General features: G+C 46.0%; 45 protein-coding genes, 5 tRNA genes and 3 pseudogenes. 47 read left to right on the plus strand and 6 right to left on the minus strand.

Annotation, left to right across the window (positions count from 1 at the left end):
- Positions 1 to 261: 261 nt before the first annotated feature.
- The 38 genes and pseudogenes from BLR65_RS15150 to BLR65_RS15325 form a co-directional block, all read left to right on the plus strand.
- Positions 262 to 898, plus strand: a pseudogene (locus tag BLR65_RS15150) (ABC transporter substrate-binding protein); the annotation flags it as partial.
- 354 nt (positions 899 to 1,252) lie between these two features.
- Positions 1,253 to 2,431 carry an ABC transporter substrate-binding protein gene (locus BLR65_RS15155; RefSeq protein ID WP_093795032.1) on the plus strand — a complete coding sequence of 393 codons (1,179 nt, stop codon included), beginning with the start codon at positions 1,253 to 1,255 and terminating at the stop codon, positions 2,429 to 2,431.
- 111 nt (positions 2,432 to 2,542) lie between these two features.
- Positions 2,543 to 3,439, plus strand: a complete 897-nt coding sequence (locus BLR65_RS15160) for a branched-chain amino acid ABC transporter permease (protein ID WP_093795033.1) — start codon at positions 2,543 to 2,545, stop codon at positions 3,437 to 3,439.
- A gap of 43 nt (positions 3,440 to 3,482) precedes the next feature.
- Complete coding sequence (locus BLR65_RS15165) at positions 3,483 to 4,418, plus strand: branched-chain amino acid ABC transporter permease (RefSeq protein ID WP_373657782.1); 936 nt, start codon at positions 3,483 to 3,485, stop codon at positions 4,416 to 4,418.
- Positions 4,396 to 5,160, plus strand: coding sequence for an ABC transporter ATP-binding protein (locus BLR65_RS15170; protein ID WP_093795034.1), 765 nt, complete (start codon positions 4,396 to 4,398; stop codon positions 5,158 to 5,160). The genes BLR65_RS15165 and BLR65_RS15170 overlap by 23 nt, the downstream gene beginning before the upstream one ends.
- A 9-nt stretch (positions 5,161 to 5,169) precedes the next feature.
- A complete protein-coding gene (locus tag BLR65_RS15175; protein ID WP_093795078.1) occupies positions 5,170 to 5,874 on the plus strand; it encodes an ABC transporter ATP-binding protein in 705 nt (234 codons plus the stop codon).
- Positions 5,875 to 5,927: 53 nt separating this feature from the next.
- Entirely contained in the window at positions 5,928 to 6,575 is a 648-nt protein-coding gene (locus BLR65_RS15180; protein WP_093795035.1) for a CBS and ACT domain-containing protein, read from the plus strand.
- A gap of 201 nt (positions 6,576 to 6,776) precedes the next feature.
- On the plus strand, positions 6,777 to 7,703 hold the full coding sequence (locus tag BLR65_RS15185; RefSeq protein ID WP_093795036.1) for a cation diffusion facilitator family transporter: 927 nt from the start codon (positions 6,777 to 6,779) through the stop codon (positions 7,701 to 7,703).
- A gap of 127 nt (positions 7,704 to 7,830) precedes the next feature.
- Positions 7,831 to 8,862 (plus strand): selenide, water dikinase SelD, encoded by a 1,032-nt coding sequence (gene selD, locus BLR65_RS15190; protein ID WP_093795037.1) that lies wholly within the window; start codon positions 7,831 to 7,833, stop codon positions 8,860 to 8,862.
- Positions 8,852 to 9,457, plus strand: a complete 606-nt coding sequence (gene yedF, locus BLR65_RS15195) for a sulfurtransferase-like selenium metabolism protein YedF (RefSeq protein WP_093795038.1) — start codon at positions 8,852 to 8,854, stop codon at positions 9,455 to 9,457. The genes selD and yedF overlap by 11 nt, the downstream gene beginning before the upstream one ends.
- A 36-nt stretch (positions 9,458 to 9,493) precedes the next feature.
- A complete protein-coding gene (locus BLR65_RS15200) occupies positions 9,494 to 9,775 on the plus strand; it encodes a putative Se/S carrier protein (protein ID WP_169716762.1) in 282 nt (93 codons plus the stop codon).
- Positions 9,753 to 10,592 (plus strand): mechanosensitive ion channel family protein, encoded by an 840-nt coding sequence (locus BLR65_RS15205; RefSeq protein ID WP_245692814.1) that lies wholly within the window; start codon positions 9,753 to 9,755, stop codon positions 10,590 to 10,592. The genes BLR65_RS15200 and BLR65_RS15205 overlap by 23 nt, the downstream gene beginning before the upstream one ends.
- Positions 10,593 to 10,605: 13 nt before the next feature.
- Positions 10,606 to 10,809, plus strand: a complete 204-nt coding sequence (locus tag BLR65_RS15210) for a DUF951 domain-containing protein (RefSeq protein ID WP_093795041.1) — start codon at positions 10,606 to 10,608, stop codon at positions 10,807 to 10,809.
- Positions 10,810 to 10,905: 96 nt separating this feature from the next.
- The gene (gene ychF, locus BLR65_RS15215; RefSeq protein WP_093795042.1) at positions 10,906 to 12,012 is read left to right on the plus strand and encodes a redox-regulated ATPase YchF; all 1,107 of its coding nucleotides are present in this window, start codon (positions 10,906 to 10,908) and stop codon (positions 12,010 to 12,012) included.
- A gap of 222 nt (positions 12,013 to 12,234) precedes the next feature.
- A complete protein-coding gene (gene rpsF / locus BLR65_RS15220; protein WP_093795043.1) occupies positions 12,235 to 12,519 on the plus strand; it encodes a 30S ribosomal protein S6 in 285 nt (94 codons plus the stop codon).
- 27 nt (positions 12,520 to 12,546) lie between these two features.
- Positions 12,547 to 12,945 (plus strand): single-stranded DNA-binding protein, encoded by a 399-nt coding sequence (locus tag BLR65_RS15225; protein ID WP_093795044.1) that lies wholly within the window; start codon positions 12,547 to 12,549, stop codon positions 12,943 to 12,945.
- Positions 12,946 to 12,960: 15 nt separating this feature from the next.
- Positions 12,961 to 13,197, plus strand: a complete 237-nt coding sequence (gene rpsR / locus BLR65_RS15230; RefSeq protein WP_093795045.1) for a 30S ribosomal protein S18 — start codon at positions 12,961 to 12,963, stop codon at positions 13,195 to 13,197.
- Positions 13,198 to 13,329: 132 nt separating this feature from the next.
- Positions 13,330 to 13,638, plus strand: coding sequence for a MazG-like family protein (locus BLR65_RS15235; RefSeq protein WP_093795046.1), 309 nt, complete (start codon positions 13,330 to 13,332; stop codon positions 13,636 to 13,638).
- Between the two features lie 3 nt (positions 13,639 to 13,641).
- Positions 13,642 to 14,601, plus strand: a complete 960-nt coding sequence (locus tag BLR65_RS15240) for a YybS family protein (protein WP_093795047.1) — start codon at positions 13,642 to 13,644, stop codon at positions 14,599 to 14,601.
- Between the two features lie 15 nt (positions 14,602 to 14,616).
- The gene (locus tag BLR65_RS15245; RefSeq protein ID WP_093795048.1) at positions 14,617 to 16,626 is read left to right on the plus strand and encodes a DHH family phosphoesterase; all 2,010 of its coding nucleotides are present in this window, start codon (positions 14,617 to 14,619) and stop codon (positions 16,624 to 16,626) included.
- Positions 16,586 to 17,032, plus strand: coding sequence for a 50S ribosomal protein L9 (gene rplI / locus BLR65_RS15250; RefSeq protein WP_093795049.1), 447 nt, complete (start codon positions 16,586 to 16,588; stop codon positions 17,030 to 17,032). Before BLR65_RS15245 ends, rplI begins: the two co-directional genes overlap by 41 nt.
- 54 nt (positions 17,033 to 17,086) lie before the next feature.
- On the plus strand, positions 17,087 to 19,030 hold the full coding sequence (gene lonC, locus BLR65_RS15255; protein WP_093795050.1) for a Lon family ATP-dependent protease: 1,944 nt from the start codon (positions 17,087 to 17,089) through the stop codon (positions 19,028 to 19,030).
- A gap of 94 nt (positions 19,031 to 19,124) precedes the next feature.
- On the plus strand, positions 19,125 to 20,459 hold the full coding sequence (gene dnaB, locus BLR65_RS15260) for a replicative DNA helicase (RefSeq protein WP_093795051.1): 1,335 nt from the start codon (positions 19,125 to 19,127) through the stop codon (positions 20,457 to 20,459).
- Positions 20,460 to 20,801: 342 nt separating this feature from the next.
- Positions 20,802 to 21,461: a sigma-70 family RNA polymerase sigma factor gene (locus BLR65_RS15265; RefSeq protein WP_093795052.1), complete on the plus strand. Its 660-nt coding sequence runs from the start codon at positions 20,802 to 20,804 to the stop codon at positions 21,459 to 21,461.
- A 168-nt stretch (positions 21,462 to 21,629) separates the two neighbouring features.
- Complete coding sequence (locus tag BLR65_RS15270; RefSeq protein WP_093795053.1) at positions 21,630 to 23,708, plus strand: sigma 54-interacting transcriptional regulator; 2,079 nt, start codon at positions 21,630 to 21,632, stop codon at positions 23,706 to 23,708.
- A 212-nt stretch (positions 23,709 to 23,920) separates the two neighbouring features.
- Complete coding sequence (gene dhaK, locus BLR65_RS15275) at positions 23,921 to 24,919, plus strand: dihydroxyacetone kinase subunit DhaK (protein ID WP_093795054.1); 999 nt, start codon at positions 23,921 to 23,923, stop codon at positions 24,917 to 24,919.
- A gap of 18 nt (positions 24,920 to 24,937) precedes the next feature.
- Positions 24,938 to 25,573, plus strand: coding sequence for a dihydroxyacetone kinase subunit DhaL (gene dhaL / locus BLR65_RS15280; protein WP_093795055.1), 636 nt, complete (start codon positions 24,938 to 24,940; stop codon positions 25,571 to 25,573).
- Between the two features lies 1 nt (position 25,574).
- A complete protein-coding gene (gene dhaM, locus BLR65_RS15285; RefSeq protein WP_093795056.1) occupies positions 25,575 to 25,967 on the plus strand; it encodes a dihydroxyacetone kinase phosphoryl donor subunit DhaM in 393 nt (130 codons plus the stop codon).
- A 37-nt stretch (positions 25,968 to 26,004) separates the two neighbouring features.
- Positions 26,005 to 26,271 carry an HPr family phosphocarrier protein gene (locus BLR65_RS15290; protein ID WP_093795057.1) on the plus strand — a complete coding sequence of 89 codons (267 nt, stop codon included), beginning with the start codon at positions 26,005 to 26,007 and terminating at the stop codon, positions 26,269 to 26,271.
- 63 nt (positions 26,272 to 26,334) lie between these two features.
- Positions 26,335 to 26,595 (plus strand): annotated as a pseudogene (locus tag BLR65_RS31615) (phosphoenolpyruvate-utilizing N-terminal domain-containing protein); the annotation flags it as partial.
- 76 nt (positions 26,596 to 26,671) lie between these two features.
- On the plus strand, positions 26,672 to 27,142 hold the full coding sequence (locus BLR65_RS31620; RefSeq protein WP_342741392.1) for a putative PEP-binding protein: 471 nt from the start codon (positions 26,672 to 26,674) through the stop codon (positions 27,140 to 27,142).
- Positions 27,093 to 27,524, plus strand: coding sequence for a putative PEP-binding protein (locus BLR65_RS31625; RefSeq protein ID WP_342741393.1), 432 nt, complete (start codon positions 27,093 to 27,095; stop codon positions 27,522 to 27,524). The genes BLR65_RS31620 and BLR65_RS31625 overlap by 50 nt, the downstream gene beginning before the upstream one ends.
- Positions 27,525 to 27,836: 312 nt before the next feature.
- Positions 27,837 to 29,120 carry an adenylosuccinate synthase gene (locus tag BLR65_RS15300; RefSeq protein WP_093795079.1) on the plus strand — a complete coding sequence of 428 codons (1,284 nt, stop codon included), beginning with the start codon at positions 27,837 to 27,839 and terminating at the stop codon, positions 29,118 to 29,120.
- Positions 29,121 to 29,257: 137 nt separating this feature from the next.
- A tRNA-Lys gene (locus tag BLR65_RS15305) sits at positions 29,258 to 29,333 on the plus strand.
- A 270-nt stretch (positions 29,334 to 29,603) separates the two neighbouring features.
- Positions 29,604 to 30,557: a formate/nitrite transporter family protein gene (locus BLR65_RS15310; RefSeq protein WP_093795058.1), complete on the plus strand. Its 954-nt coding sequence runs from the start codon at positions 29,604 to 29,606 to the stop codon at positions 30,555 to 30,557.
- Positions 30,558 to 30,736: 179 nt separating this feature from the next.
- Positions 30,737 to 31,075: a hypothetical protein gene (locus tag BLR65_RS15315; protein WP_143122589.1), complete on the plus strand. Its 339-nt coding sequence runs from the start codon at positions 30,737 to 30,739 to the stop codon at positions 31,073 to 31,075.
- Positions 31,076 to 31,282: 207 nt separating this feature from the next.
- Positions 31,283 to 31,357, plus strand: a tRNA-Glu gene (locus BLR65_RS15320).
- A 103-nt stretch (positions 31,358 to 31,460) separates the two neighbouring features.
- Positions 31,461 to 31,536 (plus strand) — tRNA-Val (locus BLR65_RS15325).
- Positions 31,537 to 31,554: 18 nt separating this feature from the next.
- Here BLR65_RS15325 and BLR65_RS15330 read toward each other — a convergent pair.
- The 3 genes from BLR65_RS15330 to BLR65_RS15340 are packed head-to-tail and all read right to left on the minus strand — an operon-like array spanning position 31,555 to position 34,696.
- Positions 31,555 to 32,247: a cache domain-containing protein gene (locus BLR65_RS15330; protein WP_093795060.1), complete on the minus strand. Its 693-nt coding sequence runs from the start codon at positions 32,245 to 32,247 to the stop codon at positions 31,555 to 31,557.
- 21 nt (positions 32,248 to 32,268) lie between these two features.
- The gene (locus BLR65_RS15335) at positions 32,269 to 33,000 is read right to left on the minus strand and encodes a LytR/AlgR family response regulator transcription factor (RefSeq protein ID WP_093795061.1); all 732 of its coding nucleotides are present in this window, start codon (positions 32,998 to 33,000) and stop codon (positions 32,269 to 32,271) included.
- Positions 32,975 to 34,696, minus strand: a complete 1,722-nt coding sequence (locus BLR65_RS15340) for a histidine kinase (RefSeq protein WP_169716763.1) — start codon at positions 34,694 to 34,696, stop codon at positions 32,975 to 32,977. Before BLR65_RS15340 ends, BLR65_RS15335 begins: the two co-directional genes overlap by 26 nt.
- A 172-nt stretch (positions 34,697 to 34,868) precedes the next feature.
- Between BLR65_RS15340 and BLR65_RS15345 the strand changes: the two genes are divergently transcribed.
- The 6 genes from BLR65_RS15345 to BLR65_RS15370 all read left to right on the plus strand — a co-directional run bounded on the left by BLR65_RS15345 (position 34,869) and on the right by BLR65_RS15370 (position 38,528).
- Positions 34,869 to 34,944 (plus strand) — tRNA-Asp (locus BLR65_RS15345).
- A gap of 73 nt (positions 34,945 to 35,017) precedes the next feature.
- Positions 35,018 to 35,093 (plus strand) — tRNA-Phe (locus BLR65_RS15350).
- A 137-nt stretch (positions 35,094 to 35,230) separates the two neighbouring features.
- Positions 35,231 to 35,881 carry a phosphoribosyltransferase gene (locus BLR65_RS15355; protein ID WP_093795063.1) on the plus strand — a complete coding sequence of 217 codons (651 nt, stop codon included), beginning with the start codon at positions 35,231 to 35,233 and terminating at the stop codon, positions 35,879 to 35,881.
- 190 nt (positions 35,882 to 36,071) lie between these two features.
- Positions 36,072 to 36,482: a FosX/FosE/FosI family fosfomycin resistance hydrolase gene (fosX, locus tag BLR65_RS15360; protein ID WP_093795064.1), complete on the plus strand. Its 411-nt coding sequence runs from the start codon at positions 36,072 to 36,074 to the stop codon at positions 36,480 to 36,482.
- 195 nt (positions 36,483 to 36,677) lie between these two features.
- Positions 36,678 to 37,628 (plus strand): AEC family transporter, encoded by a 951-nt coding sequence (locus BLR65_RS15365; RefSeq protein ID WP_093795065.1) that lies wholly within the window; start codon positions 36,678 to 36,680, stop codon positions 37,626 to 37,628.
- A 273-nt stretch (positions 37,629 to 37,901) separates the two neighbouring features.
- The gene (locus BLR65_RS15370; protein ID WP_093795066.1) at positions 37,902 to 38,528 is read left to right on the plus strand and encodes a carbonic anhydrase; all 627 of its coding nucleotides are present in this window, start codon (positions 37,902 to 37,904) and stop codon (positions 38,526 to 38,528) included.
- A gap of 418 nt (positions 38,529 to 38,946) precedes the next feature.
- On the opposite strand, the gene BLR65_RS15375 is transcribed toward BLR65_RS15370, so the two are convergent.
- The 3 genes from BLR65_RS15375 to BLR65_RS15385 all read right to left on the minus strand — a co-directional run bounded on the left by BLR65_RS15375 (position 38,947) and on the right by BLR65_RS15385 (position 41,207).
- Positions 38,947 to 39,936: a WYL domain-containing protein gene (locus BLR65_RS15375; RefSeq protein ID WP_093795067.1), complete on the minus strand. Its 990-nt coding sequence runs from the start codon at positions 39,934 to 39,936 to the stop codon at positions 38,947 to 38,949.
- Positions 39,937 to 39,957: 21 nt separating this feature from the next.
- Positions 39,958 to 40,545, minus strand: a complete 588-nt coding sequence (locus tag BLR65_RS15380) for a WYL domain-containing protein (RefSeq protein WP_176772752.1) — start codon at positions 40,543 to 40,545, stop codon at positions 39,958 to 39,960.
- A gap of 155 nt (positions 40,546 to 40,700) precedes the next feature.
- The gene (locus BLR65_RS15385; RefSeq protein WP_093795069.1) at positions 40,701 to 41,207 is read right to left on the minus strand and encodes a hypothetical protein; all 507 of its coding nucleotides are present in this window, start codon (positions 41,205 to 41,207) and stop codon (positions 40,701 to 40,703) included.
- Between the two features lie 291 nt (positions 41,208 to 41,498).
- Between BLR65_RS15385 and BLR65_RS15390 the strand changes: the two genes are divergently transcribed.
- The 3 genes and pseudogenes from BLR65_RS15390 to BLR65_RS15400 all read left to right on the plus strand — a co-directional run.
- Complete coding sequence (locus BLR65_RS15390; protein WP_093795070.1) at positions 41,499 to 42,602, plus strand: slipin family protein; 1,104 nt, start codon at positions 41,499 to 41,501, stop codon at positions 42,600 to 42,602.
- Positions 42,603 to 42,625: 23 nt separating this feature from the next.
- Positions 42,626 to 43,373 (plus strand): annotated as a pseudogene (locus BLR65_RS15395) (nucleotidyltransferase domain-containing protein).
- A gap of 134 nt (positions 43,374 to 43,507) precedes the next feature.
- Positions 43,508 to 43,843 (plus strand): hypothetical protein (locus tag BLR65_RS15400; RefSeq protein ID WP_218130639.1); only part of this gene is annotated, 336 nt, incomplete at its 3' end.

Raw genomic sequence — 43,843 nt, forward strand, 5'->3', positions numbered from 1 at the left:
AGATATTATGTGTGCATAAAGAATACAAAGTAATTACAATATACAAAATAATCTATTGACATTGCAGGCGGTTTAAATATAATTATAAACATAGACTTGATACCAAAAAGATCGCTGATGAGAAACATTGTGTGGATAAAACTGGCTCTGGGCCTGTAGGGGAGGGTTCACCTGACAAAGTTTATACCTTCTTTAGTAAACGTTACCTTGAGGATCGGGCAGCTGTGATTCAATGATTAAAGCATGAGGAAAGCGGGGGAATTGGCTACACTGCAAATTGCCCAGGATAATAAGATCCCTGTTCTAACTGCAACCGCCACGAATCCGAAAGTTACCGTAGATAATGGCAAAGTAAGGCCGTATGTATTCCGTGCTTGCTTTATCGACCCTTTTCAGGGCAAGGTAATGGCTGATTTCGCCACTAAAACAGTTAAGGCTAAAACAGCAGCCATTTATGTGGATAACAGTTCGATTATTCCAAAGGCTTGGCCGATGTTTTTGAGGCATCCTTTACGCAGGCCGGCGGACAGATTGTTGCTAAAGAGGGATTCCTGCAGAAGGATACAGACTTTAAAGCAACCTTGAGCAAGCTAAAAGCCAGCAATCCCGACGTTATTTTTATTCCCGCCTACTATGAAGAAGTGGGGAAAATTGTTAAGCAGGCCCGGGGACTCGGGATTACTGCACCGCTTTTGGGTACTGACGGCTGGGATGACAGTAAACTTGTTGATATTGCCGGAGCTGCTCCGTTAAACAATGGATTTTTCAGCAATCATTAAACTTACAGGTAAGTACTGGTATTTTAACACTGGATGCCAGCCATAACCCGGTAAAGAGTGCCGTAGTTATTGAAATGAAAGACGGTAAACAAATGTTTAAAGAGAAGATTAATCCCTAGCAAACACTGGCCGGTGTGATAATAACAAATGGAAGAATATAAAACCTGCAATGACGCAAGGGATAAGGCTGCTGCCTTATCCCTTTTTACCTGATGGACGGATGCAATTCATGTCTCCTCTCAATGGACGTATGAATGGATGTGTTGCGCTGAGAGTATTGACAGCGATGGACAGGGCAAATATAATTACACTGTATGGCATACATCTATGTGTTGTTAGTGGACACGTGTACTAACAGCAAAAGAGCTTGCAGCGTAATACTGTATGCAAGTCCATGACATTATGGGGGGCGATAATGTCACATACTCGTGCGGCGTACTCTGTATCCACGTTAAGTATTGGGAGGGGAAACAATGGTAAAGACAAGATTTACAAAGCTAGTCAGTATCATGGTAAGTATACTTATGGTAGCTGGTCTTGTTGCAGGTTGCGGTAGCAGCGGCGGTCAACAGTCTGATGTAATCAAGCTGGGAGCCGACCTGGAAATGACGGGTAACAATGCTACGTTCGGCCAGTCTGCGACCAATGGGGCCAAACTGGCAATCAAAGAGGTCAACGCTAAAGGCGGCGTGCTTGGCAAGCAGCTCACATTAATTGTAGCCGACAATAAAAGCGAAGCAGCCGAAGCCGCCAACGCGATGCAGAAACTTATTACCCAAGATAAAGTGGTAGCTGTTATCGCACCAATTGCATCCTCAAGTGTTATTGCGGCGGCCCAGGTAAATGCCGACAATAAAGTATTGGCCATCAGCCCAACTGCGTCAAATCCCAAGGTTACCGTCGATCCTAACAACGGTAAAGTTCGTGAATTTAACTTCCGGGCGGCCTTTATTGATCCGTTTCAAGGTTCTGTAATGGCTACATTTGCCCAGAAATCACTTAAAGCCAAAACAGCCGCATTGTACATTGATAATTCCAGTGACTATGCTAAGGGATTAGGCCAATTCTTTAAAGAAACCTTTGAAAAGAATGGCGGCACTATTGTTGCTAATGAAGGTTATTTGGCCAAGGATACAGATTTTAAAGCAACGTTGACGAAAATTAAATCCCAAAATCCCGATGTAGTGTTTGTACCAGGCTATTATCAAGAGGTAGGGATGATCATTAAGCAAGCCCGCGAGCTTGGGCTTACTGTTCCGTTCCTCGGCGGCGATGGCTGGGATTCGGCTAAACTGCCGGAAATCGGCAGCCCGCAAGCTTTAAACAATACGTTCTTCAGCAACCATTATTCGCCGGATGACAACAGTCCGGCAGTAAAAGCCTTTGTTGAAGCTTATCAGAAAGAATACAATCAGACACCAGATGCGTTTGCTGCATTGTCTTATGATGCTACGATGATGGTTATTGAAGCCATGAAGAGAGCCAACAGTGCTGATCCTGTCAAGATTAAGGATGAACTGGCCAAGACCAAAGACTATCAGGCAGTATCCGGGTTAATCAGCTTTAATGTATCCCATGACCCTGTAAAGAGTGCCGTAATCATTGAAATGAAAGACGGTAAACAAACCTTTAGGGAAAAGGTAAATCCCTAATTAAGGGTGCGTTGCGTCCCCTGCGGCCGGGGCAGATTTTGCCCCGGCTAGCCGGACCAACCGGCCCTTCAAAATATATTTAAATTTTTGAAATGGAGAGGGGAGAGCGCAGTGGATTCATCAAGTTTAATCGTTCAGTTTGGACAGCAGTTAATTAACGGTATTTCCCTGGGCAGCATTTATGCGCTCATTGCGCTGGGTTATACGATGGTTTACGGTATAATCAGGCTGATCAACTTTGCCCACGGTGACATCTATATGGTGGGTGCGTATGCAGGATTCTTTGCCACTACCATGTTTAACTTTTCTTTTGTTCCCGCATTAATTTTTTCGATGGCAGTTGCCGGTCTTGCCGGTATGATCATTGAAAGGGCGGCTTACCGGCCGCTCCGGAATGCGCCCAAGATTGCCATATTGATTACGGCAATTGGCGTATCGCTTTTTTTGGAATATACCGGAATGCTGTTGGTTTCACCGCAGCCCAGAACGTTTCCGGCAATTTTTAATGCCGATGTATATCATCTCGGTGGCTTGGTAATCAACAGTCAGCAAATTGTCATCTTAGTGGTATCCTTGCTATTAATGGTCATTCTGACCTATGTCGTAAATAAAACAAAGATGGGAAAGGCCATGCGGGCAACCTCCTTTGATACCGACGCCGCCCGGCTCATGGGCATTGACGTCGATAAGGTCATTTCCTTTACCTTTGGTATCGGTTCAGCCTTGGCTGCCGCCGCCGGTGTACTTGTCGGCGTCTATTATAATTCCATCGATCCGTTAATGGGCATTATGCCTGGATTAAAGGCCTTCGTTGCGGCAGTTCTCGGCGGTATCGGCAATATCCCCGGCGCTATGCTCGGCGGTACTATTTTAGGTATTATCGAAGCACTTGTCAGCGGCTTCTGGTCATCCACATTCCGAGATGCGGCAGCCTTTGCCATTTTGATCATTATCTTACTGTGGAGACCGGCAGGCCTCTTGGGTAAAAACATCCGGGAGAAAGTGTAGGTGACAGGCCGTGAAATTATTGCAAAAAACTAAAACTGATTTAATGGCGTTAGTGGCCTGTGTGGTAGTATATGCTGTTGTGCAGGGGTTAATTATGGCAGATATAATCGGACCTTTCTGGCTGCTTAACATTGTTTTAATTGGAATCAATATTATACTTGTTGTGAGCCTGAACCTGATTAACGGCTTTACCGGCCAATTCTCCATCGGCCATGCCGGGTTTATGGCTATTGGCGCCTATTTTAGCGCAGTGCTTACCGTCAAATTTCAGCTGCCGTTTCTGGTAGCGATTGCCGGTGCGGCGTTTGCGGCCGGTGCACTTGGGTTTGCGATCGGCCTGCCAACCTTGCGGCTAAATGGCGACTATCTGGCGATCGCCACCCTGGGCCTGGGTGAAATTATCCGTATCTGTATTCTTAACATCCAGTATGTCGGCGGCGCATCCGGTTTTATGGGCATTCCCCGTTATACCGACTTTACCTGGATATTCGCCTTTGTCGTTTTTACGGTGTTTGTCATTAAGAACTTTATTGATTCCACACATGGCCGGGCGTGTATTTCGGTTCGTGAAAATGAAATTGCCGCTGAGGCCATGGGGGTCGACACAACGAAATATAAGGTGTTGGCTTTTACCATCGGCGCAGCTTTTGCCGGGGTAGCCGGTTCCCTGTTCTCTCATTATTTCTATATTGCCCATCCGGCCTCGTTTACTTTCATGAAATCCTTTGATATTTTAACAATGGTTGTTTTAGGAGGTCTGGGCAGCATTACCGGCAGTATTACGGCTGCATTCCTGCTTACTTTTGTGTCGGCGGCACTGGCCAGTTACCCTGAGTGGCGGATGATTATCTATTCGCTGTTGCTTATTATTTTAATGCTGTATCGTCCGCAAGGCTTATTTGGCAATAAGGAATTAAGCCTGAAGATGTTCAGCCGCTGGACAGGAGGTAAGAAACATGGCACTGCTCAAAACAACTAAACTATCGATCGTTTTTGGCGGTCTCCGGGCGGTTTCCAACTTTGAGATGGAAATTGCTCCCGGTGAGCTGATTGGTCTGATTGGCCCGAACGGGGCGGGAAAGACAACGGCCTTTAACCTCTTAACCGGCGTATATGAACCAACAGAAGGCGGAATTGAGTTTGACGGCAAAAGCCTGGTCGGCCTGAAACCGTATCAGATTACCCAACGGGGGATAGCGCGTACGTTCCAGAATATTAGACTGTTTGCCGACTTAACTGTGCTTGATAATGTTAAAATCGCGTATCACTTCCATGTAAAATATGGGTTAATGGAAGCTATGTTCCGAGTCGGCCGGTATCACCGGGAAGAAGCGGAAATTGAGGAAAAAGCGATTCGCTTCTTGGAAATATTCCAGTTGGCGGACAAAAAAGACGAGATTGCCAAAAATCTTCCCTATGGCGAGCAACGCCGCCTGGAGATTGCCCGGGCGTTGGCGGCTGAGCCCAAGCTGCTACTATTAGATGAGCCGGCCGCCGGTATGAATCCGCAGGAAACGCAGCAGCTTATGGAAATGATTCGTTGGATCAGAAAAGAGTTTAATTTAACGATTCTTTTGATTGAGCATGATATGAGTCTTGTTATGGGAGTATGCGAGCGTATTTATGTACTGGATTACGGGAGTATTATTGCGCAGGGCACGCCGCAGGAAATCAAAAATAATCCACGGGTTATCGAGGCCTACCTCGGTGAGGAGGTTTAGATCATGGCAATGTTGAATATTGATAATATAAACGTATACTATGGCGCTATTCATGCATTAAAGGGGATCAGTGTCGAGGTAAATCAGGGAGAGATTGTTACTCTCATTGGTGCGAACGGTGCGGGTAAAAGTACGACTCTTCGTACCATTTCCGGGCTATTAAAGCCTAAATCAGGCAAGATTATGTTTGAGGATCAAAACATTGCCGGCATAGCCGCGCAAAACATTGTTAAGATGGGCATTTCCCAGGTTCCGGAAGGCCGGCGGGTATTTGCCCATATGACTGTGCTGGAGAACCTGGAAATGGGTGCCTATTTACGGTCAAATTCGAAAGAAATTAAGGCTGACATGGATATGGTATTCGGCCGTTTCCCGCGGTTGGCTGAACGGCGCGGGCAGCTGGCCGGTACGCTTTCCGGCGGCGAACAGCAGATGCTCGCTATGGGCCGGGCGCTCATGAGCCGTCCGCGGATCTTGCTGTTGGATGAACCATCGATGGGACTGGCACCCTTGCTGGTTAAAGAGATATTTTCTATTATCAGAGATATTAATGCGACAGGCACGACAATCCTTTTGGTTGAACAAAATGCCCATATGGCACTGTCCATTGCCAACAAGGCCTATGTACTTGAGACCGGCCGGATCACGTTGTCTGGCGATGCTAAACAATTAGCTGAGAGTGAAGAAATCAGAAAAGCCTATTTGGGTGGCTAAGCCACTCAAATATCTAATGGCTAAAATATGTAAGCAGGGGAGTGTGTTATGCTATGATCGTATCAAAACGAATGACAGCCAATCCCACTACCATTACCTCAACGATGACTGTTGTGGATGCTTTACAGCTTATGCGCAGTAATAAATTCCGCCGCTTGCCTGTAGTAGATAGCGGCAAACTGGTTGGCATTGTAACAGACAGAGACCTGCGGGAAGTATCGGCTTCACCGGCAACCTCCTTATCGGTATTTGAACTTAACTATCTGCTGGCCAAGATGCAAGTCAAGGATATTATGACTAAAAAGATCGTGACGATAAGTCCCGATGCTACGGTAGAAGAGGCTGCTTTGCTGATGTACAATAATAAAATTGGCGGTCTCGTTGTCGTGGACTCCGCTCAGGCAGTTGTGGGGATCTTAACAGAAACAGACATATTTAAAGCTTTTGTTGATGCTATGGGCCTGCCGCAAGGTAAAACACGCCTGAGTATTTTGGTCCCAGACCGGCTGGGGGTTATTAATGATATCTCCGGTGTTTTTAAAGACCAGGGGGTCAGTATTGGCAGTTTTGTCAGCTATCCAACCGAGGATGACCAATATGAAATTGTTATCCGGGCTGATATCAAGGACGTAAAAACTCTTATCGATCAATTAACTGCAAAAGGCTATCCGGTTAGTCATGTTGTCCAAATCGGCCAATAATTTTTTTCGTATACCACAAGTAGTAAAATAACTGGGAAATTACTCGCAAAAAATTTTACACATTTTGTTTGCTATGCTAATATAATAGCGTAGGAACAGGCGGTCGGCTATGCTGGCGCGGCCGGGCAAACAAGCAGTAGGCGAAGCCTGCAGGACCTATAGTCCTGCAGGCTTATTTTCTTCTCATTAGGAGGGAGACATTTGGAAGGGTATCACAATCAGTTAAAACAACAAACTGCGAGAATTTCGGTAGTTTCCAATACACTACTTGTTGTGCTTAAATTACTTGTCGGGGTATTTACCGGCGCTGTCAGTATTATTTCAGAGGCTGCCCATTCGGCGGTGGATTTGATCGCCGCACTGGTCGCTTATCTGGCCGTAAAAAAATCCAGTCAGCCGCCAGACAGCCAGCATGCCTATGGACATGGTAAAATTGAAAATCTATCGGCAGCCTTTGAGGCTGTCCTCATTGTAATAGCCGCTTTGTGGATTGTGTATGAGTCAGTGCAAAAGATAAAAAGTCCGCATGTACCGGAATTCCTGGAATATGGCTTGTTGGTCATGGCCTTGTCAATGATTGTTAACTATTGGGTATCAGGCAAACTTTATGCGGTAGCCCAGCTTACCGGCTCTCATGCCTTGGAAGCGGATGCATTGCACTTAAGGGCCGATATCTGGACAAGTGCCGGTGTACTTATCGGTTTGACGATTATTAAGCTTACCGGTCTATATTGGCTTGATCCGGTTATTGCGATTGCAGTCGCCATGATTGTGTTTAAGGCCGGTTTTAGCATGACAATGAAAAGTGTATATGAGTTAACCGATATTTGCTTGCCGGTTCAGGAGGAAGAGGCTATCCGGGCGATTGTTATTCATCATCCGGCGGTCATCGCTTTTCATCAGTTAAGAACCAGGCGATCAGGTAGTTTTCGCTTGATTGATATGCATCTTGTGCTGCAAAAGAATATGCATTTAGATAAAGCCCACGCCGTATGTGATGAAATCGAATTATTGATAAAGCAGCAGTTTGCTCCCTGCGATGTGACTATTCATTTAGAACCGTGCGATTATCATGAAGGTTTTGGTGCATGTCCTGCAGAATGCAAGGAAAAATGTAAAAACGAATAATTTTTTCTTGCCTGTAACAGGGTATAAGATGCCAGAGATATAATATATACTTATAATATATATTCTAAATGAAGCTTGCAAAAAAGCTTCAATAGGTTGTATAAGTCAGCAAAGGAGATGACACCTGATGATAAAACTTACAGAATATACCCAGCGCGGCGGCTGAGCTTCTAAAGTTGGGCCAGGGGACCTGGCCGGAGTATTAAGTCAGCTGCCCATTATGCAGCATCCCAATGTGCTTGTAGGCATTTCTACGTCGGATGATGCTGGTGTATATAAATTAAATGAAACAACGGCTTTGGTTCAGACAGTCGATTTTTTCACTCCGATTGTGGATGATCCTTATATGTTCGGACAAATTGCCGCGGCCAACAGCCTTAGCGATATTTATGCCATGGGCGCGACACCGCTCACCGCGCTGAATCTGGTGGCATTCCCCAATTGCAAATTGCCGGGCGAAGCACTATTGGCAATTTTACAGGGAGGGCAGGATAAGGTCGCGGAAGCCGGGGCTGTTATTATTGGCGGACACACGATCAATGATCATGAACCCAAGTATGGGTTGGCAGTTACGGGAACCGTTCATCCGGATCAAGTATGGACAAACGCCGGAGCGCAGGCAGGTGACTGCCTTATTCTTACGAAAGCGTTGGGGACAGGCATTCTTGCCTCGGCTGCACGCGCCGAGTTGTTCCCCCACGGAGTGGCGGCAGCCGCAGCCAGCATGGCAACATTGAACGCTGTAGCCGCGCGGGTGGCGGCAGATTATACGGTTCACGCCTGTACGGATATTACCGGTTTCGGCCTGCTTGGGCATATGTTTGAAATGGCAGCTGGTAGCAAGGTGAAGATTATAATTGACAGTACGGCCGTACCGCTGCTGCCTGAGGCAGTTGAGGCGGCGTCAATGGGGCTGGTGCCGGCAGGTGCCTATAATAATCGCAACTATATAACGTCAGTTGCCTTTGCGGACAATGTAGCAGAAGCTATTAGGGATATTTGCTTTGATCCACAAACATCCGGCGGGCTTTTATTTGCCGTACCGGCAAATGAAGCGGACGCCTTGGTACGGGCCTTGCATGCTAAAGGCGTGGCGCCTGCCAGTAAAATCGGACAGGTTGTAATGGGCGAGGGGAGAGGAGAAATTTATGTCAGATAAAATTGTTGACTGCCGCGGCATGGCATGTCCCGGCCCGGTGATTAGCACGAAGAAGGCTATTGAGGAGGTCAGTTCCGGCCGGATTACCGTTATTGTCGATAATGAGGCCGCCAAGACAAATGTTGCCAAGTTTGCGGCGGCGAATGCGCTGGGAGCAACTGTGGAAGCCAAGGACGGGTATTATTATATTAGTATGATCAAGGGGACAGGCCAGCAGGGCGATGCTGACGGCAACCAAACTGCCGCTAATAAGGTGGAGCCTGCCGGTCAAGTATACCTGCTTACCCAAAACACGCTTGGGCATGGTTCACCTGAATTGGGGGCCGTTCTGATCAAATCATTTATGACAACTCTGCTTGAAGTTAAGCCACAACCAATCGCTGTTCTTATGCTCAATTCCGGTGTAAAGCTTGCCGTTAAAGATTCGCCTGTACTGGACCAATTGGCAACTCTCGCTGAGCGAGGTGTGGCGGTTTTAGCGTGCGGCACCTGCCTTGATTTTTACCAGCTTAAGGCAGAACTGGCAGTCGGCGAAATAACCAACATGTATACGATTGTTGAGACAATAAGCAAACAAAAAACAGTGACCTTGTAAGTAGGTGATTTTATTCTATACCCAGAGTGCGATCGCTTGATCTCTTTTGATTCTGTACATCAGTCGATAAAAGCCGAAAAGGTGCTGGCCCAGCGGGGCATAGTAGCTTATGCTTTCCCAACGCCACGGGAAATTGATATTAGCTGTGGGCAATGCCTGCTTTTTGAAGCTTCGTGGCAAACCGTCATTCTGCAACTGTTTGCCGCGGAAAAGGTACGCTGGACAAAGCTGTTTAGCCGAATACCGTCAAGAAAGGCGGCCATTTATGAAAAGATAACTGAGTATGGAGGTACATGTGGAACAACTGTTGACACCTGATTTTTGGCTGGGGATCGCTATAAAATTCATTCGTATAGCGGCGATAGCCATTGGCGGTTTTATGGTTCTTAAGTTTACCAATCTGATGGTCGGGCAGTTTTTCATTCCCAAGCCGGGTAGTAAAACACTGTACCTGGAAGAAAAACGCGCGCGGACACTAACCAGTCTCCTGCACAGTGTGATTCGCTATACGATCTATTTTATTATTCTTGTCATGCTTTTGCAGGAATTTAAAATTGACACGACCTCCATTGTCGCCGGTGCCGGTATTATTGGCTTGGCATTGGGTGTTGGCGCTCAGAGTCTGATTAAAGATTTTGTTACAGGGTTTTTTATTATTCTGGAAGATCATTATGGTGTAGGCGACTATATCGCCATTGGCGATATGGCCGGTACGGTTGAAGAACTTGGTTTTCGGGTAACCAAACTGCGGGATGGCAACGGGATTCTCCATATTATTCCCAATGGCTCGGTGGCAAAAGTAAGTAATTATACCAGAGGACACATGCAGGCTACGGTGAACGTTCCTGTTCCTTATGAAGCCGATATTGACCAGGTCTTAACCCTGCTTGACCAAATTTGTGTTACTGTCGGCCATAGTCTGCCGGAAGTTCTCGAAGGTCCAAGCGTATTGGGCGTTGTTGAATTTAAGGCCGGCGAGGTAGTGATCCGGATTATTGCGAAAACAGTACCTCTGCAACAGGTCAAGGTAGAAACCATGTTGCGCCGGGTAATCAAGGAGAAATTCGCCGCAGCGAAAATTCCTTCACCGCAGTATGTACATCCGGCGGTTTTCCCTGAAAGTAAAAACGGCTAAGCGGGAGGATAACATGAATCAGCAAAAACATAATTATAAGATTGGCGAAATTGTAAAAATGAAAAAGCCGCATCCCTGTGGCGGCGATCAATGGGAAATAACCCGTACCGGCATTGACTTTGGCATAAAATGTTTGCAATGCGGCCGGCAGGTTATGATTCCCCGCCCTAAGTTTGAAAAGGGAGTCAAAGCTGTTATTGCCGAAGTAAAAGGTTGAATTTTTGCCGGCATTATTTTAAAATAAATAAGTTAATAGGTAAAAGATACAATTAGCTGTGTAAATCAAACAGCTTTAAAGGTGGAGTAGTATTACATGAGTACTAATCTGGAAGTAGGGATCGTGGGTTTGCCCAATGTCGGCAAAAGTACGCTATTCAACGCGATTACCAAGGCTGGGGCTGAGGCGGCAAACTATCCGTTTTGCACGATTGAGCCTAATGTAGGGGTCGTGGATGTTCCTGATGATCGTTTATGGAAGCTGACGGAAATGTATAATCCCAAACGGACCGTACCTGCGGCTATGCGGTTTGTCGATATTGCCGGCTTGGTGAAGGGAGCAGCTCAGGGCGAGGGGCTTGGCAATAAATTTTTATCACACATCAGGCAAGTGGATGCCGTGGCTCAGGTGGTACGCTGTTTTACCGATGACAATATTACCCATGTGGCGGGCAACCTGGATCCGCTTCGCGATATTGAGATTATCAATACCGAACTTTGCCTGGCAGACTTGGAAACCGTGGAAAAACGGACAGAACGGGTGCAAAAGCTGATAAAAAGCGGCGACAAAAAGGCACAGGCTGAATTGGAGATCTTACAGCAGGTGCAACAGGCGCTTAGCGATGGCCAGCCGGCTCGTCGTATTGTTAAGGATGACGAAACGGCTGCCGTTCTTAAGGAGCTGTTCCTTTTGACATTAAAACCCACTTTATTTGTGGCTAATGTTAGCGAAGCGGAAGCTGCCGATGCCAGCGCCAATCCGCATGTTGCCAAAGTACGCGAGTATGCTGCCCATGAGGGGGCCGAGGTTATTATTGTATCTGCCAAAGTCGAAGCGGAAATCGCTGAACTGCCGGCGGAAGAAGCCCGGGAATTTTTAGCCGATCTGGGTCTGGAAGAGTCAGGACTTGACAAACTGATTCGCGCAAGCTTTACGCTTCTGGGGCTGATGACTTTCTTTACTGCCGGCGAGCCGGAGGTACGGGCCTGGACGATTGCGTGCGGCACCAAGGCACCTCAGGCGGCTGGCAAGATTCACAGCGATATTGAACGGGGCTTTATTCGGGCCGAGATAGTCTCCTATGATGATTTAATGGCAACCGGCGCCTATTCGGCTGCCAGAGAGAAAGGCTTAGTGCGGCTGGAAGGCAAAGACTATATTATGCAGGATGGCGATGTCACCTATTTTCGATTTAATGTATAATTAGCTTTGGCAATTCCTCAGCCCAGAAAAGTTAGCGCAGATTCGACGCAGGTCCGGAGTGAGGCATAAAAACTTGACTCATAACGTGATTTTTCTTGCATTTGGCGGCTTATTAGTGCTATAATAATTTAGTCGCATTTATCATGTGACGTGGTTTTGTTATTCAAAACCTTCCCTGCTCCCGCCGATGGGGGCCAATAGTCCAGAGGAGGAGGTGATTTCGTGAGAAAATACGAAGTCGTGATTATTGTTAAACCTGGTGAAGAAGAAGCAATTAACGCTACAATTGCCAAGTTTGAAAACATTATTAAAAACACAGGCGGCAACGTTGACAAAATTGACCGCTGGGGCAAAAAGCGTTTAGCCTATGAAGTAAAAGACTTCATAGAAGGGTATTACACTCTGATTAACTTTACCGCTGAGCCGGCTACTGTATTTGAGCTTGAGCGTGTACTCAAGATTACTGATGATGTTCTGAAACACATGGTTGTTAAATTGGAAGGCTAATTGTTGAGCCGGGAGGTGTAGGGCTCTATGAATAAAGTCATCCTTGTCGGTCGCCTGGCGCAAGATCCGGAGGTACGATATACCCAGAGCGGCAAGGCAGTAGCTTCGTTTAGTCTGGCTGTCAACCGGGCGTTCGGTGGTAGCCAGGGTCAAAATAACGCAGATTTTATTCCTATTGTGGCCTGGGAAAAGCTAGCCGAAACCTGTGGCAATAATTTGACAAAGGGGCAGCGGGTTCTGGTGGAAGGTCGCTTGCAGATCCGCTCTTACGAGACCAATGATGGTCAGAAACGCCGCGTTGCTGAAGTAGTGGCACAGACCATCGAATTTTTGGAACGTAAACAGGCACCCAGTGGGGATGCCGGGAACATAGATGTAAATTCGTTCGGCAAAGATGTCTTCCCTGATGAGGAAATCCCATTTTAAAAGGGGGGTAAAGAAATGGCTGTAAAACGTGAAAGAGGCCGTAAACCAAAGAAAAAAGTTTGTAGCTTCTGTGTTGATAAAGTAACTGATATTGACTATAAAGATATTCCCAAATTGCGCCGGTACACCACCGAGCGGGGTAAAATTCTGCCACGCCGCATTTCGGGCAACTGCGCCAAACATCAACGTCAGTTGACGCTGGCTGTTAAACGGGCAAGGAATATTGCCTTGCTGCCGTTTACTGCAGAATAATAATACATTGCTAACAAAAGGAGCAAAAATCCCGGATGCGGGTTTTTTGCTCCTTTTATATTTTCCAAGAGAAAGCAGGAAATAGATAGTCACTTTTCGAATATAACACCAGTGGACTAAGGAGGCGGTTTCGTGTTCTCCCAGGAATCAGATATCTTGCGTAAGCTTAGGTTGATTGAGGGACTTAAAGCAGATCTTTTGACCGAAGTAGGAAAACTCTATCAGGCTATGGCCCGTAATAAGCGCGAGCTGATGGGGGATGCTCTGGCTCAGGTCATTATTCTGGCCTTTGTTCTCGGACGCCGGTTAGGCATTGATTATCCAGAGATGGACGAGATTGTAAATGCCAAGCTTGGACACAATATAAAACAGGAAACGGAAGCAGAACGTTGGTTTGGGGACATGAGCGAATACCGCCGCTATCTCCGACAGAAGAGGTGAATTATGCAAAAAAGCCCGGTTAGACCGGTTGTTGAAGGTGGCGTACTTACCGCTGTTGCCATTATCTTTGCGCTGATAAGCACATATCTGCCTGTTATTGGCGCTTTTGTCAATTTACTTTGGCCTGTGCCAATCGTACTTTTGGGTGTGCGACATGGCTATAAGTGGAGTGTTATGGCCGTGGTTGCCTCCGGGTTGATCATTGCTTTGATTATGCATCCGCTTACGGCCGTATCGGTTGTCGTTGGCTTCGGCCTAATTGGTATTGCTTTGGGTTACGGCTTGCGAAAGGGATTTTCACCTACGAAAATACTGCTTATCGGGGCGACTGCCTCCTTGATTTCCAAAATAGCGGTGCTGGCGATAAGCGCCGTGGTGATGGGAGTCAATCCGCTCAATTTGCAGACCGAAGCGATGGTAAAGGGGCTTGAGCAGGCGATGGAATTTTATCGCGGCATAGGCATGAAACCTGAAGAACTGGCACAAATGGAGGCCACAATACGGCCGATGCTTGAGCTTATAAAAATAATTTTGCCGGCCGGCTTTGTACTAGCCGCTTTTGTCGATACTTTTTTAAACTTTCAAGTGGCTAAGGCTGTGTTGGCCAGGCTGGGTCAACGGGTTCAGCCGTTTCCGCTTTTCCGTCATTGGACGATGCCGCGTGTTACTGCTTATTTTCTGGCAGTTGCACTTGTTTCAATTTATTGGGGGAAAACCCGGGAAATTGAGCTATTGTACAATATCGGTATGAATCTTCAGGTAATAACGACTATGCTGCTGTTTATTCAGGGAATGGCTGTGTTTTACTTCCTTGCCGATAAATACAATTTGTCAAGAATCGTCCGCAGTATTATACTATTCTTAATACTGTCTAACGGGTTATTCATGCAGGCACTGATTATTGGTGGTGTCTTTGATCTCATTTTCGACTACCGTCATCTGCGTACTCCGCATCAGGAGTGACAGGAGGAAATTAAAATGCCGCAGGGTCCTTCTTTTTGGTTTGATACCCGGATTTACTTGGCCGTAACAGCGGTTGCCTTGCTGATTATTAGTTATTATAACCCCTATGCGGCCACACTGGGAGCGATTCTGTTGTATGCGTTGTATCTATACGGAAGAGAACGTTATACGACCAGACAAAAGGAAGTCAACAATTACCTTAAAAATGTGTGCAACTGTATTGATACGGCTGCCGGTATGGCTTTTGCTAATTTACCATTGGCCATCTTATTGATTGACGAGTACGGCGTTATTCACTGGCATAATGAGCTTTTGGCAGAGTGGCTTGCTGAACCGATAGAAAATGGTCAGTCGATAGCCCAAATCTGGCCCACCCTGCCGCTTGACAAGCTTGTAGGCAAAGATGGGCAGACCAAGTTTGAAACAGGGGCGCAGCAGCATTATGACATTGTTCATCGTGTAGCGGAACATGAGGCACTTACGGTGCTTTATATTTCGGATGTAACTGAATCGGAAGCGGATAAGGCTGCCGGCTGCCGGACGCAGACTGTATTAGCTTATATTCAGATTGATAATTATAATGATGCGTTGACGGGCCTCAATGAGAGCCAGCGTACGGCGATTTTAGGTGAAGTTAACCGGATGCTCGCCGAATGGATGACAGAACTGGACGGGCATTTGAAAAAATATAATGAAGACACCTATATCGCTGTTTTAAACCGCTATTCTCTTGATCGTCTCATGACCGGCGATAAATTTGAAATTTTGGACCGCATTCGGGGCATACAGGCCGGCAATAAGATTCCGGTTACGTTGAGTATTGGCGCTGCAACCGGGGAAAGCTCGGTGGCTGAACTGGGGCAGCGGGCACAGGCAGGGCTGGATTTGGCCTTAAGCCGTGGCGGTGACCAGGCGGCTGTCAATATTAGCGGCAAGGTTCAGTTTTTTGGCGGCAAAGCCAAGGCTGTCGAAAAGAATACCAGAGTCAAAGCGCGCATTGTGGCGCAGGCGATCAGAGAACTGATTGACCAGGCGGACAGTATTGTGGTTATGGGGCATACAGGCGAGGATTTTGACAGTCTGGGAGCGGCATTAGGCGTTGCCAAGATGGTTCGTCATATGGGCAAACAAGTAAAAATTGTCGTCAGCCAGCCAGGAATGGCTGTAGACAAGTTATCCGAACTGTTGCTTGATTATGAGGAATACCGAGAACTCTTTATATCGCCGATGCAGGCAGGCATTTTAGTTAATGCCAAAACACTGGTCTTTGTCGTGGATACTCATCGTCCGGAACTGGTGGCTGCGCCGGAAGTCCTGGCCCGGGCGGAACGGACGGTCATTATTGACCATCATCGCCGCGCTGAAACCATTATTGCCAATACCTTGCTGGTTTATCTTGAGCCTTCGGCTTCCTCGACAAGTGAACTTGTTACTGAGTTGCTGGGCTATTTTGATGATCGGATCGATTTGAACCGTTTGGAGGCATCGGCGCTTTATGCCGGTCTTGTTGTCGACACCAAAAACTTTGCCGTTCAGACCGGTGTTCGTACCTTTGAAGCAGCTTCCTACCTACGACGATCTGGGGCGGATCCTACACTCGTACGGCATTTATTCCGGGTAGACTTTGAGACGATGAAGAGCCGGGCGGCTATTATTGAGAATACGGAGATGCCGCACGACGGCGTGGTTATTGCCGTTTGTCCGGCTGATATAAAAAATGCCCAAATAGCTGCCGCTCAAGTGGCGGATATGTTATTAAGCATTGAGGGTATACGCGTCAGTTTTGTTTTATTTAACATTGAAAATGGTATTGGAATTAGTGCCAGATCGAATGGTGACATTAACGTCCAAGTGATTATGGAACAATTAGGCGGCGGTGGCCATCAGTCGGTAGCCGGTGCCAAAATAAAAAATACCGATACCAATGAAGTAAAGGCCAAAATTATTGAAATTGTGGATAGCTACATAAAGGAGAGTGTAACACATGAAAGTAATTCTGCAGCAAGAAGTGAGAAAGCTCGGTAAAAAAGGTGATGTAATTGAGGTATCCGAAGGTTATGCCCGCAATTACCTGTTGCCGCAAAAGTTGGCTATTATGGCAACAGCCAACAATATAAATACCGCCAATCTGCAAAAAGCCGCCGAAGCGCGCAAGAAAGAACGTGCGCATGATGAGGCTAAACTGCTGGCGGCGCAAATGGCCAAGATTGCCATCACCATCCCGGTAAAGATGGGAGAGGGTGGCCGCTTATTTGGCTCAGTTACGGCCAAGGATATTGCTGATGTCTTGGCAAAAGAGCATAAGCTTGAAATTGACAAACGCAAAATTGAGTTAAAGGATGCGATCAAATCGCTGGGAACATTTACTGTGCCGATTAAATTGCATCCCGAAGTCAATACGCAGATTGAGGTAACGATTACGGCTGAGTAAGTTTTCAGTAGAAAGTTCCCGGTTATCTAACCTTAACATTAGAAAGGTAATACAATGAAAGATTTTTTTAGCAAGCTGGTACGTAGCGGTGGTGCTGACCGGACCACCGCCAGTCGCGGTGATCAGGAAGACCAACTCAAACGCCAGGTAGCTGCACTATACGGTCTGTACACCGGTGTTTTGGGCGCAGAAAAGGTGGTGCTTAAAGCCGGTAAACTGGGGACGCTTGATCTGATGCGTTCCGACCGCCTTGATGAGCGGGTTTTGGCATTGCAAAAGCTGGTATTCGAGGATCCGACGATTGACAAACTGCCAACCCTGAATGAGATTCCCGCAGTACTTAACGAAATTGAAGACGAATTGGCGGATTTGTGTGCCCGCCGTACCGTTGAGGACCGCATCGAAAAGAAAATCGCCGAAAAAATGGAAGAACGTCATCAGGAATATGTGCAGGAAATTCGCACCCAGGTGATTAAAGAGGAAAGTCCCGCCAATGCGGAAAACCCCCAGACCCTGAAAAAGTATGCACTTCTGGAAAAACTCGAGACTCGTAAATTAACCCGCTCGGCTATGGAACTGCTGCGTCCGGCCAAGCTTGATGAAATTGTTGGTCAAGAGCGGGCCATTGAAGCGCTAAGAGCGAAATTGGCATCTCCCTATCCGCAACACCTCATTCTTTACGGACCTCCCGGCGTGGGAAAAACAACAGCCGCCAGACTTGTACTGGAAGAGGCCAAAAAGATAGCAAGTGCGCCATTTGCGAAAGATGCGCCGTTTATCGAAGTGGACGGGACTACGCTCCGCTGGGATCCCCGGGATGTGACAAACCCGCTTTTAGGTTCGGTTCACGATCCCATTTATCAAGGCGCCCGCCGCGATTTGGCCGATAGCGGAGTACCTGAACCAAAACCTGGCCTGGCTACCGATGCTCATGGCGGTATCTTGTTTATCGATGAAATTGGCGAAATGGACCCCATGCTGCAAAACAAACTGTTGAAAGTATTGGAAGATAAGCGGGTATTTTTTGATTCGGCTTACTATGATTCAGCGGATGCCAGTGTTCCCAAATATATAAAAAAATTGTTTGAAGAGGGTGCGCCTGCCGATTTTATCCTGATCGGTGCGACTACCCGGGAAGCCGGCGACATTATGCCGGCTATTCGGTCGCGGTGTGCGGAAATCTATTTTGAGCCGCTAACGCCTAAGCATATTGAAGAGATTGTTTACAATGCCGTAGTCAAGCTGGCTGTAACTATTGAACCGGAAATACCGCGCTTGATCAGTGAGTATACCATTGAAGGGCGGAAAGCGGTTAATATTTTGTCTGACGCCTATAGTATGGCGTTGATGCGAGTCGGGCAGGACCAGCAGCAAGTAAGCATTACCAAGGAAGATGTTTACCGGGTTGTGCAGGTTAGCCGTCTGTCACCCTATGTGAACCGTAAGGCAACAGCAACTTTGGAAGTTGGCAAGGTCTTTGGCTTGGGTGTAAGCGGCTATCTTGGCTCGGTAATTGAAATTGAGGCCGTCGCCTTTCCGGCAGAAAAAAGCAAAGGCAGTATTCGCTTTAACGACACTGCCGGCAGTATGGCCAAAGATTCGGTATTTAACGCGGCTGCTGTTGTCAGGAAACTGACCGGGCAGGACCTGGCCAGCTATGACCTGCACATTAATGTTATCGGCGGTGGCCGCATTGATGGTCCGTCAGCCGGCACGGCTATTGTAGCGGCTATTGTCTCCGCCGTTACGGGTAAACCCATCAGGCAGGATGTAGCCGTTACCGGTGAGATATCTATTCAGGGTCGGGTTAAAGCTGTTGGCGGCGTATTTGAAAAGGCTTACGGCGCCAAACAGGCCGGTATTGAAACCATGATTATTCCGCAGGAAAATAAGGCAGATATCCCTGAAGGTCACTTAGGTCTAACTATCAAGCCGGTTGTCACTGTGGAAGAGGCTATGGCAATTTTGTTTGCTGAAAGTGAAATAGTCAGCGCCTAGAACATGATATATTGGAATGGCCGCGTTTAACCGGATAAGTACTAGGGTGTTATATCCGGATAAGCGCGGCTCTATTTAAGTGAGGAGAATTTACATGATTGACCGCGTACCCCCCCAAAATGTAGAAGCTGAGCAGTCGGTGCTCGGCGCGATGATGATTGAACGCGAGGCTATCTCCAAAGTATCTGAAATTCTCAAACCGGAGGACTTTTACCGTGAGGCCCACCGTTTAATTTATAATGCGATGATGGAACTGTTCAATAAAAACGATGCCGTCGATCTGGTAACGGTGGTTGAAGTTTTGCGCCGGGAAGAAAAATTAGAGGCGACCGGCGGCATTGCGTATGTTTCGGCTTTAGCGAACAGTGTGCCGACAGCCGCCAATGTTATGTACCATGCCCGGATTGTCGAAGAAAAAGCGCTTCTCCGGCAGCTTATTACCACAGCGACCAATGTAGCCGGTATGGGGTATGAAGCAAATGAAGAAGTGGCCGTTATTATGGATAAGGCCGAAAAGATGATTCTTGAGGTAGCGAATCGCCGGGCCGGTCAGGAATTTGCTTCGATAAAAAACATTATTTTTGATGTTTTCGACAAGGTCTCGGAACTATATTCTTCCAAAGGCGGTATTACCGGTTTGCCTACCGGGTTTAAAGATCTTGACAAGTTGACCTCCGGCTTGCAGCCGTCAGACTTGATCCTGATTGCCGCCCGCCCCAGTATGGGGAAAACCGCTTTTGTCCTTAATATTGCTCAACATATTGCCGTTAGAGAAAAACAGGCGGTAGCTTTTTTTAGTCTGGAGATGTCTAAAGAGCAGCTAGTACAGAGAATGTTGTGTGCGGAAGCCCCTATTGATGCTCAGCGTCTCAGAATCGGCGAACTGGAAAATAATGACTGGGATAAATTGGTGCGGGCTGCCGATCGGTTGGCGGCCGCTCCCATATTTATTGATGATACTGCTGGTATTACCGTTATGGAAATGCGATCCAAAGCCCGCAGGTTGAAAATTGAACATGACTTAAAGCTTATTATCATCGATTACTTGCAGCTTATGCAGGGCAGTACCGGCAGCTCCCGCAATGAAAACCGGCAGCAGGAAATTTCCGAGATTTCCCGTTCACTCAAAGCCCTGGCCCGTGAACTTAAGGTGCCGGTCATTGCCTTATCTCAGCTCAGCCGGAGCGTAGAATCGCGCCAGGTCAAAAAACCCATGCTGAGTGACCTGCGGGAGTCGGGTTCTCTGGAACAAGATGCCGATATTGTGGCTTTTATTTATCGTGAGGATTATTATGAGCCGGATACGGAACGGAAGAACATTACGGATATTATTGTCGCTAAACATCGTAATGGCCCTGTCGACAGTATTCAGCTCTTTTTCCACAAACAATTTACCAAGTTCAGCGATTTATCCAGAATGCCTGGGTAAGCTATAGAGTATTTCGACCATACTGGGTTTGGTATTATGCTTGCTGGGTTTGGTGTTGATCAATTACAAAATATAATTGTAAAAAAATGACAAGATATAGAATTTGTTCGCTCATTTTGAAGAAGCGACGATGGTTGCAGGTTACAAATATGAACAATTTTGACATATATGTGCACAAATTTGTACGAAATGTCCGAATTTGTCCAAGATAAAATAACGCAATTATTAGGTTGGAGGGATCTGAATAGCTGGCACGATTCTTGCAATAGCTAGAAGTAACAAAGTGCTTAGTGCATTAGCACTTTTTGCGCGACTAGAAACTAATAGTAAGGGGTATGCCAAGTGCTTGAATCGTGTTTTTACAATGACGGTAGTGTCAACAATGAAGAGTTTGAAAGAATCGCAAGGCAATATCACAAAGTAATTTTGCGGTATGTCAAGGTTTATTACCTGCCGGGCGGCGATTACCGCGATATGTATCAATGGGGGTTAATCGGCTTATATAAAGCCGTGTGCCACTATGATGAAGAGCGGGGAAAATCATTTCGGTTAATGGCGGAATTAAACATTAAAAATACGATTAAATCAGCGGTAACCATGCATAATCGCAAAAAGCATTATTTCCTTAATGAGGCTATTTCCTTAAATGTTATGCATGATTCGTCAGGCATAACATTGGATTCGGTGTTAATCGACGGCACGCAGAGTGATCCGGCGGCACTTATTATTGAAGAAGAAACCGTACGGAATATTAATGTGGAATTGTCCAATATCTTATCCCGTTTGGAAAAGCGGGTCCTCGACCTCTATATTGCCGGGTATAAACAGCGTGAAATTGCCAAGAAATTGGATCTGCAGGAAAAGGTTATTGACAATGCGATTCAGAGAGCACGCAACAAAATGGCGTTCAGAATGAAGGATTCGAGTGGTTACTGTCGGAAAAACGGAAGGCATACGAAATCCTCAATGGCTTCGAACAAACAGTGTACAAGTATGGCATAAAATGTATAAACATATAGATATATAGTAGACAGGCCGCTCTGCGTGAGAAGAGGCCTGTCTTTTTACTATATTGGCCGTTGTTATCACAGCGTTTGCATAGCTTTACGGATGTCGGCAGCATGCAGTACAATGATGCTAGTGGATTGTACTGCAATGGAGTGAGAGGTTGTGGACAGTAGAAAACAGGCAGTGATTGCTCATGAGAAAGGGTTACACGCCCGTGTGGCTGCCATGATTGTGCAAAAGGCACATGAACTGGAACGTAAATGGCAGGTAAAATTATATTTTCGCCGGCCAGAAGGACCGGCTGTACGGGCTGTCAGTATTATGCCGTTGGTGTCACTTAAGGTTAAGCAGGGCGACTTATTGTGGGTTGAAGCTGTGGGGCAAGCGGCACAAGAGGCGGCAGGCGAGATGAAGGCTTTGTTGGAAAGTGATTTTCAGCTAGCTGATGCGACCACAATAAGTCAGGTTGACAGTCTGTTGCAAGACAATGTTTGTACCGCTGATCAAATATTTGTGAGCATGGCGAATGGCCTGCTGGTTACAGATGAAAATGATGTCATTACCGTTTTCAATCCGGCTGCTGAGCGGATTTTAGGCATTCCCGCCTGCCAGGCTATCGGCAGTAAGGCTCAGGCGATCATTCCCGGCTCACGCCTGCATATTGTCGCTAAGACGCAGCAGGCTGAATTGGGCTGCCGTCAGTCGATCGGCAGATTGTCAATTATTACTAATCGGACGCCTATTATCACCGATGGCCAAGTACGGGGAACGCTGGCGATTTTTGAAGATATATCGGTGTTGGAAGCTGTGACCGATGAGCTGAAAGCGGTAAAAGAGTTGAAAGAGCGGTTGCAGTTGGTATTGGAATCCGTACAGGACGGCATATGCGTGGTTGACCGTGACGGTTATATTACTTATGTAAATCCGGCCTATACAGAACTGGTAAGTCAATCAAAGCGGGAACTAATTGGACAGAATGTCCGGCAATTATCGCCCCAGGGTGCGCGCAGTCAGGTGCTTGCCAGCGGGCAGCCGGTTATTGGCAGCCTTGCCGCCAAACCGGGAGGGGTTACCTTGATAGCCAATGTCAGCCCGATTGTCGTGGACGGTGAGCTAACAGGCGCTGTTTCTGTTGTGAAAAACGTAAACGAAGTACATAAATTGCTGGATATACTCAGTCATGTTTCGGCCAAAGCAGAGTATCTGGAGCAGGAGTTAAGGCGAACACAAAAGCCGGGGCCGAGTTTTCATAAATTTATTGGACAAAGCGGTAAAGTGCGTGAGGCGCTGGCTATTGCCGCTAAAGCGGCTGTCAGCACGGCTACTGTATTGATTATTGGCGAAAGCGGAACAGGCAAGGAACTGGTTGCTGAGGGCATTCATTATGGCAGCCGCCGGGCCGAGGGGCCGTTTATCCGGGTAAATTGCGCGGCAATTCCGGAAAGCCTGCTAGAGAGTGAATTGTTCGGGCATGAAAAGGGAGCTTTTACGGGGGCGGTTCGCCAGAAACCGGGAAAGTTCAGCCTGGCTGATAAGGGGACAATTTTTCTTGATGAGATTGGTGAACTGAGTAAAAGCATGCAGGCCAAACTATTGCGGGTTTTGCAGCACAAGGAATTTGCCCGGGTCGGTGGGGAAACTCTGTTTAAAGTCGATGTCCGGATCATTGCCGCCACCAATCGTGATTTGACCCAAATGGTAACAAACGGCGAGTTTCGGGAAGATCTCTATTATCGTCTGCATGTCATCCCCATTCTGTTGCCGCCGCTGCGGGAACGGGTGGAAGACATTCCCATCTTGGTTGACCATTTTTTGCAAAAAATCAGTGGTGAGCAAGGAAAGGTGATTAACGGTATTGCCAGTGAGGTTTTGGCCGGTTTAATGGCTTACCGCTGGCCCGGCAATGTGCGGGAACTGGAGAATGTCATTGAGCGGATGGTAACCCTGACAGATGGTTCCAGACTGGTAACGGCTGACTTGCCGTTATACCTGCGGGGAGGAAAAGAAGAAGTACTCTTAGCTGTGAATGAGCAAACGGCTGCGCTGCCACCTAGCCTGACTGACACTACGGTTTTGTCCTGGGCGGAATACGAAAAGCGAATTATTGCGCTGGCTTTGACCCAATACGGAAGTTACAATGCTGCAGGTAAGGCCTTGGGTTTAACACATAAAACAGTGGCAGCCAAGGCACAAAAATATGGAATTAAAAAAGCGGTGTCTTGGGAAAATGGGGATATATAGGTAAAAAATATCAATGATATACAGTAGTGTTGATATTTTTTACCAATCAAGCAAACCTTACAACGAAGGAGGGCTTACCGGATAACAGAGACGGAACCCGTCTGCGGTGTGTAAAGTACCGGCAATTTTCATTTTTGGCATGCTTCTTGCAATAACTGGCAGTATCACCGTGTGGAACGGTACAGCAAAGATTGCGAGGAGGCTTATTTGTAATGAAAAAAGTGATCAATAATGCCGAGCAAGTCGTGGAAGAAATGCTGCAGGGGATAGTGCTGGCGCATCCCCAGTATGTCAAGCGGGTGGAGGGGTTTAATGTCCTGGTGCGGGCCACATCACCTGTACAAGGGAAGGTGGCTTTGGTTTCAGGCGGTGGCAGTGGGCACGAACCTTCTCACGGCGGTTATGTCGGCCGTGGTATGCTGGACGGCGCAGTAGCGGGTGCGGTATTTACCTCGCCGACACCGGATCAGGTATACGAAGCTGTCAAAGCGGTTGACGGCGGTAAAGGTGTGCTGTTGGTAATCAAAAACTATACCGGTGACGTTATGAATTTTGAAATGGCTACCGAAATGGCGGAAGCTGACGGCATTCAAGTGGCTAAGGTCGTTGTCAATGATGACGTGGCAGTGGAAAATAGCACTTGGACTACCGGGCGGCGCGGCATAGCCGGTACGGTTTTTGTTCATAAAATAGCCGGAGCCAAGGCTGAGCAAGGTGCAGATTTGGCCGCTGTGCAAAAAACGGCTGAAAAGGTCATTGCCAATTTGCGTTCGATGGGAATGGCACTATCGCCTTGCACGGTACCGGCAGCAGGCAAACCCAGTTTTACGCTGGCTGAAAATGAAGTTGAGATTGGTATGGGCATTCATGGTGAACCAGGTACTCACCGGGAAGCGATTCGAACCGCCGATGAAACAGCAGAACATTTACTTAGTAAAATTTTGAGTGATATGACGTTGGCTGCCGGTAACGAAGTGGCTGTTATGATCAATGGCCTGGGCGGCACACCACTGATGGAACTGTATATTGTCAACCGCAAAGTTGCCGCCTTGCTTGCCGAAAAGAATATCAAGACTGCCAAGACGTATGTTGGTAATTATATGACTTCGCTGGAAATGGCCGGTTTCTCGATTACTGTGTTGAAGCTGGATAGTGAGCTGAAGGAATTGCTGCTGGCGCCGGCAGATACGCCAGCGTTCGTTCAATTTTAAAAGAGAGAAGGAATACGAGTGGCAAACGTAATTGCGGCAATAGAGGCCCTGGCAGATGTCATCATAGCGAAAAAAGAATTTCTAACGGAACTGGATGCCGCCATTGGCGATGCCGATCACGGGATCAATATGGCACGCGGCTTTGAGGCCGTACGTGCCAAACTGGCTGCAGCCAATCCGGAAGATATTGGCGGCGTACTTAAGCTTGTCGGCATGACGCTGATATCTACGGTAGGGGGGGCTTCCGGTCCGCTGTATGGGACTGCGTTTATGCGGGCAGCGGTGGTTACCCAGGGAAAGGCAATTCTTGATGCGGCGACAATAGCGCAAATGCTTAGCGCAGCGATCGGCGGGATTAAAGACCGGGGCAAAGCTGTCCGGGGCGAAAAGACTATGCTTGATGCCCTTGAACCTGCTTATGAGGCTTTTATCCAGGCTATGGATAAAGGCGAGTCACTGTCTAAATCTTTGCAGGCGGCGACAAAAGCCGCCGCGGACGGAGTCGAATACACAAAAACTATTATTGCGACCAAAGGCAGGGCCAGTTATCTGGGGGAACGCAGTATTGGTCATCAGGATGCGGGTGCTACTTCCACCTATCTTATGCTATCAGCCCTTACGGCATTTGCCCAAGAGCAAAGTCAGGCGGTGTGAGATGGTAGGGATTGTTGTCGTTTCGCATAGTGCCAAAGTGGCCGAGGGCATCTGTGAATTGGCCGGACAAATGGCTTCCGCCGGACAAAAGCTTATCCCTGCAGGCGGCATGGCGGATGGCGCCATTGGCACAGATGCCTATCGAATTCTTGCCGCTATTGAGGAGGCCAATACCGGTGATGGTGTGCTGGTCATGGTTGATCTCGGCAGTGCCGTGCTTAGCGCCGAACTGGCGCTGGATCTGCTTGACGAGACGGTGAAAAATCAGGCGGCAATTGCCGATGCTCCTATTCTGGAAGGCACAGTCGCGGCTGCGGTAGCCGCATCTATTGGTCAGCCGCTGGTAAGTGTGGTCCAAACAGCGGAAGGGGCCCGGGAATTGAGAAAAAGATAAAGGCAGCACATGCCCAGACTCAAGTGGAGGAATACTAATGACGAAAATAGATCTGGTCCTGGCAAATGCAGCTGGACTGCATGCCAGGCCCGCTGCTCAATTTGTTCAGACGGCGGCGGGATTTATGAGCAAGGTAACAATTCGGGCCGGCGAAAAAGCAGCAGATGCCAAAAGTATTTTGGCAGTAATGGGTTTGGGTCTGGGGCGGGGAGCTAGTTTTGAGTTGACCGCCGATGGCTCGGACGAAGCCGAATGCATTGCGGTGCTGCAAAAGTTAGTCACCAGCAATTTTGGCGAGGGTTAAAGGATGGAAGAGATACTACACGGAACCGGTGTTGTACCGGGAATTGGCATTGGCGCAGCCAAAATGCCGTCAGGTGATTTGGCTGACTATTTAAAACAATATAAGGCTGAAACCCCACCCGGGGAGGCAAACAGATTATCTGCTGCTATTCAGGCGGCCAGCGCTGAACTAATGAGGCTAAAAGCGGCGGGACTGGCAGCCGGCCAACAGAATCAGGCCGATATTATGGACGCTCATTATACCATGGTTAATGATCCTGCTCTTGGTGCTAACATAAGCGAGAAGATTGAGCAGGGGATACCGGCGCCGCAAGCTGTACTGGCGGCTGCTGAAGAGTATGCGGCACTATTTGATACTATGCCTGATCCCTATTTGCGGGAGCGGGCTGCCGATATACGCGATGTTGGCAGGCAGCTGGTACGGCAGTTGGTTGTTTCTGGGACGGGACATACCGCCAACAGAAGAAGAGCAATTTGCTACCTATCAGGCTGCGGTAAAGCAATGCGGTCCTCACCTATGTGTCATCCGAACAATGGATATTGGCGGCGACAAGCCCTTGCATTATCTTACCATTAACAAGGAGGAAAATCCCTTTCTTGGTTGGCGGGCCATTCGGATCAGCCTGGAACGTCCGGACCTGTTTATCCCGCAACTTAAGGCCATCCTCCGGGCCGGTGCATACGGCAAGGTAGCTATTATGCTGCCAATGGTCATTAGTGCGGCGGAAATTAGTGCGGCCAGGAATTTCCTGGAGCAGGCTAAAGCTGAACTGACACAGGAGGGCAAAGAGTTTTGCAGCGATGTTCCGCTGGGGATTATGATTGAAACGCCGGCGGCGGCCATTACCGTCCGGGAATTATGCTACCTGTGATTTCTTTAGTATTGGCACCAATGATCTGGTTCAGTATACTTTGGCGGTTGACCGTGGAAACCCGGCTGTCGGTTCGCTCTACAGCTATTTTCACCCGGCAGTGCTGCGGCTTATTGACGATGTGGTGAAAGCTGGGCATGAGCAAGGCATCTGGGTGGGCATGTGCGGTGAAATGGCGGGTGATCCGCTGGCGGCCCCCCTGTTAACGGCAATGGATTTTGATGAATTGAGTATGAGCGCTCCGGCCATTCCCCGTGTAAAGGCAGTAATTCGCCGTTTTGAAGAAAATCAGCTGCAGCAAGTGCTGGCCAAGGCGCTTGCTTTAAAGAACGCGGAGGATATTCGCGACTTTTTACGGGATTTTATTCAACAAAAAGAATAATGGCGGATTTGGAAAAAAGGACCTGCAGTTACGGGCTGCAGGTCCTTTTTTCCGAACAATATTTATATTATTGATAGTATTATTCGATTTTTTATTGACAGTTATGATTGGCTAATGCTATGATAAACAAGGGAAAAAAGGGGAAAAACTAACAGGGATTCTAATAATGCAAGACCAAAAAGCCGCAATGGGATAATGGCCGCTGTGAAGTGCAGAGGACTGAAACACTGTGTACTATGTATACAGGTAAGGTGTTTGAGGTGCAAATCGCAGATGGTCCTTATATCCGGTTGTCAGGAAAGGATTGATGATATGTCTTCTGTAGTTGTCATCGGAACACAATGGGGTGACGAGGGAAAAGGCAAGATTGTTGATTACTTAGCAGAACAGGCAGATGTTGTTGTTCGGTATCAGGGTGGCAATAATGCAGGCCATACTGTAGTTGTCAATGGTACCGAATTTAAACTGCATTTACTGCCGTCAGGCATTTTATATTCGGGTAAAACCTGTGTTGTCGGCAATGGCGTCGTTATCGATCCGGCCGTAATGCTTAAAGAATTGCAGGCTATGAAGGAGAAGGGCATTGATACATCAGGCTTGAAGGTATCTAACCGCGCTCATATCATCATGCCGTACCACCGCTTGCTGGACGAAGTGGAGGAAGAGTCCCGCGGTGATCGCAAGATCGGTACAACCAAGCGCGGTATTGGTCCATGCTACATGGATAAAAACGCCCGTACCGGTATCCGGATGGTTGATTTAATGGACGAAGAGGAATTCTGCTCCAAGCTGGAATTCAATCTGGAAGCTAAAAACCATTTGTTAAAAGCTGTTTATGGTGTTGAAGGCTTTGATTTTGAACAAGTGAAAAATGAATATCTTGAATATGCCCGTCAACTTAAACCCTATGTGACTGATACGGCGGCTGTGCTGCATCGTGCGATTAAAAAAGGCAACAGAGTGCTATTTGAAGGGGCGCAGGCAACCCAACTGGACCTGGATCATGGGACATATCCCTATGTTACTTCGTCTCATCCGATTGCCGGTGGTGCCTGCATTGGTTCCGGAGTAGGGCCAACTCAAATCAATAAGGTCATTGGTGTAGTCAAAGCGTATACCACGCGGGTTGGCGAAGGTCCTTTTCCGACTGAACTTAATGATGAAGTAGGCCAGACCATCAGAGAACGCGGCCATGAGTATGGCACTACGACCGGACGGCCCCGCCGCTGCGGCTGGGTAGACGCCTGCGTAGTACGTTATGCCGGTTATCTGAGTGGTATCGATTATATGGCTATTACCCGGCTAGATATTCTTGATGGTTTGAAAACCCTCAAGATTTGTACCGGTTATAAATATAAAGGACAGCTCTTGCAGGAATTCCCAGCTAGCCTTAAGGTCCTGGATCAGGTTGAGCCGGTGTATGAGGAATTACCCGGCTGGGAAGAATCGACCAGTTCAATTAGAAGCTATAATGAACTGCCGGCTAATGCGCGGCGCTATATTGAGCGGCTAAGTGAGGCCAGTGATATTAAAGTTGGTATTGTGTCGGTTGGTCCTGGTCGTGACCAGACGATTATTCTTGCCGACATGTTTTAAATAATAAATGAGCTCCGTATTACGGAGCTCATTTATTATTAGCCAGAAGCTTCATCACAAGGTCAGGCTGGAGGAAGCGTTAAAAATGTAATTGACAAGCCTGCTGTCTATATTGTATAATTTGATCTTGTTAAGATGATCCACTAGCTCAGTCGGTAGAGCACCTGACTTTTAATCAGGGTGTCCCGCGTTCGAGTCGCGGGTGGATCACCAAGTTAAAAAGCCTCCTAAACGAATGTTTAGGAGGCTTTTGCTTTCTATTTCGGCGCAAAGCCATTTAAGAATGGAAAATCGACAGGTCGGAACATAAATCTTGCAATTCAGAATAAACAAATAGATTGGCGCTCATGCTCCTCTTATAATGAAAATGAAAAACTAGGAGTCGCCGTTTAAGGCAAACCTGAAGTGAAGATAGATTTTGCCGGAGGTGGTGGATCACTGCTGCAAATTATCAGAATTAAACAATAATAGGGGGGATTTATTATGGGGCTTGTTAATTCGCCGGCTCAAATGGTTGGAATCGCCTATAATGCCGGTAAAAGCAAAGGAGATTTGTCAGTACCTCAATTACTGCTGCGTGGTATCATGGCTGGTGTATATATTGCCGTGGGTGCAGCATTTTGCACGATTGTCCAGACCGGTGTGGCCCCATTACTGGGGGCCGGAGTTGCCAAATTAATTGGCGGAGCTGTGTTCCCGATAGGCCTGATAGCAATCGTTCTTACTGGCATGGAATTGTTTACCGGCGATGCCATGCTGCTGCCTATGGCTGTGTGGTCAGGTAAAAGTACGTATGGAAAACTTATCAAAAACTGGACTTTTGTATATATTGGCAACTTTATTGGGTCAGTGGCTTTTGCCGCTATGGTTATTGTAGCGCCATTTACGCAAGGCAATTTTACAGCCGCGGAGCCCAATGCTTTTGGTCTAATGGCTGTTACGACTACTGTTGGAAAAATTCTTACGTATAAAGCGGCGGGAAGCATGGGTTTTCTATCCCTGTTTGTATCGGGAATAGGGTGTAACTTTATCGTATGCCTGGCTGTGCTGCTGGCGATGACCGCTCAGGATGTTATTGGCAAGATTGCGGCCATCTGGTTCCCGATTATGTCCTTCGTAGTTATTGGTTTTGAGCACTGTGTCGCCAATATGTATTTTTTACCTGTGGGTAAATGGCTTGTGGATATTTTCCCGGGTCTGATTGCCAAAACAGGAGCCGACGGAAAAGCCTGGAATGCTTTACTGCAGGCCAACGGCGGAGTTTCCTGGTATGATTTAGTGGTGTGGAATCTCATTCCGGTTACACTGGGTAATATCGTGGGCGCAATTATTGTTATTGCAGCTACTTATCACTATTGTTTCAAAGCGGAGGCTTGTGCACTTTCTGCTCCGGCACCTGTTCAGTCTTCCCAGGTGGCATCTTCGTCCGGCCGTTAATGTTGAAGCTGCCGCTTTGAACAATAAAGGAGGTCTTTTATTTGTACATGTCTGTCTTGGCGTATATTAGTTTGGGAGTGGCGCTTTGTATTACAATTTTAACGTATTTTGTAAGCCCGGACACGGGACTGTTGTTTACAATGTTGCCAATGCTTCTGCTTTTAGGAGGCATTCCTATATTGATGAACGTAATGAACAGGCGATATATAAATAAATTGGATCTTCGCCATGTAAGAAAGAAAAAAATTAAGGAAGTGGCTAAAAAGGGTATTGGCGAGCAGGTACGGATAAGCGGTGTTGTTACCGCAATATCGAACCGCTGGCTAAACCGGCCAAACTATCATGTGCTTGATTCCAGCGGCGAGATTAATGTTTGTATGTTCGTGGCGCCGCGGGTATCGATTCGCTGTGGTGATCAGATTGAAGTAGTCGGGACATTGCGTTGGGTATTGGGCTTTAAGAAAAAAGAAAAAAGAATTTGGGGCTTGCAATTAGTCAAGATTCCTTCTCCGTCCTAAAGCTGAGATTGACTTACCAGGGAAGGCAGCACATGCGTGCTGCCTTTTGCATTTGTTAAGGAGAGCGATCTGGATTGTTTGTCACGCAAATACGAATCGATTCAAAAATACATAATAGGTGTTGCCAAACGGAAATAATTACGCTATAATAATCATCGTGGTTAGTGGCGGTCAACTGATAAGCTGCTAGGCGCGATACCTTAATCTGGCCCGTTGGTCAAGCGGTTAAGACACCGCCCTTTCACGGCGATAACGGGGGTTCGATTCCCCCACGGGTCACCATATAAGCAGAGAGCCAGGTTTCTACGAGCGAAAGCGACATAGAAACCTGTGCGAATCGCTTAGTTCTGAGCGATAGCGAAGAACATCCTAATTTTAATTTATCGGGCGATTAGCTCAGCTGGGAGAGCGCCTGCCTTACAAGCAGGATGTCGGCAGTTCGATCCTGTCATCGCCCACCAAGAAAAGGCAGTACACAATTAATTGTGTACTGCCTTTTCTTGATTGGGTTTTCTGGTTTTAGGCCAGGGACGGCTTGACGATATGGTTGCCCATGTATCAACGGGAATAAAACAGGAAGCGGCAAGAACAAACAATAAGGCGATGCGCGCCGACAAAACGGCAACGGCGATAAAACTTTGTTTAAGCTGGTCGGCCAGCTTTTTGGAAACACCAATATAGAACATGCCGATAATGCGGTCGGAATCATCCTTGAGCGGGATATAGCCGGTTTGATATTTAACTCCTACCACTTCGGCCTCTCCGATATAGATTTTTCCGCCATTGAGCACGGTTTCCGTAACATAATCGGCAGCAACCGTTCCGGTGGCACGGCTGCCATCCCGCATGATGTTGGTGGCAACACGGGTATTATTTAAGAAGATGGTTACCGTATCGTCTGTCAAACGGCCAATTCTGTCGACCAGCTCGGTATCACCATTAATCTTAACAGAGCCTTTATATAACTCGCCATTTACCACATGCCAGGGGCCGGGACGCATATAATCGGCAATTTCCAGGGCGGTAGCCAAATCGGACTTGGCTTTTTCCGCGATTGCCGTTTCAATTTGGGTATGCATATCTCGGATGGTTAGTATGCCGATTACAAGACAGACAAGCAGTGTTAACCCAATAAAAAAGATGGAAAATTTTGTTTTGAGACTAAGCCGCATGGCCTGACCTCCTTACAGGTTCTATTTCAGACCCAGCGCAATCTTTAGCTGCTTTACCCGGTTACGGCTAACAGGCACTTCCTGCTTATTGGCATCATTCATGCGCAACAAATAGGAGCCATGAAACCAAGGGGTGATTTCGAGCACTTCATCCAGATTGATAATATATTGCCGGTGAACGCGCATAAAATTGGCCTCTGTCAGCATATTGTCGAATTCCTGCAGGGTCATCATAGCTGAAAATTCATCAATACGGGTACGCACAAAAACATCTTTGTCCTTCACGTAAATAAAAACAATATCGCTTTTGTTTACAGGAACAATTTTGCCGCCAGCCAGTACGCAAACCTTAGCAATTTGGGCAGTTTTCTTGTCCGGTATAGTTTTGGAGGAGAGATGCCGGATTTTAGTCAAAGTCTGAGCGAGTTTTTCTGCCGTAATTGGCTTAGTAATATAGCCAACGGCTGGCGTTGCAAAAGCGTCAACCGCATGTTCCGGATAGGCGGTGATAAAAACAATATAGGGGGGCTTGTTCATACTGTTTAACCGCTGTGCCATTTCCAGGCCCGACATACCGGGCATGCTGACATCCAGCAGAACTAATTCCGGTTTTTTTTCCAGAATATAAATAAGCGCGTCTACGCAGTTGGTAAATTTGGCACAGACTTCCATGTCGGGATGTTGGCTGAGTAAATACTCAATTTCGTCACATATAGGCTGTTCATCATCAACAATAACTGCTTTTGTTCTCACAAGAACCCACTTCCTTCTGTACGGCTGCGCTTTCCTGGAACGGGACTCGCAGCCAAACCTCAGTCCCAAATGTTGGTTTAGAGTTAATTGTCAGGCCATACTTTGTTCCATAGAGACTGGTTAATCGTTGGTGAACATTCATGATACCCACTCCCTCCGAATGACCGGCTTGTATCTGGGTGAGCTTTTCTGGGGGAATTCCCACCCCGTTGTCAGTAACCGTGATAATCAGCGTGTCCTCTTCGATATAAGCTTCAATGACGAGTAAGCAACTTCCCAGCTTGGGGAATAAACCGTGGTTTAAAGCATTTTCCACAAGCGGCTGTAGGGATAAGGCTGGAATGAGAGCAGTAGTTGCCTCGTCATCCACGTTAACAGCAACGTCCAATCTGTCGCCGAAGCGGGACATGGCAATTTCCAGGTAGGCCATGATCGCCGCTAATTCATACTGGAGAGTTACCAGCTCATCCTGATTGGAATAGCCACGCTGCATTAGGGTAGCCAGACTGCCTAACAGGCTGCGGGCCTTGTCCGGGTCAGTGCGGGTAAAGGACATAATGATATTGATGGTATTGAAGAGAAAGTGGGGGTTAATCTGGGCCCGTAGTGCCTTAAGTTCAGCCTTTTCCCGCATTTTTCGCTGCTTGTCGACTTCCGCCAACTGAATTTGAACAGACAGTAAATTAGCAATTCCATCGGCAATATGAATATCCAGTTCGGATACAGTTTCTTCGTTTACTCGGGCAATTTCGATGGTTCCAATGACTTTGTCGCCGGAAAACAACGGAACCACTACTCCGGCCTTGAGCGGGCAGTAGGGAAACGGGCAGCCACGATCAGAAGGCGTATTAATGATCTTCATTGTTTTACTGGTAATTGCCTCTTTTACGGCTGCCGAGAGAATCGGCTCGCCCGGCTTATGATGTTCGGTTCCCTTGCCAATAAACGCCAGACGTTTATACCTGCCGGTGATGGAAACCGCATCCGCTTTTGCTAACTCGTAAATGATATTGGCGGTTATTTTGGCTGAATGTGAATTAAAGCCCAGCCTGAGAAAGGGAAGCGTACGACTGGCAATTGCCAGCGACAGTTGCGCTGCGCGGGCGCCGTAAATGTCTTGTTCAGCTTCAATCCACTTAATAATATAAAGAAATAAGCATACGCCGATCATGCTAACGACAGGGGTAAATATAAGCGCTTTAAGATTGGGGAACTGGGTGACGGGTTCGCCGGGAAACAGGGCGATAAAGACGATTTGGCATAATTCGGCAACTAATGCCACGCCGGCCCCCATCAGCGGCGTAAACTGGTGAAAATTAAAATGAAGCCGCAACATGCCGGAAAAAGTTCCGGCCAAAATTATAAACAGTGCGGGTGCTATAGCTGAATAATCAATGACGATTAAGTAACCGGCACAAATAAGACCAACGCAAAAGCCAGTGATCGGTCCGCCGGCAATGCCTGCCAGTAATATGCCGATTAAACGCGTTGTTACGAGTGGCTCTCCCCAGGGTAATGTATTGTAGTTACCGGTTATCGCTAAAAAAGCGAACAACACAACCAAAGGGAACTGGCTTACCCAACTGAAAGGATAGCGGGCGCAGCGCATAATAAAACGGCTACGCCCTGTGAGATAAGCCGTCATAGCAATAAAGGACAAAGCGCTTATGATTTCTAGCAGAGTAAAGACTGTCATAAAGGCCTCCATGATAATCTAGAAAGAATATTCGGCAAAAGGACGCGGTTCCCTTTTTTCGCAACAGGGCTTTTCGAAATATTCCTAAAAGTTTATGGGTAGGGTTTTTAAACAACTCCCGATGAGTTCTTGACGAATGATGTTAACTTAATATATAATAACACTTGGTAACGGCCCGGTGGTGTAGTGGTTAACATGCCGCCCTGTCACGGCGGAGATCGAGGGTTCAAGTCCCTTCCGGGTCGCCATCTTCGACATTAGATATGCGATCTTCGATTAACCACATCGAACATCGCAAGTCGAAAATCGACAGTCGAATACGCCTCGGTAGCTCAGTCGGTAGAGCAGAGGACTGAAAATCCTCGTGTCGGCAGTTCGATTCTGCCCTGAGGCACCAGAAAAAACACACCATGTAGGTGTGTTTTTTCTTTCCTGAATTTATTGATGAAAATATTGTCCGGACAAACTGGTTTTTGGTATTAAAGTTGTGTTTGACACAAATTATATTAACAGGAATTTAAGGAGGGTGAGCCTATGTTTGACAACCGTACTCATGCCGGACAACTGCTTGCGGAAAAATTAGCTGCGCGAAACTTGAAAAATCCCTATATCCTGGCAGTTCCCCGCGGCGGACTTGCGGTAGCATCCCCCATTGCCGCTAAACTGCAAGCCAACGTGGCCGTTCTTATTGCGAAAAAGATCGGGCATCCACTTAATGCGGAAGTTGCCATCGGCGCTATTATGCCGGATGGCAGCCTGATTCATGACAATCAGTATGTCAGCAGCATTGGGGTAAAGCAGGAAAACTTCGACAAGTTGACGGCAGAAGCCCGCAAGGTATTTGACCAGCGGGTCAAGGTCTACGAAGCTATGATTATTAAAAATCAGGAAGTTAAAGGGCGCGATATCATTGTTGTCGATGACGGGATTGCCACTGGATATACCATACGGGCAGCAGTCAAATGGCTGCAGAAGTGGAACCCGGCCAGCATAACGGTCGCTGTACCGGTAGCTCCTACTGATATTACTCAAAAGCTCCGCGAAGTACAAGTGGAAGTGGTGTGCCTTGATGAACGGGATGTATTTACGGCAGTTGGCAGCTATTATAAGGATTTTAAGGAAATGACAGATCAGGAGGCGCTGGAATACCATCGCTTTTCGCCGAATTCGATTGTTCGACTGTAATCGTAAACTGCAGAGCAAGCTTTTTCCCATAAAGAAGGAAGGCCGGTGTCTTTAATTGGATATCTGGCCTTTTTTTGTTAGAGGAGGGATCTGGTAATTTCCTCGGCGGTTGTTACCAGGACCATCAAGAAAAGGCGCTTTTATCCAGTAACTTGTGTTAATATAGTAATCACGGAAGGAGGTTTTAAGAGTGATTGAGGGTATTAGCCATATAACTTTTATTGTAAAAGAGCTGGAGAGCGCAACACGATTTTTTAAAGCTATTTTTGATGCAGAAGAAATATATGCAAGCGGCGATAAAACATTTTCCTTGACCAAAGAAAAGTTTTTCTTAATTGGTGGCCAGTGGATCGCAGTAATGGCGGGGGAGTCATTATCGCAACGGACGTATAACCATGTTGCTTTTAAGATATCGGAAGAAGACTTCGCGATGTATAAGGCCAGAATTGAGGCTCTGGGATTGGAGGTTAAACCGCCCCGGTCCAGAGTGGAAGGTGAGGGCCGGTCCTTATATTTTTATGATTTTGATCATCATTTGTTTGAATTGCATACCGGTACACTGGCAGAACGGCTCGCAAGATACGCGGAGATCATAAAATAATATTTTGTGAATGGGGCAGTATGTAGCGGAAAAACACAGAAAATCAAACTATCTTTTGAAAATATGAATGTGAATAACCAAAACCCTCTTGTTTGACGACAGGAGGTTTTTTGTTCGGATAAATGTGGTGAAACACCTATTTACCTCTGATCTTGTTGATGATATGATAAAAAAATATGAAGGAGAGATCAGGGAATGATATTTGTTAATTCGTTTGAAAGTATTTTAAGTATAATTATTATGATATTCCTCGGATATATGCTGGCAAAAAAAGGGATGTTTGATGAACATACCGCCAAGATATTTACAACAATGGTTATTAAGATATCCTTGCCGGCCTATATGGTTTGGAATCTGACCAATACGTTTGATCATGAAAAATTGCTTGATCTGGTGGGTGGAATCATTATTCCTTTTACCTCCATGATAACCTGTTATATGGTTGGCTGGTTAATAAGCAAGTTTATCGGCGTGGACGCGAAACGTCAGGGTATTTTTAGCTGTATGTTTTTCGTTTCCAATACAATCTTTATCGGGTTGCCAATCAATTTGGCACTCTTCGGCGACAAAAGCATTCCTTATGTTTTGTTGTATTATATTGCCAATACATCATTATTCTGGACAGTAGGCATTTATTTAATTAGTCGCGACGGTTGCGGCCATAAACCTAAGTTATTAAGTTACCAAACGGTAAAAAACATATTTTCACCGCCGCTGATCGGTTTTTTTGTCGGCATCCTATTGGTAATGGCTGATATAAAACTGCCGCCCTTTATTACCGATGTTTGTAGATACTTGGGCAATTGTACAACACCGCTATCAATGTTATTTATTGGAATATCAATTTACAGTGTAAATCCCGCTGAAATAAATTTAAGTAAAGATGTGGCTGCCCTTGTTCTAGGCCGATTTATCATAGCCCCGTTTTTGGTATTTTTACTTACATTAGTAATACCTGTGCCTTCGATGATGAAAGAAGTATTTATTGTCCAGTCGGCAATGCCGATCATAGCCAGTGCATCTATCATCGCCAAAGCATATAATGCAGATTATCAATTTGCGGCTGTGGCGACGACGGTCACTACCGTAATTGCGATGGTAGTCATCCCCCTCTACATGGTATTGTTTAACTACTTTGCTATTTAGGTGTTATCTTTCTTTGTTTAGTTGCGTATGAATAAAATAAGCACCTTTGTCTGCATGGGATAAAGTGTAAAAATATATAATTTATTGGAAGGAATTAAGAAAAAGCTGATGAATAAATTTACTATCTGCGGAGGCCCAAAGAAGGTAATTATATCTTTTACGACAACAAAGCAAGGGCGGAAAAGATCTCGTAAGAACACTACAGAATTAAGGTTTATAGACCACTAGCGTCAACTTAAATTAAAGGATGAAATTGAAAGTAGGTATAATAACATGCAGCGGCTTTTGGATGGGATAGTGAAATTTAGACGTGATGACTTTGAAAATCATCGCGATCTTTTTAAAAGTTTAAAGTCAGAACAAAAACCACACACCCTGTTTATTACTTGTTCAGATTCGCGGGTAGATCCTAATTTAATTACTAAAACACTGCCGGGTGAGCTTTTTATTATCCGAAATATAGCTAATCTCGTACCGCCATATCGCGAAACGCCGGAATATGTGTCGACTACTTCTGCAATAGAGTATGCGGTACTTTCATTAGGCGTGGAAAACATTATCGTCTGCGGACATTCTCATTGTGGCGGTTGTGCCGCATGCCTAGGGCCAGCAGAACGTTTAAATAACATGCCCCACACTAAGAGATGGATGGAGTTGGCTATTCCGGTACGGGATCGTATTTTAAAAGAAATTGCAAAGGATGATATAGAAGCTCGCAGGTGGATGATGGAGCAGGCTAATGTTGTGGAGCAATTAAAGCATTTAATGGGATATCCATATATTTATGAAAAAACAATTTCAGGACAATTAATGTTAAGTGGCTGGTATTATATTATTGAAACCGGAGAAGTGTTTATTTACGATAAAAACTTGGGAGAATTTCGTTTAGCAAATGGCTAGGTGTATTGAGCCAGGACAAACTATTGTTGGCATCCAGTTAGTTTTTTATATTTATCAATCAGATAAATATAAACATTCGTTACCTAATGATACAACAATTGCTATGCGACGGGGCTTGCATATGGTATTCGGAAAATGATATAATATGCAAGCAAGGGAGGAGTACCAGCTTCCTGAATATTGTACTGTTGAAAAAGTACAGTAGAAAATGCTTAAGAATCCATATGATATCTAGATTCATACACATGCGGGCGTAGCTCAGTGGTAGAGTACCGACTTCCCAAAGCGTAAACTTGTTATGGACAACCAATAGAAAAAATGAGATAAATCAAGGCCTTGCGGCAGTAGCCGGCAAGGCCCTTTTTGTACGTTGACGCTTATTTGACGCAGAAAAAGATCTGGAGAGGAAACAAGCTGCTTATATGTCATCATTAGAAATAAATAACTGTTTTTGGGCAGTTATTCGTTCGACTGCCTGTTTTTTAAAACGCTCTGGACCTAATATCCGAATCACTGGACCAAAGGAAAGTAAAGTGATTAAAAGTTCCATTTCATCAACTTCATAATAGTAGATTTTCATGAGACAGCATTTTGTATCCTCAAAGTATTCCGAGACACGTTCAAAATTAGATAACTGAGTAAAGATTCTTTCGAATCCGTTGCGCTCATTGGTGATTTCGATTTCGATTGGTTCTGGAACACGAAGGCTTTGGACGTACCCGGCGAGGTCGGAAAGCGTATTCCAGTCCATAAGCTCTACAGACGTAATTCGTGAGAGGTTTAATTTATAAAGACTTCTGAACTTCTTTTGGCGCACTCTTACGCAAACCAATCTAAACTTATCATCCTTCATGGAATACTCAAGTTTATAAGGGGCGAAATATGATGAAAGCCGATTGCCTTTACCGCTTTCATAGCGAATAAGAAGTACTTTCCCGGTTTGAATGGCCTGCAAGATAGTAGAGAATATGTTTTTATATTCATCACTGTCATAAGGATCGCCATCACTTGCCATGTCAACGGTGATGAGATGATTTGGATTATATAGCGGTTCAATATCAGAAAGTAGGGATCTATAGAAATTACGCTCATTTTTATCGGCAAAAAGCGCAAAGCGTTTATCCTCTATTATGGCTTTAAGCCAACGCTTTTGGAGGGTTGTTAAAGTAAGGGGCGGGACATTTTCTACCAGCGGTATATAACCGGAGGAATCATTTTTAAGCAGGAAATATCCATTATTGGTGATGTTAAGAAGCTGAGGAGTGAGCTCTAGAGAAGTTTCAGCAAAACCAAGTCTGGAAACTGTTGCCGCAATGTCTTCACCTGTGAGCTTGCGGACGGCTGCCGTTTTTAAGATTTCGCTGATTATATAAAAGTATCGGCTATGAATTTCGCTAAAAAGTTCCATATTGCATCCTTCCTTGCGGATTTATTCCTCGTACATAGCCGCCATGTGCATAATATCATCGGTAAATTGTTTGATTACCTGCTGGTTGGAGCCTTTTATGGATATAATCCGTCCGATAAATGTTCGTAGCCACGGCACCATCTCTTGCGTGTCGGTTACTTCAATACGATAGACGAAAGTATTGTCGGCCACTTTTTCTATCGTACCGTGTTTACCTTCGCGTTTTAGCCGCGTGAGAACATAAGCTTCCGTGCTTTCGTTGATAGAAATAACCATCTCAAGTTGTTCAAGATGATTCTTTCTGCCGAGAAAAATACCCCAGGAAGAGGAAAACCTGGTTTCAAGTTCGGTCAAACGTTTATCAAAATCAGGGTTTTCCTCCAATATATGCACGTTTTTGATGTAGTCCAGGCGGAACGAAAAAAAGTTATGTTTGCGCTTATTATAGGCCAGCAGGTATCGGCGTCCATGTTTTACGTTGATAGCAACTCTAAGCGGAAGGATGGTTTGACGAAAGGGGTTTTTTGAACGGCTGCTGTAAGTTTCAAAGTGGACCATTTTCTTTTCTTGTATGGCGGTAAGTATATTAATAAATACTTCGTCATCCAAGGTGTGCGAGGTAAATAGATGTCGGAAGGAAAAGGGGCTATGATTCTGGCCGCTATCACGACGGATAAAGTAGCCTAGTACTCCGGCAGGCGTAATGTTTTCAAAATAGTGTACAGGGGTTATAAGGTTATTGAATATATTTGGGAAATCCTGAGTCAATGGGTCATGGCTGACGTAATAATGCAGGGTTTTGCCTTTTTTTGTTTGCTGAATAAACCGGCATCCGCATATTCGTTAAGTTTATTGCGGATAGTCATTGGATCCGGCGAAGGGGGATTTTCAAAAGATGACAAGTATTGGTCATACAGAATATTGGAGACCTCTTGGGCAGTTAAGCCTGGCAGTTTCATAAGGATGGCGAAAAGGTAAAAATGAAGCAGGCAATCATTAGATGTAAAGGTCTTTGTTTCCCATACGGAAAACAGCGGATTTTGGGATAGATCGGCTGTGTTTGTATTGATAAATAGATTTTTTCCGCGGGCACTGGTTTCCCACTTCACGTATCTGGCAAGATAACTTTCGATTCTTCGACGTTCATTATTATAGCTACGGCTGCTCTTGCGGGTATAGTCGCCGCGGCATTTGTAGCCGTATACTAGAAAATCACGGGCATAATCTCTTATCTTATCAAAGTTTTTGATTAGTTCTGTAAATCCAGCCATTTTTATCACCATCATTTTGTAATGACTTTATCATATCAAAATAGGAATTATTGTCAATCATTCGAAAGGTCGCAAACTTTTTTGCAGCCAACAGCAGACCTGGGCTTCGCGATGTTGAGGATATCGCTGAGACTTGCTATTCCCAAGGCCAAAAGCAAGGGAAAATTTCGTTGTTTTTTTTGCCTCCGGTATAGCAAAGTCAACTGCTTAATTAACATCCCGTCATGAAAGTCTGCGGAGATTCCTTGGATAGGGGCGCAATTGCGAAATTATAAGACGGAGGAATACGTCATGAGAATAACAATAAAGGATCATGAAAGAGGGTTATTATTTAAAGATGGAAATTACAAAGAGGTCTTAAAACCGGGTAAGCATTTTATATTGCCTTTTTCCGAAACTAAAATCGAAATTCTGGATATAACCAAGCCCTTTTATGTAGAAGGTTATGATATCGATATATTTTTGAAGGATGAAAACTTGTGCAAAGAACTTGATGTAATAAATATTGGAGATCAGGAATTGGTCTTTCATTTTATTGATGAAAAATTTCAGGAAGTTATTGGCACCGGGAAGTATGCCTTTTGGAATATTTTAAAGAAACATACGTTTAATATTGTGGATGTCAGTAATCCGGAGATTGCCGTGCACATTGACCGCAATCTGCTGGCCAGGCCTCAGCTTAGGGCTTATTCGGCCATCTATGATATTGAACCATATATGAAGGGTGTTCTCTATTTCGATAACAAAATGCAGCGCCTGTTAGAGCCGGGTAGACATTATTTCTGGCTTGGCTCAAACAAAGTTGATATCGTCAAGGTGGATATGCGCAAGCGTGAAATCGAAATCAATGGTCAGGAAATGATGACTGAGGATAAAGTGCCGCTCAGGTTTAACTTTGTCTGCCAATATAGGATTACCGATGCCGTTAAGGTGGTCATGGATGTTAAGGACTATGAACAACAGATATACGTCCTGTTGCAGCTCGTGTTGCGCGAATACGTGGGAACTCTTAAGCTGGACGATCTTTTGAAGATGAAACAGGAAATTGCGGCATATGTCCTCAAGGTTCTGAAGGAAAAGGAGCAGGATTATGGCGCGGAATTTTTGTTTGCCGGCGTTAAGGACATCATCCTGCCAGGTGAAATTAAGGATATTTTAAATACTGTGCTTATTGCTGAAAAGAAAGCGTTAGCGAATGTCATCACGCGTCGTGAGGAAACAGCTTCCACACGAAGCCTTTTAAATACTGCAAAACTAATGGATGAAAATCATACCCTCTTCCGCTTAAAGGAATTAGAGTTCTTAGAAAAAATTTGCGATAAGATTGGCAGTATCTCACTAAATGGCGGTGGGCTGTTGGAGCAATTAAATTCGCTGCTTGCTGTCAAAAGGTAAGCAAGCGCAGGTTGGAGTAGACTATGAGAGAAACAATTCTAATCAAATTAAACAATATTGAGGAAAAAGAGCAGGTTAAAATACTGTTTGCAGTTGAGTCGGGAAGCAGAGCATGGGGATTTCCATCAAAAGATAGCGATTATGATGTACGGTTTGTCAATTGATAAGAAAAGGGATGTTATTGAATATCCCATTAACGATTTATTGGATGTCAATGGCTGGGACGTACGGAAAACTTTAGGGCTGCTTAGAAAATATAATCCGGCGCTTATGGAATGGTTAGATTCACCTATAGTCTACCGGGAAGAGTATCAAATTAGGGAGCGGATGAAGGAAATTCGGACTGCTTATTTTGCAAAGAAAACTTCTATGCACCATTATCTAAGTATGGCGGCATCAAACTATCGAAGTTATCTGAAGGGGGAAACTGTGAAGGCCAAAAAATATTTTTATGTCCTTCGCCCTCTTTTGGCCTGTATGTGGCTGCAGCAGCAAAATTGCCACCCGCCCATTTCCTTCAATACGCTTATGGAGTCGCAACTAAAAGGGCAACCCCAGCTGAAAGAACAGGTAGAGAAACTCCTTGTACGCAAGATAGCTGGCGAGGAGATGTCAGTGGAGCCGCGCATGGATGATTTAAACGGCTTTATTGAAGAGCGGCTAATATACTTAGAAGATTACGCCAAAAGGCTTCCGGCAGATAATTTCTGTGATATGGAACAGCTCAATGCATTTTTTATGAGTTTGCTTCGCGAAGTATGGGCGTATTAGCGAGGTGGAAAAGGTGTTTAAAAATTTATGGGGAAGAAACGATTTTAATATTACTATCCTTAAATCTTATAGTTCGGATTCGCCATGGAAAAGCGATGCCGTCCTATTTCATATTGAAAATGGGGCTAGTAACCATGAAGCAGAAAAATTTGCTGGCCCCGTTGGCAGATTGCCTGGAAGATAAACGCTCCAGTAATCAGAAGATCCCATTTGGGATTCTGCTTATCCTAGCTGTTACGGCCAAACTCAAGCTCAAAACAAGCCTTACGGATGTCCCGTTTGCTGTCACTGACGCTGAACTGCTTTCCGAATTGGGTTGGAATGTATGGGATACGGAAAGAGATCTGGAGAATGGGCTCTTTTCGGAAAACGTGATGCGTAGGTTAATTGCCAAATATGATAGTGACGAATTCATTGCGTTTTACAACCGGTATGTACAGGAAAAATTGTTACCGGAACTGCGGTTTCAG

This window comes from Sporomusa acidovorans (assembly GCF_900101845.1).
GTDB classification, from domain to species: domain Bacteria; phylum Bacillota; class Negativicutes; order Sporomusales; family Sporomusaceae; genus Sporomusa; species Sporomusa acidovorans.

Coding starts and splice junctions, on each gene's coding strand:
- rplI (WP_093795049.1), top strand. CDS start 16,586: ATGAAAGTAATTCTGCAGCAAGAAGTGAGAAAGCTCGGTAAAAAAGGT.
- BLR65_RS15385 (WP_093795069.1), bottom strand. CDS start 41,207: ATGGCTGGATTTACAGAACTAATCAAAAACTTTGATAAGATAAGAGAT.
- lonC (WP_093795050.1), top strand. CDS start 17,087: ATGAAAGATTTTTTTAGCAAGCTGGTACGTAGCGGTGGTGCTGACCGG.
- BLR65_RS15210 (WP_093795041.1), top strand. CDS start 10,606: ATGAATCAGCAAAAACATAATTATAAGATTGGCGAAATTGTAAAAATG.
- BLR65_RS15170 (WP_093795034.1), top strand. CDS start 4,396: ATGGCACTGCTCAAAACAACTAAACTATCGATCGTTTTTGGCGGTCTC.
- BLR65_RS15245 (WP_093795048.1), top strand. CDS start 14,617: ATGCCGCAGGGTCCTTCTTTTTGGTTTGATACCCGGATTTACTTGGCC.
- BLR65_RS15225 (WP_093795044.1), top strand. CDS start 12,547: ATGAATAAAGTCATCCTTGTCGGTCGCCTGGCGCAAGATCCGGAGGTA.
- BLR65_RS15180 (WP_093795035.1), top strand. CDS start 5,928: ATGATCGTATCAAAACGAATGACAGCCAATCCCACTACCATTACCTCA.
- BLR65_RS15310 (WP_093795058.1), top strand. CDS start 29,604: ATGGGGCTTGTTAATTCGCCGGCTCAAATGGTTGGAATCGCCTATAAT.
- BLR65_RS15155 (WP_093795032.1), top strand. CDS start 1,253: ATGGTAAAGACAAGATTTACAAAGCTAGTCAGTATCATGGTAAGTATA.
- BLR65_RS15165 (WP_373657782.1), top strand. CDS start 3,483: ATGGCGTTAGTGGCCTGTGTGGTAGTATATGCTGTTGTGCAGGGGTTA.
- yedF (WP_093795038.1), top strand. CDS start 8,852: ATGTCAGATAAAATTGTTGACTGCCGCGGCATGGCATGTCCCGGCCCG.
- BLR65_RS15370 (WP_093795066.1), top strand. CDS start 37,902: ATGCAGCGGCTTTTGGATGGGATAGTGAAATTTAGACGTGATGACTTT.
- dnaB (WP_093795051.1), top strand. CDS start 19,125: ATGATTGACCGCGTACCCCCCCAAAATGTAGAAGCTGAGCAGTCGGTG.
- dhaK (WP_093795054.1), top strand. CDS start 23,921: ATGAAAAAAGTGATCAATAATGCCGAGCAAGTCGTGGAAGAAATGCTG.
- BLR65_RS15375 (WP_093795067.1), bottom strand. CDS start 39,936: ATGGAACTTTTTAGCGAAATTCATAGCCGATACTTTTATATAATCAGC.
- BLR65_RS15290 (WP_093795057.1), top strand. CDS start 26,005: ATGACGAAAATAGATCTGGTCCTGGCAAATGCAGCTGGACTGCATGCC.
- BLR65_RS15240 (WP_093795047.1), top strand. CDS start 13,642: ATGCAAAAAAGCCCGGTTAGACCGGTTGTTGAAGGTGGCGTACTTACC.
- rpsR (WP_093795045.1), top strand. CDS start 12,961: ATGGCTGTAAAACGTGAAAGAGGCCGTAAACCAAAGAAAAAAGTTTGT.
- ychF (WP_093795042.1), top strand. CDS start 10,906: ATGAGTACTAATCTGGAAGTAGGGATCGTGGGTTTGCCCAATGTCGGC.
- BLR65_RS15340 (WP_169716763.1), bottom strand. CDS start 34,696: ATGACAGTCTTTACTCTGCTAGAAATCATAAGCGCTTTGTCCTTTATT.
- BLR65_RS31620 (WP_342741392.1), top strand. CDS start 26,672: ATGTTGGCAGGCAGCTGGTACGGCAGTTGGTTGTTTCTGGGACGGGAC.
- BLR65_RS15390 (WP_093795070.1), top strand. CDS start 41,499: ATGAGAATAACAATAAAGGATCATGAAAGAGGGTTATTATTTAAAGAT.
- BLR65_RS15330 (WP_093795060.1), bottom strand. CDS start 32,247: ATGCGGCTTAGTCTCAAAACAAAATTTTCCATCTTTTTTATTGGGTTA.
- BLR65_RS15175 (WP_093795078.1), top strand. CDS start 5,170: ATGTTGAATATTGATAATATAAACGTATACTATGGCGCTATTCATGCA.
- dhaM (WP_093795056.1), top strand. CDS start 25,575: ATGGTAGGGATTGTTGTCGTTTCGCATAGTGCCAAAGTGGCCGAGGGC.
- BLR65_RS15300 (WP_093795079.1), top strand. CDS start 27,837: ATGTCTTCTGTAGTTGTCATCGGAACACAATGGGGTGACGAGGGAAAA.
- BLR65_RS15365 (WP_093795065.1), top strand. CDS start 36,678: ATGATATTTGTTAATTCGTTTGAAAGTATTTTAAGTATAATTATTATG.
- BLR65_RS15355 (WP_093795063.1), top strand. CDS start 35,231: ATGTTTGACAACCGTACTCATGCCGGACAACTGCTTGCGGAAAAATTA.